Annotated in this window: 50 protein-coding genes (1 of these 50 cut by a window edge); 29 read left to right on the plus strand and 21 right to left on the minus strand. The window is 71.7% G+C overall.

Going from position 1 to position 56,555, the window contains the following annotated elements:
• Positions 1-148 precede the first annotated feature (148 nt).
• Complete coding sequence (locus tag ACFRFH_RS03500; RefSeq protein WP_382461624.1) at positions 149-1,147, minus strand: LacI family DNA-binding transcriptional regulator; 999 nt, start codon at positions 1,145-1,147, stop codon at positions 149-151.
• Between the two features lie 236 nt (positions 1,148-1,383).
• Between ACFRFH_RS03500 and ACFRFH_RS03505 the strand changes: the two genes are divergently transcribed.
• The 8 genes from ACFRFH_RS03505 (at position 1,384) to ACFRFH_RS03540 (ending at position 10,481) form a co-directional block, all read left to right on the plus strand.
• Entirely contained in the window at positions 1,384-2,676 is a 1,293-nt protein-coding gene (locus ACFRFH_RS03505; protein WP_382461625.1) for an ABC transporter substrate-binding protein, read from the plus strand.
• An 11-nt stretch (positions 2,677-2,687) separates the two neighbouring features.
• Complete coding sequence (locus tag ACFRFH_RS03510) at positions 2,688-3,758, plus strand: carbohydrate ABC transporter permease (RefSeq protein ID WP_382461626.1); 1,071 nt, start codon at positions 2,688-2,690, stop codon at positions 3,756-3,758.
• A complete protein-coding gene (locus ACFRFH_RS03515) occupies positions 3,758-4,627 on the plus strand; it encodes a carbohydrate ABC transporter permease (protein WP_382461627.1) in 870 nt (289 codons plus the stop codon). The genes ACFRFH_RS03510 and ACFRFH_RS03515 overlap by 1 nt, the downstream gene beginning before the upstream one ends.
• A gap of 60 nt (positions 4,628-4,687) precedes the next feature.
• A complete protein-coding gene (locus tag ACFRFH_RS03520) occupies positions 4,688-7,003 on the plus strand; it encodes a glycoside hydrolase family 3 N-terminal domain-containing protein (RefSeq protein ID WP_382461628.1) in 2,316 nt (771 codons plus the stop codon).
• A gap of 169 nt (positions 7,004-7,172) precedes the next feature.
• Positions 7,173-7,610, plus strand: a complete 438-nt coding sequence (locus ACFRFH_RS03525; protein WP_382461629.1) for a VOC family protein — start codon at positions 7,173-7,175, stop codon at positions 7,608-7,610.
• Positions 7,611-7,765: 155 nt separating this feature from the next.
• On the plus strand, positions 7,766-8,512 hold the full coding sequence (locus ACFRFH_RS03530) for a 3-hydroxybutyrate dehydrogenase (RefSeq protein WP_382461630.1): 747 nt from the start codon (positions 7,766-7,768) through the stop codon (positions 8,510-8,512).
• Positions 8,509-9,420: an alpha/beta hydrolase gene (locus tag ACFRFH_RS03535; protein WP_382461631.1), complete on the plus strand. Its 912-nt coding sequence runs from the start codon at positions 8,509-8,511 to the stop codon at positions 9,418-9,420. The genes ACFRFH_RS03530 and ACFRFH_RS03535 overlap by 4 nt, the downstream gene beginning before the upstream one ends.
• On the plus strand, positions 9,417-10,481 hold the full coding sequence (locus tag ACFRFH_RS03540) for an alpha/beta fold hydrolase (protein ID WP_382461632.1): 1,065 nt from the start codon (positions 9,417-9,419) through the stop codon (positions 10,479-10,481). Before ACFRFH_RS03535 ends, ACFRFH_RS03540 begins: the two co-directional genes overlap by 4 nt.
• A 9-nt stretch (positions 10,482-10,490) precedes the next feature.
• Here the strand turns inward: ACFRFH_RS03540 and ACFRFH_RS03545 are convergent, their stop codons facing one another.
• Genes ACFRFH_RS03545 through ACFRFH_RS03555 form a run of 3 tightly spaced genes read right to left on the minus strand, consistent with a single transcriptional unit; the run spans position 10,491 to position 11,926 of the window.
• A complete protein-coding gene (locus ACFRFH_RS03545) occupies positions 10,491-11,003 on the minus strand; it encodes a GNAT family N-acetyltransferase (RefSeq protein WP_382461633.1) in 513 nt (170 codons plus the stop codon).
• A gap of 6 nt (positions 11,004-11,009) precedes the next feature.
• Positions 11,010-11,279, minus strand: a complete 270-nt coding sequence (locus tag ACFRFH_RS03550) for a DUF1778 domain-containing protein (RefSeq protein ID WP_382461634.1) — start codon at positions 11,277-11,279, stop codon at positions 11,010-11,012.
• Between the two features lie 38 nt (positions 11,280-11,317).
• Positions 11,318-11,926, minus strand: coding sequence for a TetR/AcrR family transcriptional regulator (locus tag ACFRFH_RS03555; RefSeq protein WP_382461635.1), 609 nt, complete (start codon positions 11,924-11,926; stop codon positions 11,318-11,320).
• A gap of 57 nt (positions 11,927-11,983) precedes the next feature.
• On the opposite strand from ACFRFH_RS03555, the gene ACFRFH_RS03560 reads away from it, so the two are divergent.
• Together ACFRFH_RS03560 and ACFRFH_RS03565 are read left to right on the plus strand one after the other, a co-directional pair.
• Positions 11,984-13,018 (plus strand): agmatine/peptidylarginine deiminase, encoded by a 1,035-nt coding sequence (locus ACFRFH_RS03560; protein ID WP_382461636.1) that lies wholly within the window; start codon positions 11,984-11,986, stop codon positions 13,016-13,018.
• Positions 13,015-14,718, plus strand: coding sequence for an amidase (locus tag ACFRFH_RS03565; protein ID WP_382461637.1), 1,704 nt, complete (start codon positions 13,015-13,017; stop codon positions 14,716-14,718). Before ACFRFH_RS03560 ends, ACFRFH_RS03565 begins: the two co-directional genes overlap by 4 nt.
• Positions 14,719-14,956: 238 nt before the next feature.
• Here the strand turns inward: ACFRFH_RS03565 and ACFRFH_RS03570 are convergent, their stop codons facing one another.
• On the minus strand, positions 14,957-15,574 hold the full coding sequence (locus ACFRFH_RS03570) for an NAD(P)-dependent oxidoreductase (RefSeq protein ID WP_382461638.1): 618 nt from the start codon (positions 15,572-15,574) through the stop codon (positions 14,957-14,959).
• A gap of 59 nt (positions 15,575-15,633) precedes the next feature.
• On the opposite strand from ACFRFH_RS03570, the gene ACFRFH_RS03575 reads away from it, so the two are divergent.
• The 3 genes from ACFRFH_RS03575 to ACFRFH_RS03585 are packed head-to-tail and all read left to right on the plus strand — an operon-like array spanning position 15,634 to position 18,107.
• Positions 15,634-16,152: a MarR family winged helix-turn-helix transcriptional regulator gene (locus ACFRFH_RS03575; protein ID WP_382461639.1), complete on the plus strand. Its 519-nt coding sequence runs from the start codon at positions 15,634-15,636 to the stop codon at positions 16,150-16,152.
• Between the two features lie 10 nt (positions 16,153-16,162).
• Complete coding sequence (argG, locus tag ACFRFH_RS03580) at positions 16,163-17,599, plus strand: argininosuccinate synthase (protein WP_382461640.1); 1,437 nt, start codon at positions 16,163-16,165, stop codon at positions 17,597-17,599.
• 7 nt (positions 17,600-17,606) lie between these two features.
• Positions 17,607-18,107: a MarR family winged helix-turn-helix transcriptional regulator gene (locus ACFRFH_RS03585; RefSeq protein WP_382461641.1), complete on the plus strand. Its 501-nt coding sequence runs from the start codon at positions 17,607-17,609 to the stop codon at positions 18,105-18,107.
• Positions 18,108-18,119: 12 nt separating this feature from the next.
• Here the strand turns inward: ACFRFH_RS03585 and ACFRFH_RS03590 are convergent, their stop codons facing one another.
• A complete protein-coding gene (locus ACFRFH_RS03590) occupies positions 18,120-20,783 on the minus strand; it encodes a LuxR C-terminal-related transcriptional regulator (protein ID WP_382461642.1) in 2,664 nt (887 codons plus the stop codon).
• Between the two features lie 590 nt (positions 20,784-21,373).
• Between ACFRFH_RS03590 and ACFRFH_RS03595 the strand changes: the two genes are divergently transcribed.
• Entirely contained in the window at positions 21,374-22,687 is a 1,314-nt protein-coding gene (locus tag ACFRFH_RS03595; RefSeq protein WP_382461643.1) for a UDP-glucose dehydrogenase family protein, read from the plus strand.
• Between the two features lie 12 nt (positions 22,688-22,699).
• Here ACFRFH_RS03595 and ACFRFH_RS03600 read toward each other — a convergent pair whose 3' ends face one another.
• The gene (locus ACFRFH_RS03600; protein ID WP_382461644.1) at positions 22,700-23,983 is read right to left on the minus strand and encodes a serine/threonine-protein kinase; all 1,284 of its coding nucleotides are present in this window, start codon (positions 23,981-23,983) and stop codon (positions 22,700-22,702) included.
• Positions 23,984-24,080: 97 nt separating this feature from the next.
• Between ACFRFH_RS03600 and ACFRFH_RS03605 the strand changes: the two genes are divergently transcribed.
• From ACFRFH_RS03605 to ACFRFH_RS03615, 3 genes are all read left to right on the plus strand, one after another.
• Positions 24,081-24,572, plus strand: coding sequence for a MarR family winged helix-turn-helix transcriptional regulator (locus ACFRFH_RS03605; RefSeq protein ID WP_382461645.1), 492 nt, complete (start codon positions 24,081-24,083; stop codon positions 24,570-24,572).
• A gap of 70 nt (positions 24,573-24,642) precedes the next feature.
• Positions 24,643-24,807, plus strand: coding sequence for a hypothetical protein (locus tag ACFRFH_RS03610; protein ID WP_369963838.1), 165 nt, complete (start codon positions 24,643-24,645; stop codon positions 24,805-24,807).
• A 10-nt stretch (positions 24,808-24,817) separates the two neighbouring features.
• Positions 24,818-25,069 (plus strand): DUF6458 family protein, encoded by a 252-nt coding sequence (locus ACFRFH_RS03615; RefSeq protein ID WP_382461646.1) that lies wholly within the window; start codon positions 24,818-24,820, stop codon positions 25,067-25,069.
• Between the two features lie 62 nt (positions 25,070-25,131).
• Here ACFRFH_RS03615 and ACFRFH_RS03620 read toward each other — a convergent pair whose 3' ends face one another.
• Positions 25,132-26,517, minus strand: a complete 1,386-nt coding sequence (locus ACFRFH_RS03620) for a pyridoxal phosphate-dependent decarboxylase family protein (protein WP_382461647.1) — start codon at positions 26,515-26,517, stop codon at positions 25,132-25,134.
• Positions 26,518-26,646: 129 nt separating this feature from the next.
• Here ACFRFH_RS03620 and ACFRFH_RS03625 point away from each other — a divergent pair, with 129 nt between their 5' ends.
• Positions 26,647-27,531 carry an aminoglycoside phosphotransferase family protein gene (locus tag ACFRFH_RS03625; protein WP_382461648.1) on the plus strand — a complete coding sequence of 295 codons (885 nt, stop codon included), beginning with the start codon at positions 26,647-26,649 and terminating at the stop codon, positions 27,529-27,531.
• 59 nt (positions 27,532-27,590) lie between these two features.
• Here ACFRFH_RS03625 and ACFRFH_RS03630 read toward each other — a convergent pair whose 3' ends face one another.
• A complete protein-coding gene (locus tag ACFRFH_RS03630) occupies positions 27,591-29,636 on the minus strand; it encodes a DEAD/DEAH box helicase (protein WP_382461649.1) in 2,046 nt (681 codons plus the stop codon).
• 275 nt (positions 29,637-29,911) lie between these two features.
• On the opposite strand from ACFRFH_RS03630, the gene ACFRFH_RS03635 reads away from it, so the two are divergent.
• From ACFRFH_RS03635 to ACFRFH_RS03645, 3 genes are read left to right on the plus strand one after another with little or no spacing between them, the layout of a single operon-like run.
• Positions 29,912-31,438, plus strand: coding sequence for a phytoene desaturase family protein (locus ACFRFH_RS03635; protein WP_382461650.1), 1,527 nt, complete (start codon positions 29,912-29,914; stop codon positions 31,436-31,438).
• Complete coding sequence (locus tag ACFRFH_RS03640; protein WP_382461651.1) at positions 31,438-31,896, plus strand: SRPBCC domain-containing protein; 459 nt, start codon at positions 31,438-31,440, stop codon at positions 31,894-31,896. Before ACFRFH_RS03635 ends, ACFRFH_RS03640 begins: the two co-directional genes overlap by 1 nt.
• 46 nt (positions 31,897-31,942) lie before the next feature.
• Positions 31,943-32,401, plus strand: coding sequence for a GNAT family N-acetyltransferase (locus ACFRFH_RS03645; RefSeq protein WP_382461652.1), 459 nt, complete (start codon positions 31,943-31,945; stop codon positions 32,399-32,401).
• A gap of 11 nt (positions 32,402-32,412) precedes the next feature.
• On the opposite strand, the gene ACFRFH_RS03650 is transcribed toward ACFRFH_RS03645, so the two are convergent.
• Complete coding sequence (locus ACFRFH_RS03650; RefSeq protein WP_382461653.1) at positions 32,413-32,796, minus strand: phage holin family protein; 384 nt, start codon at positions 32,794-32,796, stop codon at positions 32,413-32,415.
• Positions 32,797-32,963: 167 nt separating this feature from the next.
• On the opposite strand from ACFRFH_RS03650, the gene ACFRFH_RS03655 reads away from it, so the two are divergent.
• On the plus strand, positions 32,964-34,064 hold the full coding sequence (locus ACFRFH_RS03655; RefSeq protein WP_382461654.1) for a S1C family serine protease: 1,101 nt from the start codon (positions 32,964-32,966) through the stop codon (positions 34,062-34,064).
• A gap of 89 nt (positions 34,065-34,153) precedes the next feature.
• Here the strand turns inward: ACFRFH_RS03655 and ACFRFH_RS03660 are convergent, their stop codons facing one another.
• Complete coding sequence (locus ACFRFH_RS03660) at positions 34,154-34,912, minus strand: IclR family transcriptional regulator (protein WP_382461655.1); 759 nt, start codon at positions 34,910-34,912, stop codon at positions 34,154-34,156.
• Between the two features lie 102 nt (positions 34,913-35,014).
• On the opposite strand from ACFRFH_RS03660, the gene hutH reads away from it, so the two are divergent.
• From hutH to ACFRFH_RS03680, 4 genes are all read left to right on the plus strand, one after another.
• The gene (gene hutH, locus ACFRFH_RS03665) at positions 35,015-36,610 is read left to right on the plus strand and encodes a histidine ammonia-lyase (RefSeq protein WP_382461656.1); all 1,596 of its coding nucleotides are present in this window, start codon (positions 35,015-35,017) and stop codon (positions 36,608-36,610) included.
• 97 nt (positions 36,611-36,707) lie between these two features.
• Positions 36,708-38,390 carry a urocanate hydratase gene (locus ACFRFH_RS03670; protein WP_382462721.1) on the plus strand — a complete coding sequence of 561 codons (1,683 nt, stop codon included), beginning with the start codon at positions 36,708-36,710 and terminating at the stop codon, positions 38,388-38,390.
• Positions 38,390-39,550 carry an imidazolonepropionase gene (gene hutI / locus ACFRFH_RS03675; RefSeq protein ID WP_382461657.1) on the plus strand — a complete coding sequence of 387 codons (1,161 nt, stop codon included), beginning with the start codon at positions 38,390-38,392 and terminating at the stop codon, positions 39,548-39,550. The genes ACFRFH_RS03670 and hutI overlap by 1 nt, the downstream gene beginning before the upstream one ends.
• A 231-nt stretch (positions 39,551-39,781) precedes the next feature.
• Positions 39,782-40,672: a hypothetical protein gene (locus tag ACFRFH_RS03680; RefSeq protein ID WP_382461658.1), complete on the plus strand. Its 891-nt coding sequence runs from the start codon at positions 39,782-39,784 to the stop codon at positions 40,670-40,672.
• A gap of 10 nt (positions 40,673-40,682) precedes the next feature.
• On the opposite strand, the gene ACFRFH_RS03685 is transcribed toward ACFRFH_RS03680, so the two are convergent.
• The 4 genes from ACFRFH_RS03685 to ACFRFH_RS03700 all read right to left on the minus strand — a co-directional run bounded on the left by ACFRFH_RS03685 (position 40,683) and on the right by ACFRFH_RS03700 (position 47,171).
• Positions 40,683-41,579: an arginase family protein gene (locus tag ACFRFH_RS03685; RefSeq protein ID WP_382461659.1), complete on the minus strand. Its 897-nt coding sequence runs from the start codon at positions 41,577-41,579 to the stop codon at positions 40,683-40,685.
• Positions 41,580-41,714: 135 nt separating this feature from the next.
• Positions 41,715-42,860 (minus strand): IS30 family transposase, encoded by a 1,146-nt coding sequence (locus ACFRFH_RS03690; RefSeq protein ID WP_382462722.1) that lies wholly within the window; start codon positions 42,858-42,860, stop codon positions 41,715-41,717.
• A 144-nt stretch (positions 42,861-43,004) separates the two neighbouring features.
• Entirely contained in the window at positions 43,005-46,379 is a 3,375-nt protein-coding gene (locus ACFRFH_RS03695) for an efflux RND transporter permease subunit (protein WP_382461660.1), read from the minus strand.
• A 144-nt stretch (positions 46,380-46,523) separates the two neighbouring features.
• Positions 46,524-47,171 carry a TetR family transcriptional regulator gene (locus tag ACFRFH_RS03700; RefSeq protein WP_382461661.1) on the minus strand — a complete coding sequence of 216 codons (648 nt, stop codon included), beginning with the start codon at positions 47,169-47,171 and terminating at the stop codon, positions 46,524-46,526.
• A 90-nt stretch (positions 47,172-47,261) separates the two neighbouring features.
• On the opposite strand from ACFRFH_RS03700, the gene ACFRFH_RS03705 reads away from it, so the two are divergent.
• Positions 47,262-48,200: an SDR family oxidoreductase gene (locus tag ACFRFH_RS03705; RefSeq protein WP_382461662.1), complete on the plus strand. Its 939-nt coding sequence runs from the start codon at positions 47,262-47,264 to the stop codon at positions 48,198-48,200.
• Here the strand turns inward: ACFRFH_RS03705 and ACFRFH_RS03710 are convergent.
• Positions 48,164-49,660, minus strand: a complete 1,497-nt coding sequence (locus ACFRFH_RS03710; RefSeq protein ID WP_382461663.1) for a PLP-dependent aminotransferase family protein — start codon at positions 49,658-49,660, stop codon at positions 48,164-48,166. The genes ACFRFH_RS03705 and ACFRFH_RS03710 overlap by 37 nt on opposite strands.
• 63 nt (positions 49,661-49,723) lie before the next feature.
• Between ACFRFH_RS03710 and ACFRFH_RS03715 the strand changes: the two genes are divergently transcribed.
• A complete protein-coding gene (locus ACFRFH_RS03715) occupies positions 49,724-50,635 on the plus strand; it encodes a YitT family protein (protein WP_382461664.1) in 912 nt (303 codons plus the stop codon).
• 75 nt (positions 50,636-50,710) lie between these two features.
• Here ACFRFH_RS03715 and ACFRFH_RS03720 read toward each other — a convergent pair whose 3' ends face one another.
• A complete protein-coding gene (locus ACFRFH_RS03720) occupies positions 50,711-51,472 on the minus strand; it encodes a MerR family transcriptional regulator (protein WP_382462723.1) in 762 nt (253 codons plus the stop codon).
• 100 nt (positions 51,473-51,572) lie between these two features.
• On the opposite strand from ACFRFH_RS03720, the gene ACFRFH_RS03725 reads away from it, so the two are divergent.
• Positions 51,573-52,289, plus strand: a complete 717-nt coding sequence (locus ACFRFH_RS03725) for an MBL fold metallo-hydrolase (RefSeq protein ID WP_382461665.1) — start codon at positions 51,573-51,575, stop codon at positions 52,287-52,289.
• A gap of 6 nt (positions 52,290-52,295) precedes the next feature.
• Here the strand turns inward: ACFRFH_RS03725 and ACFRFH_RS03730 are convergent, their stop codons facing one another.
• The 4 genes from ACFRFH_RS03730 to ACFRFH_RS03745 all read right to left on the minus strand — a co-directional run.
• Positions 52,296-54,455, minus strand: a complete 2,160-nt coding sequence (locus tag ACFRFH_RS03730; RefSeq protein WP_382462724.1) for an APC family permease — start codon at positions 54,453-54,455, stop codon at positions 52,296-52,298.
• 250 nt (positions 54,456-54,705) lie between these two features.
• Positions 54,706-55,335: a PadR family transcriptional regulator gene (locus ACFRFH_RS03735; protein WP_382461666.1), complete on the minus strand. Its 630-nt coding sequence runs from the start codon at positions 55,333-55,335 to the stop codon at positions 54,706-54,708.
• The gene (locus tag ACFRFH_RS03740) at positions 55,332-56,159 is read right to left on the minus strand and encodes a DUF4097 domain-containing protein (protein WP_382461667.1); all 828 of its coding nucleotides are present in this window, start codon (positions 56,157-56,159) and stop codon (positions 55,332-55,334) included. Before ACFRFH_RS03740 ends, ACFRFH_RS03735 begins: the two co-directional genes overlap by 4 nt.
• Positions 56,160-56,369: 210 nt before the next feature.
• Positions 56,370-56,555, minus strand: the end of a protein-coding gene (locus ACFRFH_RS03745; RefSeq protein ID WP_382461668.1) for an antibiotic biosynthesis monooxygenase. 423 nt of this gene lie beyond the right edge of the window; the window shows 186 of its 609 coding nt (coding positions 424-609); its start codon lies off the right edge, out of view; the stop codon is at positions 56,370-56,372.

Consider the following 56,555-nt stretch of genomic DNA (forward strand, 5'->3'; position numbering starts at 1 on the left):
TTATGCTTCGCGTTTTCGGGCATGCAGGGAATAATAAACTGTCCGGTAATGCCCTTTCGTGCAGTACGACGGAAACTATTTACGGCCGGCACGTAAACGCCCCTAAAGCCGCGTTTTAGGGGCGTTTACGTGCCCCTCGACGACAGGTTTAGGCGGGTGGGGCGGTGCTGGCGCGGCGGATGAGGCGAGTCGGGAGGCGGATGTGCGTCGGGTCCGGCTCCTCGCCGGCCATCAGCGCGACCACCAGCTCCGCGGCCGCCGCGCCGAGCCGGCCCATCGGCTGCCGGATCGTCGTCAGCGGAGTGGAGAACCGCGACGCCTCCGGGATGTCGTCGAAGCCGACCACCGACAGGTCGCGCGGCACCTCCAGGCCGAGCTCGTGCGCCACTTCGATGACGACGATCGCAGACAGGTCGTTGGCGGCGAAGATCGCGCTGGGCCGCTCGGGCGCGCCGAGCAGGCGCCGGGCCGCCTCCCGTGCGCTCTCCTGCTCGTAGTTGCCGACGCCGACGATCGACGGGTCGAACGGGATGCCGGCCTCCGCGAGCGCGCGCCGGTAGCCCGCGTCGCGCGCGGCCGACGAGCGCAGGTCCGCGCGGCCGGCGACGAACCCGATGCGGCGGTGGCCCAGCCCGATGAGGAAGTCCACGGCGCTGCGCGCTCCGCCGAAGCTGTCCGACTCCACGGTCGGGAGGTCGGCGCGGCCGGTGTGCGGGTCGACGGCGACGATCGGGACGTCCGCGTTCACGTTGACCACGGTCGGGGTCACCATGATGACGCCGTCGATCAGGGTGCCGCTCAGCCGGCTGAGCGAGCGACGCTCCCAGCCCTCCGAGGCGCCGTGCCGCGAGCCGCTGTAGGCGAGGAGGTCGTAGTGGGAGTCGGAAAGTGCCGCTCCGACGCCTTTCAGCACTTCCGCGCTGAACGGCTCGAAGTCGGCCACGAGCACGCCGATCACGCCGGTCTGCCGCGAGCGCATGCTCGACGCGACGAGGCTCGACTCGTAGCCGAGCTCTTCCACGACCTGGAGCACGCGCTCGGCGGTGTGGGAGGCGACGCCGTAGCGGCCGTTGACCGCTTTCGACACGGTCGCAGCGGACACTCCGGCCGCCTCGGCCACATCGTTGATGGTTGGACGTCGTCCCATGATCGAGCAGCATAGCAATCTCGAAAAGGATTTCGAAAAGGATTTCGAAAACGTTTGACACCTCTTCCGGGGCCTTGCGACACTGACGTGGTCCGGTCAGCCTCCCGGACCCGACGAGTTCGAGATCCGGCCCCAGGTGAGAGGCTTCGCCTAGGCCGGCACCCCAGCGAACTCACGTCACCGGGCATCGACGGAACCGTGGATGCCGCTCAACGAAGAGAACAGGTTGGAATCACATGAAAGCCAAGAAGCTCCTCATCGGAGCAGCTGTCCTGGCAGCCGGCACGATCGCGCTGAGCGCGTGCAGCGGGACGTCGAACAGCTCGAACAGCAGCAGCAAAGTCAACATGACGTTGTGGCAGAACTCCACCACGGGCCCAGGCCAGCAGTACTGGACGGACGCGATCGCCGCGTTCGAGAAGGCCAACCCGAACGTCACCATCAAGATGCAGTCGATCCAGAACGAGGACCTCGACGGCAAGCTGCAGACGGCGCTCAACTCGGGTGACGCGCCTGACATCTTCCTGCAGCGCGGCGGCGGCAAGATGGCCGCGATGGTGCAGGCGGGTCAGCTCATGGACCTGACCGACAAGGTCTCCTCCGACACCAAGAAGGTCATCTCCTCCGGGTCGTTCAAGGCAGAGACCTACCAGAACAAGGTCTACGCCATGCCGCTGTCGGTCCTCCCCGGCGGACTCTTCTACAGCCAGGACCTCTTCAAGGCGGCAGGGATCGACGGTGCTCCCAAGACCATCGACGACCTCAGCGCCGACGTCCAGAAGCTGAAGGCCACGGGCGTCTCCCCGATCGCCCTCGGCGCCAAGGACGCCTGGCCCGCCGCGCACTGGTTCTACTGGTTCGCGCTCCGCGAGTGCTCCGGCACCACGATGGAGAAGACCGCCGACTCGAAGAGCTTCAGCGACTCGTGCTGGACCAAGGCCGCTCAGGACCTCCAGAACTTCGCGGGCCAGAAGCCGTTCAACGACGGCTTCCTGACCACCTCCGCCCAGCAGGGCGCCGGCTCCTCCGCCGGTCTGGTCGCCAACCACAAGGCCGCGATGGAGCTCATGGGCGCGTGGGACCCGGGCGTGATCGCCTCCCTCACCCCCGACCAGAAGCCCCTGCCCGACCTCGGCTTCTACCCGTTCCCCGAGCTCTCCAGCGCGGGCAAGGGTGAGCCCGGCTCGATCATGGGCGGCGTCGACGGCTACTCCTGCTCGGTGAAGGCACCGAAGCAGTGCGCCGACTTCCTCAACTTCATCGCGTCGACCCCGCAGCAGATCGCCTACTACAAGGCGTTCAACTCGCCGCCGGTCAACACCGACGCGCAGAAGGAGGTCACCGAGCCCTACCTGAAGGACGTCCTCGCCGCCTACAACAAGGCTCCGTACGTCTCGCAGTGGCTCGACACCGTCCTCGGCCAGAACATCGGCAACGCGCTGAACGTGGCCGTGGTCGACATGCTCGCCGGCAAGACCGACGCCAAGGGCATGATCCAGGCCGCGAACGACGCAGCGAAGAAGGGCTGAGAGGCCTCACCGTGAGCAACACCCGCGAGTCAACCTCGACCGATCGCGTGTCGACGGCGGATCTCGCGCAGCACGACGGGAGCGGCGCCACCGCGTCGCTCCCGTCGCAGCCGCGCCGCCGCCGCGGCGCGAGCTGGGGCCTCCGTGCCGAGATCGCCCTCCTGGCCGGCCCCGCCGTCATCGTCTTCCTGGCCTTCGTGATCTTCCCGGTCATCATGGCGGCCTACTACGGCTTCTTCCGCTGGGCGGGCTACGGCCCTCCCACCGACTTCGTCGGCCTGCAGAACTACGCCGTCATCCTCACCGACCCGGCCTTCCTGGCGGCGCTCGGGCACAACGCCTTCATCGTCGTGATGTCCATCGTCGTCCAGGGCCCGATCGCCATCCTGCTCGCCCTCCTCCTCAACCGGAAGATGAAGGGCCAGTCGATCATCCGCGTGCTGATCTTCGTGCCGTACGTGATCTCGGAGGTCGTGGTCGGCACCGGCTGGAGCCTGATGCTCGCCACCAACGGCGCGCTCAACGGCTTCCTGCACAACGTCGGCCTCGGCTCCTGGGCCCACGACTGGCTGTCCGACCCGAACATCGCCATCTGGACCCTGATCGGCATCCTGACCTGGAAGTACGTCGGCTTCGCCGTCATCCTCTTCCTCGCCGGCCTGCAGGGCATCCCGGAGGAGCTCTACGAGGCCGCAGCGCTCGACGGCGCGTCGTACTGGCAGATCCAGCGCAGGATCACCCTGCCGCTGCTCGCTCCGACGCTGCGGATCTGGGCGTTCCTCTCCATCATCGGCGCCCTCCAGCTGTTCGACCTCGTGTACATCATCTGGGGCCAGTACGTGGCCTCCACGGCGGGCACGTCCACGATGGCGACCTACATGGTCGCGAACGGCCGCAACGCCGGCAACTACGGCTACGGCAACGCCGTCGCGGTCGTGATCTTCCTCATCTCCCTGATCGTCGCCCTGATCTACCAGCGCTTCGTCCTCCGCCGCGACACCGCGGGCGCCGTGACCACGGCGAAGAAGCCCGGGCGCACGAAGGACCGCCGTGACGCGGCCGCGAAAGAAAGGACGGCGTGATGACCGCCCTCACCATCTCCTCCCGCGCCGCGCGCCGCGCCGAGCGCAAGGGCCTCCCCTGGGGCTCGCCTGCCGTCTACTTCGTGGCGCTGATCGTGATCGCCCTGATGATCGTGCCGATCGCGTACATCATCATCGGCGGCTTCCGGACGAACTCGCAGATCACGGTCGACCCGGCGGGCTTCCCGAACCCGTGGAACCCGGCGAACTACCTGGACGTGCTGACCGGCGGCGTCTTCTGGGGCCAGGTCCTCAACTCGACGGTCACCGCCCTGGTCACGACGATCGGAGCGGTCGGGCTCGGCCTGGCGGCAAGCTACGTGCTCGCCCGGTACACCTTCCGGGGCAGCGGGGCACTGTACGCGCTGTTCGCCGCCGGCCTGATGTTCCCGATCACCGTCGCGATCACTCCGCTCTACATCGTGGTGCGCAACCTCGGCCTGATGAACTCGCTCGCGGGCGTCATCATCCCGCAGATCGCGTTCGCGCTTCCGACGACCATCATCATCCTCGTGCCGTTCCTGCGGGCGATCCCGGACGAGATCCAGGAGGCCGCGTTCATCGACGGCTGCAGCCGGATCGGCTTCTTCTTCCGGATGGTGCTGCGGCTCTCGCTCCCCGGCGTGATCACGGTCGGCATCCTCGCCTTCATCGCCAGCTGGAACAGCTACCTGCTGCCGCTGTTCATCCTCAACGATCAGGCGACCTTCACGCTGCCGCTCGGCGTCCAGGCGTTCTCGTCGCAGTACGCGACGGACACCTCCAAGGTGCTGGCCTTCACCTCGCTGTCGATGATCCCCGCGCTGATCTTCTTCAGCCTGTTCGAGCGCCGCATCGTCGGCGGACTCACCGGCGCCGTCAAGGGCTGAACCCGGCTCCCGCTCGTGTTCCCGACACGTTCCCGTACGACTCGTATGCAGGAAAGAAGCATGACAACGACTGACACCCTCCCCACCGTCTCCGAACGCGTGCGCGACCTGCACGCCCGGATGACCCTCGACGAGAAGCTCGCGCAGATCGTCGGCTACTGGGTCGACAAGGGCGATGACAACGTCGCCCCGCTCGACGGGGAGATGACCACCGGCCAGAGCTACGACGACGCCACCGCGCAGGGCATCGGCCACCTCACCCGCGTCTACGGCACGCGCCCCGTCGACCCCGTGGAGCGCGCCTCCTGGCTGTGGTCGGAGCAGCGCAGGCTGCGCGAGCAGACCCGCCTCGGCATCCCCGCGCTCGTGCACGAGGAGTGCCTGACCGGGCTGGCGGCGTGGAAGGCTGCGACCTTCCCGACCCCGCTCGCCTGGGGCGCCGCCTTCGACCCGGAGCTGGTGGAGGAGATGGGAGCCGCGATCGGCGCCTCGATGCGCGAGCTCGGCATCCACCAGGGCCTCGCGCCGGTGCTGGACGTCATCCGCGACCCGCGCTGGGGCCGGGTGGACGAGTGCATCGCCGAGGACCCGTACGTGGTCGGGACGATCGGCACCGCCTACGTGCGTGGCCTCCAGTCGTCCGGCGTGCACGCCACGCTCAAGCACTTCGTCGGCTACTCGGCGTCGCAGGCCGGCCGCAACCACGCGCCGGTGCACGCCGGGACGCGCGAGATCCGGGATGTGCTGCTGCCTCCGTTCGAGATGGCCGTCCGCGACGGCGGCGTGCGCTCGGTGATGAACTCCTACGCCGAGATCGACGGCGTGCCCGTCGCGGCGAACCCCGAGTACCTCACCGGTGTGCTCCGTGACGAGTGGGGCTTCGACGGAACGGTCGTCGCCGACTACTTCGCCGTGGCATTCCTGCACACCATGCACCGCGTCGCGGCCGACCGCGGCGAGGCGGCCGAGCTGGCCCTCGCCGCCGGCATCGACGTCGAGCTGCCGACCGGCGACGCGTTCCTCGCGCCGCTGGCCGAGCGCGTCCGCGCCGGACTCACCGACGAGGCGCTGGTCGACCGCGCCGTGCTGCGCCTGCTCGCGCAGAAGGAGGAGCTCGGCCTGCTGGACGAGACCTTCGAGGAGCCGCCGGCCTCCGTCGACCTCGACTCCCCCGAGCACCGCGCGCTCGCGCTGCGGCTGGCCGAGGAGTCGCTGGTGCTGCTGACCAACGACGGCACCCTCCCGCTGGAGGGCGACCGCGCCGCCGCCCGGATCGCGATCGTCGGCCCGAACTCGGACGCCGCCGAGGCGCTGATGGGCTGCTACTCCTTCGCCAACCACGTCCTCGCCCACCACCCGGAGGTGCCGCTCGGCTTCGAGCTCCCCTCGGTGCTGGAGGCGCTGCGCGAGGAGTTCCCCGCCGCCGAACTGGTGCACGCCCGCGGCTGCGACGTGGAGGGCGACGACCGCTCCGGCATCGTCACCGCGGTGTCCGCCGCGGCCGACGCCGACGTGGCCGTGGTCGTCGTCGGCGACCGCGCGGGCCTGTTCGGCCGCGGCACGGTCGGCGAGGGCAATGATGTCGAGAGCTTGGAGCTGCCCGGCGTGCAGCGCGAGCTGGTGGAGGCCGTGGTCCGGACGGGGACGCCGACCATCGTCATCGTGCTCTCCGGCCGCCCGTACGCGATCGACTGGGCCGTCAGCGGACCGGACGCACCCGCCGCCGTGCTTCAGGCGTTCTTCCCCGGCGAGGAGGGCGGCCGCGCCATCGCCGCCGTGCTCTCCGGCCGCGTCGCCCCCAGCGGCCACCTCCCGGTCTCGCTGCCGCGGTCGGCCGGCGCGCAGCCGTTCTCGTACCTGCACCCGCTGCTCGGCGGGCCCTCGGACGTGACGAGCGCCGACAGCACGCCGGTCCTCCCGTTCGGTCACGGGCTCACCTACACGACCTTCGAGCGCACCGGCCTGGAGGCCGACGCGGTCGTGGCCGCCGGAGGCGAGTTCGAGGTGCGCGTGACGGTCCGCAACAGCGGCGAGCGCGCGGGCGCCGACCTGGTGCAGCTCTACGCCCGCGACGTGTTCGCGAGCGTCACGCGCCCGGTCGCACAGCTCCTCGGCTACGCCCGGGTGTCCCTGGAGCCGGGCGAGGAGGCCGAGGTGACCTTCCAGGTGCCGACCGCGCGCCTGGCGTTCACCGGCCGCGACGGCATCCGCATCGTGGAGCCGGGCGACGTCGAGCTCTGGGTGGGCCCGTCGTGCGCCGAGCGCGAGACCGAGACCCGCATCGCGCTGACCGGCCCCACCCACGCGGTCACGCCGGCCGACGGCCGCCTCGTCCGCACCGCGGTCACCTCCCCAGCCCCCGCCCCCCTGGCCTAACCCCGCTCCCACCCTCCCGCCCCCTCCCACACGCCGCGAACGGAGGAGATCCGCCCCCACCCGGCCGAGATCTCCTCCGTTCGCTGCTTTTCCGGCATCCCGGCGGTCGGATCTCCTCCGTTCCCGACACCCCGCAACGGGGTCTAGGCTCACGCCCGGGAGGCCCACCATGTCCAATCTCGTCGTCCATTTCGAAATCCATGCCGTCGAGCCGCAGCGCCTGATGGACTACTACACCGGCCTGCTCGGCTGGACCTTCACCCGGTTCGGCGAGATGCCGTATTGGGCGATCGACACCGGCGAGGGGGCGATCGCCATGGGCGCTGCCGGCAACGGGATCAACGGCGGCCTCACCCAGCGCATGGGCCCTGCGCCCGCCCTGGACGCACCGATCTCCGGCGCGAACATCGTGGTCGGGATCGACGGCAACGTCGACGAGCTCTACCGGCGCGGGCTCGACCTCGGCGGCACGGAGGCGCTGCCTCCCGACGACATGCCCTCGATCGGCCGCGTCGCCTACCTGCGCGACCCGGAGGGCAACGTCTTCGGGATGATCTCGCCGATCCTCTCCGACGGCACCGACGTCACCTCCTTCATCGCGAGCTGACGCCGTCCCACCGCCCGCCGAAGGGCACGTAAACGCCCCTAAGACCCGCGGGTAGGGGCGTTTACGTGCCCCTCGGCGAGGACTCCTTCCGCGGGGCTGCGGGCCGCGGGTAGGGTGCCGGTGTGGGCGGGGCGCGCCCGGGGAAGGAAGCGATTGTGGCGGACCTCTCGGGGCGCAGGGCGCTCATCACCGGAGGCGCGAGCGGCATCGGCCTGGCGTGCGCGGAGGCGTTCGCCGCCGCGGGCGCGCACGTCACCATCGCGGACGTGAACGGGGACGCCGCCCGCGCGACAGCCGAACGCCTGGGCGGTGAGGCGTGGGAGGTCGACCTCTCCGACACCGCGGCACTCGGCGACCTCCGGCTCGACACCGACATCCTCGTCAACAACGCCGGCCTCCAGCACGTCCGCCCGATCCCCGAGTTCGAGCCGGAGAGCTTCGCCCTCATCCTGCGGGTCATGCTGGAGGCGCCGTTCCTCCTCATCCGCGCCGCGCTGCCCGGGATGTACGAGCGGGGCTTCGGCCGCGTCATCAACATCTCCAGCGTGCACGGCCTGCGCGCGTCCGAGTTCAAGTCGGCGTACGTCGCCGCCAAGCACGGCCTGGAGGGCCTCTCCAAGGTGACGGCGCTGGAGGGTGCCGAGCACGGCGTGACCTCCAACTGCATCGAGCCGAGCTACGTCCGCACGCCGCTGATCGAGAAGCAGATCGCCGACCAGGCCCGGCTGCACGGCATCCCGGAGGACGACGTGGTGGAGAAGATCATGCTCACCGAGCCCGCGATCAAGAGCCTGGTGGAGCCGGAGGAGGTCGCCGGGCTCGCCCTCTGGCTGGCCGGGGAGGGCTCGCGGATGGTCACCGGCGCGAGCTACACGATCGACGGCGGCTGGAGCGCGAAATGACGGCCTTCACTCCGGCGACGCCGTTCCGCGTCCCGGTGGACGGCGGCGAGCTCGCGGGCGGCCAGTGGCACGCCGACGCGGGCGGGATGCCGCTGGTCGGCATCCACGGGATCACCGCCAACCACCTCTCGTGGGGCATGGTCGCTGCGGCGCTGCCCGGCGTGCGGCTGATCGCGCCCGACCTGCGCGGCCGCGGCGGCAGCGGCGCGCTCCCCGGGCCGTACGGGATGGCCGGCCACGCCGACGACGTCGCCCGGATGCTCGACGGCCTCGGCGTCGAGCGCGCCGTGGTCGCCGGTCACTCGATGGGCGCGTTCGTCGCGGTGTGGCTCGCGGAGCGCCACCCCGACCGGGTCGAGCGGCTGGTGCTGATCGACGGCGGCCTCCCGGTGACCCGCAGCGCCGACCTCGGCCCAGCGCGCGACCGGTTGCGGATGACGTTCGCGAGCGAGGACGACTACCTCGCGTTCTGGCGCCGGCATCCCGCGCTCGGCCCGTGGTGGAACGACGCGGTCGAGGCGTACGCGCTCTACGACCTGGTCGGCACGCCGCCCGAGCTGCGGTCGAGCGTGTCCGAGGAGGCCATGTCGGTCAACGCGACCGAGATGGACGGCAGCGGCGGCTACGAGGAGGCCCTCGCCGGGCTGACCCTGCCGATCGCCTTCGTGCGTGCGCCGCGCGGCCTCCTGAACACCGACCCGCTGTACCTGCCGGAGGAGCCCGCCGAGTGGCGCGGCCGGCTGCCGTGGTTCGAGGCGTTCGAGGCCGACGACGTGAACCACTACACGATCGTGATGACGGAGGCCGGCGTGCGGCAGCTCACCCCGCACCTGCCCGGCGCGTACCCCGCTCACCCGCACTACCACTCCGCGCTTCACCCCACCCTCACCCGAAGGAGATCTAAGTGACCGGAACCCTGCTCCCGGGCATTGTCGCCCGCAGCATCCCGACCTCTCGCTACACCGCCAACGTCCTGGCGCGCACGACCGACCCGACGGTGGCCGCCGACGCCACCCGGACGATCGTGTTCGTGCACGGCAACGTCTCGTCGTCGCTGTTCTGGCAGCCGCTGATGCTGTCGCTTCCCGAGGGCACGCGCGCGCTCGCGATCGACCTGCGCGGCTTCGGGGACAGCGAGACGCTCCCCGTCGACGCCACCCGTGGGGTCGGCGACTTCTCGGAGGACGTCGCCGCCGTCCTCGACGAGCTGGACAGCGGCCCGGTGCACCTGGTCGGCTGGAGCATGGGCGGCGGCGTGGTGATGCAGCTGCTGCTCGACCGCCCCGACCTGGTGCGCAGCCTCACGCTGGTGTCCACGGTCTCCCCGTACGGCTTCGGCGGCACCGCGCTCGACGGCAGCCTCCTCAACGCCCACGCCTCGGGCACGGGCGGCGGCGGAGCGAACCCGGACTTCGTGGAGCGGCTCGCCGCCGGCGACACGGGCGAGGAGTCGCCGACCTCACCGCGCGCCGTCTACCGCTCGGCCTACGTGGCGCCGGGCTTCACCACCGAGTACGAGGACCTCTGGGTGCACTCCATGCTCACGACGGCCACCGGCGTCGACAACTACCCGGGCGACGCGACCGCCACCGACGAGTGGCCGGGCTTCGCCCCCGGCCCGAACGGCGTCCTCAACACGATGGCGCCGACCTACTTCGACACCACCGACATCATCGACCTCCCGGTCAAGCCGCCGATCCTCTGGATCCACGGCGCCCTCGACGCGATCGTCAACGACGCCTCCTTCTTCGACCTCAACCAGCTCGGTGCGGCGGGCGTCATCCCCGGCTGGCCCGGCGAGGAGGTCGCGCCCCCGCAGCCGATGCTGAAGCAGATCCGCGCAGTGTTGGAGAGCTACCAGGCCGAGGGCGGGGTGACCAGGGAGGTGGTGTTCGAGGACTGCGGCCACTCGCCCCACATCGAGAAGCCGGAGGAGTTCTTGGCGGAGTTGACGGCGTGGGTCAGCTGACGGCGTCGGTCAGCTGAGGTCGGCGGCGGTCTTCAGCGCGTCCGAGATCTTCAGATACAGAATGCGCCGCGTGCCCGGGAATCGACGGAATCCGAACCGCTCGTAGAACGATATGACCGCATCGTCGATGGCGTCCACCACCAGGGCGCGGATGCCGAGCGTCTCGGATGCCTGGATCGCGCGCAGCACGGCGTCCTGCAGCAGCGACGAGCCGAGGCCTACGCCGGCGTGCCTTCGATCGACCGCGAGCCGGCCGAGCAGGGCGACCGGGATCGGATCGGGCATCTTCCGCGACAGTGCGCCCGGCGCGTCCGCTCGCGCGATCGAACTCGCCGAGAGGCAGTAGTAGCCCGCGACATGGCTCGTGTCGTCGGTGACGGAGACGTAGCTGCGCGAGCCTCCGGCGGCCTCGTTGTGGCGCGCCCACCCCTTCAGCCAACGGTCGAGGACCTCGACGCCGCAGTCGAACTCAGAGGCGATGTCCCCCGCTTTGATGGGACGAGGCCGGTGGTACTGAGCCATGCCGCGTCAGTCGATGAACACCGAACGGCGACGGAACAGCTCGGCGAGCCCTTCGACGTTCTGGGCCGGTGCGTCGAGTGCCGCTGCGAACGCCGCGAAGGTCTCCTCCTCGACGCGCAGTTCGCGCTCGTGACGGATCACCTCTTCCGCACGCGTGGTGAGCGTGGTGGCGGTGAAATCGGAGACGGTGCGCCCCTCGAGGACCGCGGCGCGCTCGATCAGCTCGCGCTGCACGCTGGTCACGCGCACTTCGATTCGTCGGTCTTTCGTGGGCATGCTCCAAGTGTACGGCAAATCACCGTACATGCAAACGGTCACCCCACCAACACCCCGCGCTCCACCCCCAGCATCCCTTCCACCGCGTGCGCGAGCAGCGACCCCCGGTCGGCCGCGCCTCCCCAGCGGACCAGCGCTTGCGCGTTGAGCCCGTCGAGCATGCCGAGCAACTGCCAGGCGACCGCCCGCGGGTCGTCCACGCGGAAGGACCCCACCGCGACCCCGTCCACGATGACACCCTCGATGACGTCGCTCCAGGCGTCCATCTGGTCGCGCACCGCCGCGCCCAGCACGGCGTTGCGGCGGCCCAGCGCCCAGGCCTCCACCCACACGACCGTGACGTCGTCGCGGGTGCCGTCGAGGAGCGTGCGCAGCAGCAGAGCGAGCCCGTCGGCCGGCGACGGGGCGGCGGCGAGCAGCGCCCGCAGCTCCGCGATCTCCGCTCCGACGATGCTCGTGAAGGTCTCGGCCACCAGGCCGTCCATCGACTCGTGGTAGTGCGCGACCAGCGCGGGGGTCACCCCGGCGCGGGCGGCGACGGCGCGCAACGTCACCGCGGCGAGGCCCTCGTCCAGGGCCAGGGCGCGGGCGGAGGCGGCCAGTTCTGCGCGGCGCTCGGCGGGCGGTTTGCGGGCTGCTCTTGACATCGTGGGTCCAGTATAGGTATCTATTGATCATCCGATCAATAGAGCCCGGAGGTTCACATGACCTGGCGCATGCCCGCCGAGACCGCACCGCACGAGCGCACCTGGATGGCCTTCCCGCGCGCCGGCATCACCCTCGGCGAGGACGCCGCGTCCGCCGAGGAGGCCTACGCCGCCTGGACCGCCGTCGCCCACGCGGTCGCCGAGTTCGAGCCGGTCACCATGGTGATCGACCCCTCCGAGCGCGAGCGCGCCGCCCGGATGCTCGGCTCGCACATCGAGCAGGTGGAGGCGCCGCTCGACGAGTTCTGGATGCGCGACTTCGGCCCGACCTTCGTGGTGGACGACGAGCGCCCCGGCGTGCTCGGCGCCGTCGACTGGACCTTCAACGGCTGGGGCGACCCCGCCTGGTCCGAGTGGCGCAAGTCGGCGGAGATCGCCCGCTTCGTCGCCGAGCGCACCGGTGCGGAGCTGGTCAGCTCGGTGCTCGTGAACGAGGGCGGCGGCATCCACGTCGATGGCGACGGCACCGTGCTGCTCACCGAGACCGTGCAGCTCGACCCGCGCCGCAACAAGTACGCCGACAAGGCGCGGGTGGAGGCCGAGCTCGCCAGCACGATCGGCACGACGCACGCCGTCTGGCTCCCCCGCGGCCTCACCCGCGACTACGACGACTTCGGCACCAACGGCCACGTCGACATCGTCGCGACCATCCCGTCGCCCGGCCGCCTGCTCCTGCACACGCAGCGCGACCCGGAGCACCCCGACTTCGAGGTGTCGCGCGAGCTGCGCGCCTTCCTCGCCGGCACGACCGACGCCGCCGGCCGCGCGTGGGACATCGTCGACCTCCCGGCGCCGGCCACCATCCGCGACGAGGAGGGCTTCGTGGACTGGAGCTACGTGAACCACCTCGTCGTCAACGGCGGCGTGATCGCGTGCGGATTCGGCGAGGAGGCGGCCGATGCGGAGGCGACCGCGATCCTGGAGGCCGCCTACCCGGGCCGCCGGGTCAGCATGGTGGACTCGCGCCCGATCTTCGCCCGCGGCGGCGGCATCCACTGCATCACGCAGCAGCAGCCGGCGGTGCAGGCATGAGCCGCTTCGACGTCGTGGAGGTCGGCATCGCCGACCTCCGCCGGGCCCTGGAGTCCGGCACCACCACCAGCGCAGAGCTTGTCGACGCCTACCTCGCCCGCATCGACGCCTACGACGCGGCCGGCCCGCGCCTCAACGCCGTCATCGTCCGCAACCCCGACGCCCGCGAGGAGGCCCGTGCCGCCGACGAGCGCCGTGCCCGCGGCGAGACGCTCGGCCCGCTGGACGGCATCCCGTACACCGCCAAGGACAGTTACCTCGCCCGCGGTCTCACCGCCGCGGCCGGCTCCCCCGCGTTCGAGCACCTGGTCGCCCAGCGCGACGCCTTCACGATCGAGCGGCTGCGCGCCGGCGGGGCGATCCTGCTCGGCCTCACCAACATGCCGCCGATGGCGAACGGCGGGATGCAGCGCGGCGTCTACGGCCGCGCCGAGAGCCCGTACAACAGCGACTTCCTCACGGCCGCGTTCGGCTCCGGCTCGTCCAACGGCTCCGGCACCGCGACGGCCGCGAGCTTCGCCGCGTTCGGGCTCGGGGAGGAGACCTGGTCGTCCGGACGGGCCCCGGCCTCCAACAACGGGTTGTGCGCCTACACCCCGTCGCGCGGCGTCATCTCGGTGCGCGGCAACTGGCCGCTGGTGCCGACGATGGACGTCGTCGTGCCGCACACGCGCACGATGGCCGACCTCCTGGAGGTACTGGACGTCATCGTCGCCGACGACACCGAGACCCGCGGCGACTTCTGGCGCGCGCAGCCGTGGGTGCCGATCCCGCCGGCGTCCGAGCTGCGGCCCGCGTCGTATCCCGCGCTGGCCTCGGACGCGAGCCTGGCCGGCCGCCGCGTCGCCGTCCCGCGCATGTACATCAACGCGGACGAGAAGGCCGGGACCGGCGAGCACGTCGGCATCGGCGGCCCGACCGGGCAGCGCATCCGCACCCGCGACTCGGTGATCGCGCTGTGGGAGGCCGCGCGCCGCGACCTGGAGGCCGCGGGCGCCGAGGTGATCGAGACCGACTTTCCGGTGGTCTCCCACTACGAGGGCGACCGGCCGGGTGCGCCGACCATCGCCACCCGCGGACTCGTCTCGGCCGCCTACCTGCGCCGCGAGATCATCGACCTGTCGGCCTGGGGCTGGGACGACTTCCTCGCCGCCAACGGCGACCCCGCGCTGAACACGCTGGCCGACGTCGACGGCGCCCGGATCTTCCCGCAGCCGGAGGGCGCGCTGCCGGACCGCTACACCGGCTTCGACGACGACATCGCCGAGTACCCGGACTGGGTGCGCGAGCATCCCGGCACGACGCTGGAGGGCATCCCGGAGCTGGCGGACGGCCTCCGCGGCCTGGAGGAGACCCGCCGCGTCGACCTCGAGGAGTGGATGGCCGGCCTCGGCGTCGACGCCGTCGTCTTCCCCGCGGTCGCCGACGTCGCGCCAGCGGACATGGACGTGAACCCGGCCTCCGCCGACCTCGGCTGGCGCAACGGCGTCTGGGTCGCCAACGGCAACCTCGTGCCGCGGCACCTCGGCATCCCGACCGTCACGGTCCCGATGGGGACGATGGCCGACACCGGGATGCCGGTCGGCCTGACCTTCGCGGGCCGCGCGTACGACGACGCCGCGCTGCTGGCCCTCGCGACGGCGTTCGAGGCCACCGGCCACCGCCGCACCGAGCCGCCGCGCACCCCCCGCCTCCCCTGACCCCGCCCCCAACGGCCGCCGATTCGTGCCGAATGTCGCCTTAGGCGCCCCCAAACGCGACATTCGGTACGAATCGCGCGCGGAACAGCGAGCGCCACATTCGGCACGAATGTCGCCTTTGGCGCGGGGAAACGCGACATTCGGCACGAATCCCGCGCGGAACGGGGAGCGCGACATTCGGCACGAATGTCGCGTTTGGCGCCGCGAAACGCGACATTCGGCACGAATGTCGCGCGGGTCAGCCGGCGACGCCGACGGCGGTGCGCTCGGTGTCGGGACGGGTGAGGGAGGCGAGCATCGCAGCGGCGAGGTCGGCGCGCGTCAGCAGGAAGCTGCGGGGCACGCTCGACCCAACGCGGGTCTGGTAGCGGCCCGTCGCCTTGCCGTTGGTGAGCCGCGGCGGCCGGAACGCCGTCCACACGCTGTCGGACGCGGCGAGCGCCGCCTCCATCTCACGCAGGTCGTCGTAGACCGGCCGAAGCGCGCGCTCCACGATCGGGAGGGCGATGCGCCTGCTGACGAAGCTGTCGTCGGCGGGCGGCGACGCGACCGGCGCCGCGCTGATGACGACGATGCGCGCCGGGTGGGCGGCCAGGATCGCGCGCGTGGCGCGAGCCGCGACAGGCGTGTCCTTGTTCGAGCGCGGGCCGATGGCGGAGAGCACCGCGTCCGCGTCGTCGATCGCCTCCCGCAGAGCGGCGGTGTCGGCGAAGTCGGTGATGACGCGCACAGTGACGCCGGGGGCGAACGACGCCGGCCGCCGCACGACGACCGTGACGCTGTCGCCGCGCTCGAGCGCCTGCCGGACGAGCTCCGCGCCGGTGCGCCCGCTGGCGCCGAAGATGGTGAGCTTCATATCGGCATGGTAAGTGATAATCACAGTAATGTGCAATCACTGATTGGTACGATATCGGGATGCCGGCACCAGAAGACCGACGCGAGTACACCGCGCTCGAGACCCGCGCGAGCTTCCTCCTCTCTCAGCTCGGCCTCCAGAGCGCCCAGCGTTTCACCGCAGCGCTCGCACCGCTCGGCATCACCCCCAACCGCTTCGGGGTGCTTGCGCAGCTCGCCCGCCAGGAGGGCCGCACCCAGCAGGAGCTGGCCACCGCGCTCGGCCTGCACCGCAACTCGATGGTCGGCCTGATCGACGACCTCGAGTCCCGCGGCCTGGTCGAGCGCCGCCGGCACCCGGACGACCGCCGCGCCTACGCGATCCACCTCACCCCCGCCGCCCGCGACGTCCTCGCTGAGGGCGACCGCATCGCCGACGACCTGGAGGAGACGATGCTCGGCGCGCTCAGCGCGGAGGAGCGCGCCGGCCTGGTGGCGACGCTCACCCGACTGGTGGCCGCAGCCGGGTACACGGCCGGGGTGCATCCCGGCCTGAGCGAAGGGCATCGAGCAGGAATCGTCCCCCCGGCCCCGCACTAAGCTTGAACCCGTGTCCAAAGTCTTGAGCAGTCTTCCGGTCGGTGAGCGAGTCGGCATCGCGTTCTCGGGGGGTCTCGACACCTCCTGCGCGGTCGCCTGGATGCGCGAGAAGGGTGCGATCCCCTGCACCTACACGGCGGACATCGGCCAATACGACGAGCCGAACATCGACCAGGTGCCCGGGCGCGCGAAGGAGTACGGCGCGGAGGTCGCCCGCCTGGTCGACGCCAAGCGCGCCCTGGTCGAGGAGGGCCTGATCGCGCTGCAGTGCGGCGCCTTCCACATCCGCTCCGGCGGCAAGACCTACTTCAACACCACGCCGCTCGGCCGAGCGGTCACCGGCGTCATGCTGGTGCGCGCCATGATGGACGACGGCGTCGAGATCTGGGGCGACGGCTCCACCTACAAGGGCAACGACATCGAGCGGTTCTATCGCTACGGCCTCATCGCCAACCCGCGGCTGCGCATCTACAAGCCGTGGCTCGACACCGCGTTCGTGGAGGAGCTCGGCGGCCGTAAGGAGATGAGCGAGTGGCTCGTCGCCCGCGGCTTCCCGTACCGCGACGCCACCGAGAAGGCGTACTCGACCGATGCCAACATCTGGGGCGCCACCCACGAGGCCAAGCGCCTGGAGGAGCTGGACGCCGGCCTCGACATCGTCGACCCGATCATGGGCGTCGCCGCCTGGCGCGAGGACGTCGACGTCGTCCCGGAGACCGTCACCGTGCGGTTCGAGGCGGGCCGTCCCGTCGCGCTCAACGGCGTGGAGTTCGCCGACCCGGTGGCGCTCGTGCTGGAGGCCAACGCGATCGGCGGCCGGCACGGCCTGGGCGCGTCCGACCAGATCGAGAATCGCATCATCGAGGCGAAGAGCCGCGGCATCTACGAGGCCCCGGGCATGGCGCTCCTCTACATCGCCTACGAGCGCCTGCTCAACGCGATCCACAACGAGGACACCGTCGCGAACTACCACAACGAGGGCCGCCGCCTCGGCCGCCTCATGTACGAGGGCCGGTGGCTCGACCCGCAGTCACTGATGCTGCGCGAGTCCCTGCAGCGCTGGGTCGGCTCCGCGATCACCGGCGAGGTGACCCTGCGCCTGCGCCGCGGCGACGACTACACGATCCTCGACACGACGGGCCCGTCGCTCAGCTACCACCCCGACAAGCTCTCGATGGAGCGCGTCGGCAACGCCGCGTTCGGACCCTCCGACCGCATCGGTCAGCTCACCATGCGCAACCTCGACATCGCCGACTCGCGCTCGCGCCTGGAGCAGTACGCGGCCTCCGGCCTCATCGGCGGCCCGACCGGCGAGCTCGTCGGCGAGCTGGAGGAGGGCAGCGCCCGCTCCATCCTGGAGCTCGACGTCAGCGGTTCCGACGATGCGATGTCGCGCGAGATCGACGCGTCCTCCGAGGGCGCCGCGTTCGACTCCGGGACCGACTGAGGCCACGATGACGGGGGAGGCGGCGCCAGGCGGACCCGGTCGGGTCGACCAGGCGCGCAACCACGAGCCGGGCAACCATGAGCAGGGCGAGCACGAGCCGGACAACTGGCCGCTCGGCCGCCTGCTCGGTGCCGCCTCCCGTGCCGTCGAGCGCGCCTGGTACGAGGCGCTGGAGGCCCGCGGCCTGACCCACGCCGGCCTCATCGCGCTGCACTTCCTGGAGCTCGGCTTCGACTCGCAGACCGACCTCGCCCGCTTCGCGCAGGTGGAGGCGCAGACCATGTCCCGCACGGTCGACCGGCTGGAGCGCGAGGGCCTGGTCATCCGGCTCCCCGACCCCGCCGACCGGCGCAGGCACATCGTGTCCATCACCGAGCGCGGTCACGCCGCTTTCGAGGCGGTGCGCGGCCTGGAGGACGAGGTCTTCCCGACGGTCGACGACCCGAACGCGCTGAGGGCCGCCCTGATCCAGATCGTCAGCGCGGCCCCGGTGCGTCAGCAGCGCTGACGCCTCGCCCGGTCAGGCGATCCGGTCGTCGCCCTCGTAGCGGTTCCGCCCGATCGGCAGCCGCGGGCGCAGCAAGCCCAGGTCGTACGCGACCCGCACGGCCTCCTCGCGGGAGTTGGCGCCGAGCTTGCGGTAGATGCTGCGGGTCTGTGTCTTCACGGTGTTGATCGAGACGACCAGCGAGCGGGCGATGTACTCGAGGCTGGCCGTCGACTGGAGCCGGTCGAGGACGATCCGCTCCCGCTGGGTGAGCTGCGCGGCCATCGCCGCCTCCGAGAAGAGCGGCTTGATCCGCGACAGCGCCGCGTCGATGTCCTCGGAACCCGCGGCGGCCGAGGGCAGCGGGCCCACCTGGCCCTCGATCGTCAGCACGAACGGTGTGAGGAGGCCGTTCGCGTCTGCGAGCTGCCGCGCGTTCAGCCGGATCGTCGCCGCCCGCGCGCTCTTCAGCCGGTACAGCGCCTCCGACTGGACGAGCAGCATCTCCACCCGCGTCCGCGGCCCTGGGCTCTCGGCCAGCACCGTCTCCGCCAGGAGCTGCGCGCTCCGGTACTCGCGGAACATCAGCAGCAGCCTGGCGGCCACCGGTCGCAGCGCGTTCGTGCCGTCCGGGAAGGCCTTGATGAGCTTCTGCGCGGCGACGAGGTTACCCTGCGACATCAGCAGATCGGCGCTCAGGGCGACGAACCGGGCGCTCTCGGTGTTGCTCGGCGTGTGCGTGCCTTTGCTGAGCAGCTCGCCGTCGATGACGTGCTGGGCCTCGTCGTGGTCCCCGGCGGCGAGCGCGTGCAAGGCGGCGGCGTAGGCGGCGTAACTGTGCAGCTCGCCGACGTCGACGGCCGCAGTGGGCAGCCACGACGAGACCCGCTCGTCGGCGCCGGTGTCGGCGCCGACGTCGGTATCGGCGTACGCGTGCAGCTCGGTCGCGATGAGCTGCCGCGCGATCGCCAGCGGCGCGAACGCGCGCGGTGCGAGCGGCCGGTCGTCGTAGCGATGCGAGCCGAGGCGGTCGGCGACGGCCTCCGCCCGGTCCAGCTCGCCGTGCAGAGCGTGTGCGAGCGCGGCGGCGCCCGACGCGAAGAGGTACAGGTCCGGGTCGTCCGAGACGCTGATCGCGGCGCGCTCGAACGAGGTCACCGCCTCCAGCTCCCGGCCGAGGCGGAGCTGCGTGAGGCCCATCTCCAGCCACGCGAGCGGCGGGACGGACACGCTCGGGTCCGGCGTCGACAGCGGGCCGAGGAAGTCCTCGGCGTTGGCCAGCCGCCCCACCTTGCGGAGGGCGATCATGCTGGCGAGGTCCGTCCAGTACTGCCGCACCGGCTCCAGCCGTCTCCCGCGTATGGCCTGGGGCTCCGCGGCGGCCTGGTAGTAGTCGAGTGCTCCTGACGCGTCGCCTCCGGCGATCTCGCGGAGCAGTCCGGTGACCGTCAGAAGGATGGCCGACGACCGGATCGCGCCGAGCTCCACCCCGCCGAGCACCTCGAGGTAGTCCGCGGCGTCCTCGGTGAACGAGGAGGTCCAGTTGCGGGCGACGATCGTCTCGGCCGCGGCGACGTCGTTCGCGCGCAGCGCCTGACGGAGCGCGGCGACGGAGTCGCCGTTCGCCTCCAGCACGTCGAGGAGCTCGCCGGCGAGGCGCTCGCCCTCGCCAGGGGATGCCGCGTCGAGCTGCGCGCGCAGCGCCTGTCGCACCGGGTCGAGCAGCTCGTAGACCAGGCGACCCTGACCGCGCGCGTACGTCCAGACGCCGAGTCCCGCGTCCTCCGCCGCGCCGAGAGCGCCGCCCTCCGCCTCGTCGCCGCCGATGCGCTCGACGATGTGCAGCGACAGATAGGGGGCGACAGCCGCGCGCTGGAGGCCGAGACGGCCCTCGTCGCCGACGGGCGCCGCAGCCAGCAGCTCGGCGACCACTGTCGCCGCGATGTCTTCGAGCGCGCGCACGGCGACGGGCTCGGCGAGCGCGGAGCGCGGATCGTCGAAGAGCCGGACCATCGCGCGGGCGGCCAGCGGCCAGCCGCGGCTCTGCCGGAGGACATGGTCGAGGAGGCGCCGCTCGACGTCGAGGCCGAGCACGCGCGCCACGTCGTCGAGTTCCGCCCGGTCGAAGGCCAGGTCGTCGTTCTGCACGACCACCAGGTCGAGGACGGCCGCCAGGCCGGGAGCCTCGAAGGAGGTCAGGCACCGGGTGAGCACCATGAGGTGCAGGTTCGGGGTCCGGCGCAGCGCCTGGACCAGCTCGGACGACAGCAGGCCGTCCCAGCGCCGGGTGTAACCGTCCAGGACGAGCACGACGGTGCCGGGATACCCGGCGATGGTGTCCTGCGCCGCGGCGACCGGGTCGGTGTCCCAGCGGTCGTCGGCCCCCTGGGGGTCGAACTCGGCGCGCACGGCGTCCCAGAAGCCCCTGACCTCGCCGGTCAGGAGCTCGAGGTCGATCCAACCGGCCGCGGCACGCGCCGCGCCGTCGGAGCTCTCCAGCCACTTGCGGACGAGGGACGTCTTGCCGTAACCGGCCGGAGCGCGCACCACCGTGGCCTGCTCCCGCAGCGCGCGGTCGAGGCGGGCGGAGAGCGCCGGCCGGTCGATCGTGTAGCGCGAGAGCCGCGGCAGCCGCGGCGGCTCGCCCTCGAAGCGGCCGTCCACGAACGACGCGTCGGATGTGTTCGTGATCGTCATACCTGACTCCTTTGGCTCGATGTGATTGAGAGCGAGCCGGTTGCCTGTCGGATCGTGATGCGCGGCGTGTTCGAATTCACCTTCGTCGTACCCATCGGTTCCCCCCGAGATCGTCATGAAACCCCCTTGTCCCCGGTGCGCGCCCCCGGCGGAGCGCCACACGCGATGCTGGCAGCACCTCCACGTCGAATACCGCTGAGCGGAAGGCCAGTCCGCGGAGGATCGCACGCACGTCATCAGTCCCTTCATCAAATGATTCACCCGACATCTGTAGCTAAAATGATAGAGGCCACACGTCGCGTTTGTCATTTTCACCCGATTCCCGCGATCGGTGACGGAGGGCGGAGGGCGCCGAACGAGGGTGAGATTTCGCGCGCGAACAGGTGAAATCCACGCGCCAGGCTTGCCGAAATGCAGTGTAAAGCACAGAATTTCAATCAGCGCGACGTCCATTCGGGAACGGAGCGCAGGCCCGCTGCCCATCCCCTCCGGCGGCGAACGAGGTGCGGGCGCCGTCCCCTGACATCGAACGGCGTCCGCACCGGCCGCACGCACGCAGCCGCGCCGGCCCAGCAAGGAGTGACGACCTGGTGAGACTTTCTGTTGTCGGTTGCGGCTACCTCGGGGCGGTCCACGCGGCCGCGATGGCGGAGCTCGGTCACGACGTCGTCGGCATCGACGTCGACGCGCGGAAGGTCGCACAGCTCTCCCGTGGCGAGGCGCCCTTCTTCGAGCCGGGGTTGCAGGAGCTCCTGCTGGCCGGGCTGCGCAGCGGACGCCTCCGGTTCAGCGCCGACCCCGCCGCGCTGAGCTCGGCGGACCTCCACTTCATCGCCGTCGGCACTCCGCAGCTCTCCGGCGGCGCCGGCGCGGACCTGTCCTACGTGGATGCGGCGTTCGCGCAGGTCCTCGCGCACGGCAAGGACGGCGACATCGTCGTCGGCAAGTCGACCGTCCCGGTCGGCACCGTCGAGCGGCTCTCGGGGACCATCGGCCGCGACGCTCCACGCGTGACGCTCGCCTGGAACCCGGAGTTCCTGCGGGAGGGGCACGCGGTCGCCGACTCCCTGACCCCGGACCGGCTGGTGTTCGGGGTCGCAGGCGGATCGCGGGACGACGCGGCGGCCGCCGCGCTCGCGCAGGTGTACGAGAAGCCGCTGCGCGACGGCACCCCGCTCATCGTGACCGACTGGGCGACGGCGGAGCTGGTGAAGGTCGCGGCGAACGCGTTCCTGGCCACGAAGATCTCGTTCATCAACGCGATGGCCGAGATCGCGGAGGCCACCGGCGCCGACGTGACGCAGCTCGCCGACGCCATCGGCCACGACGCCCGGATCGGGCGGCGCTTCCTCAACGCCGGCGTCGGCTTCGGCGGCGGCTGCCTGCCCAAGGACATCCGCGCGTTCCAGGCCCGTGCCGTCGAGCTCGGGCTCGCGGAGACGGTGGTGTTCCTCGACGAGATGGACAAGATCAACCTGCGCCGCCGCTCCCGCGTCGTCGAACTGGCCGGGGAGCTGCTCGGCTCCGGCCCGGCCGGCCGGCGCGTCGCCGTGCTGGGGCTGGCGTTCAAGCCGGACTCGGACGACGTCCGCGACTCCCCCGCGCTCGAGGTCGCGTGCGCCCTTCGCGCCGCGGGAGCGGAGGTCGTGGCCGCGGACCCGCACGCGGCGGCCAACGCCCGCGCCCGCGATCCGGAGCTCGTGACGGTCGACTCCGCCGACGAGGCGCTGGTGGGCGCCGAACTGGTGATCCTGCTCACCGAGTGGCGCGAGTTCACCGAGCTCGACCCCGAGCGGACGGCCGCGCTCGTGTCCGGCCGCCGCATCATCGACGGGCGGAACGTGCTCGATCCGGAGGCGTGGATCGGTGCGGGCTGGCAGTACCGGGGGCTCGGGCGGCGCTAGGGGCGCCTGCGCTCAGCCGCCGCCCTTCCCGTGGCCGTTGCCATGCCCGTTCCCGTTTCCGTTCCCGCTGTTGCCGGTGCCCGGGTTCGGGGCCGGCGCGGGGGCCGGCGCGGGCGCCGGGGCGGCGGGCTGCGGGGCCGTCGTCGCCACGGGCGCGACGGTCTGCGGCGGGCCGGTGACGGTCGGAGTCGGCCGCGGGGCGTTCCCCGTCCCGGCCGGCGTCGGCTCCGTGAAGGCCGGGGCGAGCGCGCTACCCAGGGACAGCGCGAGCGCCACGATCACGACGCTGCCACCCGCGATCGCGCCCACCAGGACCCGGCGTCGCCGCGACTCGCTCTCGGCGGCCCTGGCCGAACGCCGGGGCGAGGACTCGGCGGCGCCCACGAGTGCGCCGCCGCCCAGTTCGGCCGCGGGCATCGCGGCGGTCGGCTCGAGCTCACCTGGCACGTCCGCGACCGGCAGCGTCCACCCGGCGAGCTGCGGGGCGAGCTCCCTGGCCTTGACCGCCACCTCGAGCGCCGTCGGGCGGAGGCGCGGGTCGCGCGCGGTCATCGCGCCGAGCAGGCCGCGCCAGTCCTCCGGGAGCGACGCGGGGATGCGCGGGTCGCGGGCGAGCCGCGCCGTCACGGCTTCCAGCGGGGTCCCCGGGTACTCGGTCACGCCCGTGAGGGCCTCCAGTGCCACGAGGCCGAGCGCGTAGATGTCGGCCGACGGGCCCGGTTCCGCGATGTCCGCCTGCTCCGGGCTGAGGTAGCCGGCGGTTCCGATGATCGTGCCGACCGTGGTCAAGCGTTCCGTGCCGAGGAGGTGGGCGATGCCGAAGTCGGCGAGCTTCGCGTGCGGCATCCCGCCCGGCACACCAGAGTCGCCGAGCAGGATGTTCGCGGGCTTGAGGTCACGGTGGACCATCCCCGCGCCGTGGACGACGACCAGGGCCTCGGCGATGCCTCCGGTGATCGCGGCGGCCTCCTCGGGGGCGACCGGTCCACGGTCGAGCCGCGAGCGGAGGTCCTTGCCGTCGACCAGCTCCAGGACGAGGAAGCTCGGGGACGGGTCCCCCTCCGGCGCGAGGTGCGCGTCGAGCAGCGTGACGAGGTTCGGATGCGACACCCGTGCGAGTGCCGTGGCCTCCGCCTGCCGACGGGCGTCGTCGCTGGCCTCCCCCGCGGCGAACACCTTGACCGCGACGAAGCGCTCCAGCTGACGGTCGAACGCGCGGTAGACGGTCCCCATCCCGCCGCGCCCGAGCCGATCACGGAGCTCGTAGCGATCGAGGAGGAGCGTGTCGGGAAGCACCGCCCGAGCATACGCGCACTCCGGCATGCCGTGAATCCGCCGAAAATCCGGCGGCCGCCCGTTGCGGGATCGCAGAGGTGAGGCGTGACTGGCAAGAGTGACCGAACGATCCGAGGAACCCCCGCCTGACACCGGGGTGCTCGATGCGCTCCAGGTCTATCGCGCGGCCGAGACCGCGATGCGGCGGCGCACCGGAGCGGCCATGGGCATCGGCGAGAACGACTTCCTCGCACTGCGCCTGATCCTCGACAACGCCGCGGCGGGCCGTCGCACGTCTGCCAAGGACGTCAGCTCCTACGTGGGTGTGTCGAGCGCCTCCACCACGGCCTTGATCGACCGGCTCGTCCGGGGCGGGTACATCGAGCGCCGCACGAACGCGGCCGACCGCCGGTCGGTGGACCTCGTGCCGACGCGCGCGGCGTTCGGCGACACCGGCCCGCTGAAGATCGCGCAGGACCAGATCGCCGCGGAGGCCGCCGAGCTGAGCGAGGAGGAGGCCCGCACAGTGACCCGGTTCCTCACGAAGATGCGGCGGACCGTGGACGGAATCGCCGCGGAGCGACACGCGAATAGGCCGGAAAGGCCCTGACGTCAAGGGGATTGTTCGACAACCGAAACAGTTGTTGCGTGGAGCGCGTCAAGGAAAGGACAACCCCTCCATGAACATCCTGCTCATCATCATCGCGATCATCGCCATCGTCCTGCTGCTCACCGGTGGCTTCGTGTCGTCCCTGAACTTCCTGCTCTGGGTCGGCATCGTCCTGCTGGTCCTGGCCGTGATCGTCTGGCTTGTGCGGCTGCTCACCGGCAGCCGACGCGTATAAGGGAGGCACCATGAGTCTGGGCACCGGAATCGTCCTGTTCGTGATCGGAGCGATCCTCGCGTTCGCCCTCAACATCCAGGTGGACTGGATCAACCTCCACCTGGTCGGGTACATCCTGATGGCCGCCGGCATCATCGGCATCATCATCGGGATCATCCTGCTGACCCGTCGCCGCCGGACCATCGCGACGACGCGCAGCACGGTCGACCCCGTGACCGGCGACCGCGTCACCCGACGCGGCATCGACGACGACATCGTCTGAGTCGGAAACCCCCGGAACGACGAGGCCCCCGCCTGTTGGCGGGGGCCTCGTTCCGTCTGGGCTCAGCCCATCGAATCCAGGATCTCCACGAGGTCCTCGAACGTCGTCAGCGGGTTGAGGATCGCGAACCGCGTGTTCGTGCGGCCGGCGTGCGAGCTCGGCGTGACGAAGGCGCGCTGCTCGTCCAGGAGGCGGGCGGACCAGAGCGCGTAGTCCTCCTTGCTCCAGCCCTCGCGCTCGAAGACCACGACGGAGAGCTGCGGCTGGCGCACCAGGTGGAAGCCCTCCCTGCGGTCGATCTCGTCCGCGATGCGGCGGGCGAGCTGCAGGGAGGCCGTGACGGCGTCCCGGTAGGCGGCGGCGCCGTGCGAGGCCAGCGAGAACCAGAACGGCAGCCCGCGGGCACGGCGGGTCAGGTGCGCGGCATAGTCCGACGGACTCCACTCGGTCGCCTCGGTGAGCGTGTCGAGGTACTCGGCGTGCTGCGTGTGCGCGCGACGGCCCTGCTCCGGGTCGCGGTAGAGCAGCGCGCAGGCGTCGAACGGCGCGAACAGCCACTTGTGCGGGTCGACGATGAGCGAGTCGGCGCGCTCGACGCCCGCGAACCGCGGCCGGGCGAGCGGCGACAGCATCCCGGCCAGGCCGTAGGCGCCGTCGATGTGCAGCCAGAAGTCGAACTCGTCCTTCAGCGCCGCGATGGAGGCGATGTCGTCGACGATCCCGAAGTTGGTGGAGCCGGCGGTCGCGACGACCGCGAAGACGGCGCCGCCGTGCTCGGCGAGCGCCGGACGGACCGCGTCGCCGGTGAGGACGCCGGACTCGCCGGGCGAGACCGTCACGACCTCCACGTCCATGACGCGCGCGGCCGAGGCGACGGAGGAGTGCGCCTCCGCGCTGCAGACGATGATCCAGCGCCCTGCCGGGTTGCCGCGCTCGCTGCGCGCGTGGTCGCGGGCGGCCACGAGCGCCGAGAGGTTGCCGAGGGTGCCGCCCTGCACGAAGACGCCGCCCGCGGTCGCCGGGAGGCCGAACTCGGCGGCCAGCCACGCCAGCACCTGGTTCTCGGCGTAGACGGCGCCGGAGCCCTCCAGCCACGACCCGCCATAGACCGCGCTCGCGGACACGACGAGGTCGAACGCCGTCGCCGCTTTCGTGGGCGCTGTCGGGATGAACGACAGGTAGCGCGGGTGGTCGGTGGTGATGCACGCGGGCGCGAGGACGTGCTCGAACACGGCGAGCGCGCGCTCGGCGCCCATCCCCTTCTCGGAGACGGTGCGCCCGGCCAGCCGGCGCAGCTCGGATTCGGGCAGCGGCTTGTCGAGGGGCGTGTCGGTCGCGAGGATGCGCCGGCGCGAGTAGTCGAGCACGAGGTCGACGAGTTCGGTGGTGTCGTCGGTGACGCTGTGCATGCGAGCGGGGTCGGTCGTGCGGGCGGGGTCGATAGTCATGAGGCCTCCGCACCAATGCTGACACACGACTTCAGCACGATTTCGCGGCGGTACGCGGTTTTGCTGCGCATTTGGATATCAGTACGCAGCGACAGTGCGCGGGACAGGCCGGGCGGTTAGGCTGCTCCGGTGCCGCTGACCCCGCCTGCCGACATCCCCACCGACGCCGTGCTCGTCGCCGCGCTCGTGGCCGCGCAGCATCCCGACCTGGCCGGGCCGCTGCGGCTCGTGTCCGACGGGTGGGACAACCAGCTGTACCGGCTGGGCGACGCGTACGCCGTCCGCATCCCCCGGCGGGAGGTCGCAGCGCACCTGATCGAGCACGAGCAACTGCTGCTGCCCGGCATCGCCGCCCGCGTGCGCGCGAGGGTCTCCGCCCCCGTGCGGGTCGGGGTGCCGTCCGACCTGTTCCCGTGGGCGTGGAGCATCGTCGAGTGGATCGACGGCGTCGACGGAGCGTCGGTCGGCGCGGACGAGCGGGCGGGCATCGCGGAGTCGCTGGCGGAGTTCGTGGGCGAGCTGGCCGTGCCGGCGCCGGATGCCCCGCGCAACCCGGTGCGCGGCGTCCCGCTGGAGTCCCGCCGGGAGGTCGTGGCGACCCGGCTGCGATCACTGTCCGGCCGCATGGAGGTCGCGGCGCTGGAGCAGGCCTGGCGGGACGCGCTCGCGGCGCCCGTGTGGGACGGGCCTCCGCTGCTGCTGCACGGCGACCTCCACCCGGGAAACCTGCTGCTCACCCCGGAGGGCGGCCTCGCGGCGGTCATCGACTTCGGCGACGTGACCTCGGGCGACCCCGCCACCGACCTCGCGACCGCGTGGCTCACCTTCGACGGGGACGCGCGCGAGCGGTTCCGCGCGGCGCTGCCGGCCGCTCCCGACCACGCGACCTGGCTCCGCGCCCGCGGCTGGGTCGTCACGATGGCGAGCGCGCTCGCGACGTCGTCGGACGACAACCCGCGGATGGCCTCCCTGGCCCGCCACGCCCTCGACCAACTCATCGTCGAGGCCGATTAACGCACACCGCCGAGCACGCGGATCGCGTACTCGGCGGTTTCGGGCGCACCCGGGGGTGGTTACACCTGCGAGAGGGTGAGGACCACGTCGTCGCCGGGGGCGGCCGGCACGAAGTCGGCCTCGATCTCGGCGCGCTCCAGGAGCTCGTTCATGCGGCGCTGGCGCTGGCGCGGGATGAGCGTGACGACCGTGCCCTGCTTGCCGGCGCGGCCGGTGCGGCCGGAACGGTGCAGGTAGGTCTTGTACTCGTCCGGGGCGTCGGCCTGGATGACCAGGTCGATGTCGTCGACGTGGATGCCGCGGGCGGCGACGTCGGTCGCGACCAGCACGTTGACCCGGCCGCTGGTGAGCTGGTGCAGGTTGCGCGTGCGGCGCGACTGGTTCAGGTCGCCGTGCAGGCTGACGGCGGGGATGCCGGCGTCGTCCAGCTGGTCGGCCAGCATCTCCGCGAACGCACGCGTGCGGGAGAAGATCAGCGTCTTGCCGTCGCGGTCGGCGAGCTGCTCGATGATGGCGGCCTTGTCGCGGTGCTCAATGACCAGCACACGGTGGTCGATGGTCGAGGACGCCTGGTCCTCGCCCGCCACCTCGTGCACGGACGGCTCGACCAGGAACTCCTTCACGAGCTGCGCGACACCGCTGTCGAGGGTCGCCGAGAAGAGCAGCTTCTGGCCGCCCTCGGAGGTGCGGCGCAGGATGCGCTGCACCGGCTCCAGGAAGCCGAGGTCGCACATGTGGTCGGCCTCGTCCAGGACGCTGATGACGACCTCGCTGAGGTCGAGACGGCCCTGCTCCACGAGGTCCTCGATGCGGCCGGGGGTGCCGATCACGATGTCGACGCCGCGCTGGAGGGCGCCGACCTGGCGGCCCTGCGGGACGCCGCCGTAGATCTGCGTGGTGAAGAGGCCGACGCTGCGCGCGATGGGCTGCACGGTGCGGTCGATCTGGAGCGCGAGCTCGCGGGTCGGGGCGAGGATGAGCGCGCGCGGGGCGCGGCCGAGCTGGCGCTTGCCGCCGGACTTGCCGGACTCGGCCCAGAGCTGCATGAGGCGCTCGACCAGCGGGGCGCCGAACGCGATCGTCTTGCCGGAACCGGTGCGACCGCGGCCCAGCACGTCCTTGCCCGCGAGGACGTCGGGGGTGGTGGCGGCCTGGATGGGGAACGGCTTCTCGGCGCCGAGCTCGGCCAGGGCGCGGACGACGTTGCCGCCGAGGCCCAGGTCGGCGAAGGTCACGCCCTCGACGTCCTCGGCCTGGATGGCGTCGGCCTCCAGACGTGCGAGCACGACGTCGTCCTGCGGGGCGAAGGCCTGCTTCTCGTCGCGCGACGGGTAGAAGGAGGAGTCGCGGCGCGGAGCGCGGTCGTCGCGGTCGAAGCTGCGACGCGGGCGGTCGTCCTGGTCGCGACGGGGGGCGCGGTCGTCGCGGTCGAAGGTGCGACGCGGACGGTCGTCCTGGTCGCGGCGCGGGGCGCGGTCGTCGCGGTCGAAGGTGCGACGCGGACGGTCGTCCTGGTCACGACGCGGGGCGCGGTCCTGACGGTCGAAGTCACGGCGCGGACGGTCGCCGGAGTCGCGACGGGGGGCGCGGTCGTCACGGTCGAAGCTGCGACGCGGGCGGTCGCCGGAGTCGCGACGCGGGGCGCGGTCGTCACGGTCGAAGCTGCGACGCGGACGGTCATCCTGGTCACGACGCGGAGCGCGGTCGTCACGGTCGAAGCTGCGACGCGGACGGTCATCCTGGTCACGGCGCGGAGCACGGTCGTCACGGTCGAAGGTGCGGCGCGGACGGTCGTCCTCGCGCCGGCCTGCGTTGGAGCGGCTGTCCCACTCGCGCTCGGTGCGGCGGGCGTCCTTGCCGCGCGGCTCCCAGTTCGGGCGCTCGCCACGGCCGGTGCGCTCGGCGCCGCGTGCATCGCCACGGGCGTCGCCGCGGCTGCCGTAGGTGTCGCGGCCGCGGGCGGCGCGGTCCTCGGCGGTCCAGCGGTTCTTCGCGCCGGGGGCCTCTTCGCGGTAGCCGCGGTGCTTCGGGCTGCGCGAGCCTGCGCCCTTCGGCGCGCCGGGCTGCGACGGTCGTCGGTCGTTGTTCTTGTTGTACGGGGGCATGCGTGTTCTTCCTGGGTTTTTCTCTGAAATGCGCGGCGGCGCGCTGAAGCGCACCGGAGAATCCCCGGCAGACATCGCCTGGGGCCGTTCACATCGTGATGAATCCGCGACACCGTCTGGTGGCGGAACCGGCCCGCTTGACTTACAAACCCATCCGCGCGACAAAAGGCGCGGTGTCAAGAGCCGACCTGCCAACGATACAGGATCGCGCCTGAGAAGACGCTGCCGATCCGCAACCCCCTCCCGGGCCGCGGCGGCCGGGGTATACATGGGGCATGTCCTCCGTCGACGCGATCGTCATCGGGTCCGGCCCCAACGGGCTCGCGGCCGCCGTCACCCTCGCCCGCGCGGGGCTGAGCGTCCACGTCTACGAGCGCAACGCGACGCCGGGCGGCGGGATGCGGACGGAGGAGGTCACCCTCCCCGGCTTCCGGCACGACATCTGCTCCGCGGTGCACCCGCTCGCGTTCGCGTCGGGCTTCTTCCGCCGGTTCGGGCTGGCGGACCGCGTGCCGTTCCTCACCCCGTCGGCCTCCTACGGGCATCCGCTGCCCGGCGGGGAGGTCGCCGTCGCCTACCGCGACCTGGAACGCACCGCCGACGCGCTCGGCCCCGACGGCCCCGCCTGGCGCGCCCTCCTCGGCCCGCTCGCGCGCAACGCGGACGCGGTCGCGCAGTTCACCGGATCGTCGCTGCTGCAGCTGCCGCGAAACCCGGTCGTCGCCGCGCGCTTCGGGCTCGCCACCCTGTCGCAGGGCGGCCCGTGGTGGGATCTGCCCTTCCGCACCGAGAAGCCGGGCGCCCTCCTCACCGGCGTGATCGCGCACGCGACGCTGCCGCTGCCGAGTCTCGCCGCCGCGGGCGCCGGCCTCGCCCTCGCGACGTACGCGCACGCGCGCGGCTGGCCCATCCCGGTGGGCGGCTCGCAGTCGATCGCCGACGCGCTGGTCGACGACCTCCGGGCGCATGGCGGCGAGGTGGTCACCGGCGCCGACATCCAGTCGCTCGGCGACCTCCCCGACGCACGCGCGATCCTCTTCGACACCCACGTCGCCATCGCCGCGCGGCTCGGCGAAGACCTGCTGCCCGCCGACTACCTCCGTCGCGTCGCCGGCTTCCGCGACGGCAACGGCGTCTTCAAGATCGACTTCGCGCTGTCCGGCCCGGTGCCGTGGAAAAACCCCGAACTGCTGGAGACCGCGACCGTCCACCTCGGCGGCGAGCGCGCCGCCATCGCCCGCTCCGAGCGCACCGTCGCGGCCGGGCGCGAGAGCGACGACCCGTACGTGCTCGTCTCGCAGCCCACCCTGTTCGACCCGTCGCGCGCGCCGGCCGGCAAGCACGTCCTCTGGGCGTATACGCACGTCCCGCGCGGCTCCACCTCGGATCGCAGCGAGGCGGTCATCGCGCAGATCGAGCGGTTCGCGCCCGGCTTCCGCGACCTGATCCTCGCGAAGACCACCCGCACCGCGCACGAGCTGGAGGGCTACAACCCCAGCTTCATCGGCGGCGACATCTCCTCCGGGATGCCCGACCTCTCCCAGCTCGTCATGCGGCCCGTGCTGTCGACCGACCCCTGGCGGATGCCGGGCCGCGGGCTGTACCTCGCGTCCTCGTCCGCGGTGCCGGGGCCGGGGGTGCACGGACTGGCCGGCTACTACGCCGCTCGAAGCGCGCTTCGGCACGAGTTCGGGGTGACCAGGATGCCGTCGTTGGCCCCGGAGTCGCGTGCGGAACGGCCGAGCGCGCCCGCGAGCGGCTTCAACCAGACCACCGGCTTCATCGAAGAGGAGATCGCCTGATGTCCGTCAACGTCCGCCGTTTCGCCTGCACGCCCGAGGAGGTCTTCACCGCCCTCGCCGACCCCTGGGTCTTCCCGACCTGGGTGGTCGGCGCGTCCCGCCTGCGCGGCGCGGACGGCAGCTTCCCGTCGCCCGGCTCCCGACTGCACCACTCCATCGGCGTGTGGCCGTTCGTGCTCAACGACGAGACGACCGTGGAGGAGTGGGACCCGCCCAAGCGGTTCGTGCTGGAGGCGAAGACGCGCCCGGTCGGGACGGAGCGCGTGCTCATCGAAGTGGTGCCGCGCGGCAAGGGCTGCCTGGTGCGGATGGAGGAGCATGCGATCACGGGGATCGCCGCTCGCATCCCGACCCTCATCGCCGACCCCATCCTGTGGGTCCGCAACCGCGAGGCGCTCCGGCGGCTCGAGTGGGTGGCGCGCGGGATCAGCCGGCAGAAGGCGCGCTCCGGGAGCTGAGCACGGCCGAAACGTGCGTGAAACAGCGTCCGGCTAGCATCGGCGCATGACCACCAGCGTGACCGCCGAGCCCGCCCGCTCCCCCGGCGTCGCCGAGCTGCTGCGCCTGAGCGACGAGTTCACCTTCGCGCTCTACCCCGCCGAGAGCTGCTACCTGCTCGACGTGTCCGAGCTGGAGCGGCCCGGCGTGACCGTGTTCGTCGGCCGCGACGAGGACGGCGGCGCGCTCGGGATGGCGGCACTCGTGCAGAAGGGCGACGGCAGCGCCGAGCTCAAGCGGATGTTCGTCCACCCGGACGCGCGCGGTCGCGGCCTGGCCGCCGGGCTCCTCGGCGCGGTGGAGGCCGAGGCCGCCCGCGCCGGCGTCGCGACCCTGCGGCTCGAGACCGGCCCCCTGCAGCAGGCGGCGATCGCCCTGTACGAGAGCCGCGGCTACGCGCGCATCCCGAACTTCGGCGACTACGTGGGCGACCCGCACTCGGTCTGCTACGCGAAGACCCTCTGACGCCGCCGGCCTCAGCGGCGCTCCGCCACCTTCTTCTTGAGGAAGACCAGCGGCAGCAGCCAGCCGCCGAGCGCCGTGATGACCCAGACGACGAGCGCGGCGAGGATCCAGGTCACGAAGTCGTCCACCCGGATGCCGCCCGGCAGCAGCGAGGCGACCCGCAGCGCGATGAGCGTCGACACGAGCCCGATCCCGCCGAGCAGCGCGGACGCGTACTTCCGGGCGAGATTGAAGATGAAAGGCGCCAGGATGCTCTGCGCCACCGCGAACACGAGCACAGCGACGAGGAGGCCCTCCCAGTCGAGGTGGAAGCCGGGAAGCACCCACGAGGCCACCAGCAGGCCGAGCGCCGCGGTGACCACGAAGATCGCCGCGCGGATCAGGAATCTCACCATGCCCGAAGGGTAGCGGCCTCCCGAGCGGGCGAGAACACCTCTTCTCGCGGACGCATCGTGCCGGGCGAGAACACCTCTTCTCGCGGACGCATCGTGCCGGGCGAAAACACCCCTTCTCGTGGCCGCATCGGGCCGCTAGCCTGGCGCCACCGTCCAGGAGGGGCACCGTGACCGAGCAGCAGACCACCCCCGAGCCGAAGCCCACCGGCCGGCCGACGTCCACCCTGCGCGGCTGGACGATCGCACTCCTCGTCGTCGGCGCCGCGCTCGTCCTCATCGCGGGCGGGACGATCGCCGGAGCCTTCGCGTTCGCCGCGATCTCGGCCGGCCGCAGCGGCACCTGCGACGCCGCCCAGGTCGCGGACGACGTGCTCCCGAGCGTGGTCACCATCAGCGTCACGGGCGCGCGCGGGTCGAGCAACGGCAGCGGCGAGATCATCACGGAGGACGGCTACATCCTCACGAACAACCACGTCATCTCGGATGCGGCGTCCGGCGCGAAGCTCGCGGTGCGGTTCAGCGACGGCCACCAGCTGCCCGCCGAGCTCACCGGCCGCGACCCGAAGACCGACCTGGCCGTCATCAAGGTGAAGGACGACGAGCCGCTGCCGGTCATCGCGATGGGCGACTCCGGATCGCTCGTGGTCGGCCGGCCCGTAGTCGCGCTCGGCGCCCCGCTCGGCCTCTCCTCGACCGTGACGGCCGGCATCGTCAGCGCGCTGGGGCGGACCGTCCCGGTGCCGAGCGACGACGACAGGAACGCCATCCTGGCCGGCGCCATCCAGACCGACGCGTCGATCAACCCGGGCAACTCGGGAGGCGCGCTCGTCGACTGCGACGGCCGCCTCGTCGGCATCCCCACGGCGATCGCGACGGTGCCGGGCTCGAACGGCCAGGCGAGCACCGGCAGCGTGGGGATCGGGTTCGCCGTTCCGGAGTCGCTCGCCCTGCCGATCGCGCACGAACTGATCGCGCACGGCGAGGTCACGCATCCGGACGCGGGACTTACCGTGGTGCCGATCCCGCCGGCGGCTGCGGCGGCGTTCGGGGTGGACGGCGGGCTGTTCGTGCAGTCGGTCGTCTCGGGCGGCCCCGCGCAGCAGGCCGGCCTCCGGGTCGGGGACGTGGTCACCGCCGTGAACGGCAACCCTGCGACCGACATCGACGTGCTGACCGCGATCCAGGTCACCAGCAAGCCCGGCGACGAGGTGAAGGTCGACTACGTCCGCGACGGCGCCGCGCACACCACCACCGTCACGCTCCAATAGCGCCCGGCCTCCGTCGAGGGGCACGTAAACGCCCCTAAAACCGCGTTTTACGGGCGTTTACGTGCCCCTCGGCAGCTTGTGGAGTGGGGTCAGCTGCCGCGGATGCGGCGGGAGAGCTCGGCGGCAGCGTCGCGGACGCGGGCGGCGAGAGCCTCCCACTCGGCGGGCGGCACGTTGTCGCGCGGGAAGGTGACCGCGATCCCGGCGGCCGGCCAGCCGGCGTGGTCGCGCACCGACACGGCGACGGAGGCGAAGCCGGGCGTCACGTCGCCGTCCTCGGTGGCGTAGCCGCGCTCGCGCGCCTCGGCGACCAGCCGGCGCAGCTCGGCGTACGAGTGCGGGCCGGCGCCGGTGCGGTCCTCGAACGCGTCGGCGTCCGGGTACAGCGCGCGGAGCTGCCCGGCTGGGAGCGAGGCCAGCAGCGCGCGGCCGCTCGCCGTCAGGTGCGCGGGCAGGCGGACGCCGACGTCGGTGACGAGGCGCGGCCTCCGGGGTGCCCGCTCCTCCACGATGTAGACGACATCCCTGCCGTGCAGCACGGCGACATGGCCGGACTCGCCGATCGCGTCCACCAGCGCGGCGACGATGGGCCGGCCGAGCCGGCTGAGCGGCTGCTGGCGGGAGAACCCGCTCGACAGCTCGTAGGCGGCGACGCCGAGCCCGTAGCGCCGCGCCTCGGGGAAGTGCAGGACGAAGCCGTGCTCGGTCAGCACGGTCAGCAGGTGGTAGACGGTCGAGCGCGGGAGGCCGAGGGCGGAGGCGATCCCGGCGGCGGGGACGGGGCCGCGCTGGGTGGCGAGGTAGGCGAGAACGCGCAGGGTGTTCTCGGCTGCAGGGACCTTGCTCATGGACGCTCCTCCCGGTGCTCGACGGCCGCCTGTCTGGTATCCCGGACACCGATGAGCCTAACCCCCGGGCGCGCCGGACGGCCTCCGGCGCATGATCGGAGCATGTCCGCCTTCACCACCGGTTCCACCTCCGCAACCATCTCCCGCGACGACGCCGACCCCGCGCCCGTCGCCGTCGGCGCCCGCCCGCTCACCATCGCCGAGGTCGTCGCGGTGGCCCGCCACGACGCGCCCGTGCGCCTCGACGGCGCCGCGCTCGACGCCGTGGAGGCCTCCCGCGCCATCATCGAAGCGCTCGCCGACGACGTCGAGCCGCACTACGGGATCTCCACCGGCTTCGGCGCGCTGGCGACCACGTTCATCCCCGAGGAACGCCGCGCGCAGCTGCAGGCCTCCCTCGTCCGCTCGCACGCGGCCGGGTCCGGGCCGGAGGTCGAGCGGGAGGTCGTCCGCGCCCTCATGCTGCTGCGCTTGGCGACGCTGATGACCGGCCGCACCGGCGCCCAGCGCCGCACGGTCGAGACGTACGCCGCGCTGCTCAACGCGGGCATCACGCCGCTCGTGCGCGAGTACGGCTCGCTCGGCTGCTCCGGCGACCTCGCGCCGCTGGCGCACTGCGCGCTCGCCGCGATGGGCGAGGGCCAGGTACGCGTCGACGGCCGGCTCGTCGAGGCCTCCGACGCCCTCCCCGCCGCCGGCATCGAGCCGGTGGTGCTCGCCGAGAAGGAGGGCCTCGCGCTCATCAACGGCACCGACGGGATGCTCGGGATGCTCGCCCTCGCGATCCACGACCTCGGCGGCCTGCTCACCACGGCCGACATCACCGCGGCGATGAGCGTGGAGGCGCTGCTCGGCACCGACGCGGTGTTCGCGGCCGACCTCCAGCAGCTGCGTCCCCAGGCCGGCCAGGCGGTCTCCGCCGCGAACCTGCGCGCGCTGCTCGCGGACTCCCCGCTCGTCGCCAGCCACAAGGGCCCGGAGTGCACGCGCGTGCAGGACGCCTACTCGCTGCGCTGCTCGCCGCAGGTGAACGGCGGCGCCCGCGACACCGTCGCCCACGCGACGATGGTCGCCGAGCGCGAGCTGGCCTCCGCGATCGACAATCCGGTGCTCACCCCGGACGGGCGGGTGGAGTCGAACGGCAACTTCCACGGCGCGCCCGTCGCGTACGTGCTCGACTTCCTCGCGATCGTCATCGCGGACGTGGCGAGCATGTCGGAGCGGCGGACCGACCGCTTCCTCGACCCGGCGCGCAACCAGGGGCTGCCGCCGTTCCTCGCGCACGAAGTCGGCGTGGACTCCGGCCTGATGATCGCGCAGTACACGGCGGCCGGGATCGTGTCCGAGCTCAAGCGCCTGGCCGTGCCCGCGTCGGTGGACAGCATCCCGTCGTCCGCGATGCAGGAGGACCACGTCTCGATGGGCTGGGCCGCCGCGCGCAAGCTCCGCCGCGCCATCGACGGCCTGACCCGCGTGCTCGCGATCGAGCTGATGACCGCCTCCCGCGGCGCCGACCTGCGCGCCCCGCTGCGCCAGGGCCCGGCGACCGGCGCGGTCACCGAGGCGCTGCGCGCGACCGTCCCCGGCCCCGGCCCCGACCGCCACCTCTCCCCCGAGATCGAGGCCGCCGTCGCCTTCGTCGCCTCCGGCGCCGCCGTCGCCGCGGCCGCCGCGGCCTCCACCACCCCCCTCCACTGACCCCCCCTCCATCTCTCCCGGAGTTATGTACGCGACACGCCGAGGCGAGGCGTACACAACTCCGGAATTGATGGCTACCGAACGTAAGGAGTACACGATGCAGGGATCGCGACCGGTTAGGGCGCCGCGCGGGACGTCGCTCAGCGCGAAGAGCTGGCAGACCGAGGCGCCGTTGCGCATGCTGATGAACAACCTCGACCCGGAGGTGGCCGAGCGGCCGGACGACCTGGTCGTCTACGGCGGCACCGGCCGCGCCGCGCGGAGCTGGGAGGCGTACGACGCGATCGTCGCCACCCTCCGCGACCTGGAGTCCGACGAGACGCTGCTGGTGCAGTCCGGCAAGCCGGTCGGCGTGTTCCGCACGCACGAGTGGGCGCCGCGCGTGCTCATCGCCAACTCCAACCTGGTCGGCGACTGGGCGACCTGGCCCGAGTTCCGCCGCCTGGAGGCGCTGGGCCTGACCATGTACGGCCAGATGACCGCCGGCTCGTGGATCTACATCGGCTCGCAGGGCATCCTGCAGGGCACCTACGAGACCTTCGCGGCCGTGGGAGACAAGCGGTTCGATGGCTCGCTCGCCGGCACCCTCACCCTCACCGGCGGCTGCGGCGGCATGGGCGGCGCGCAGCCGCTGGCGGTCACCCTCAACGGCGGCGTGGTGCTCATCGTCGACGTGGACCCCACCCGCCTGCAGCGCCGCGTCGACCACGGCTACCTGGACGAGCTCACCGACGACATCGACGACGCCATCGCCCGCGTGCTCGCCGCCAAGGACGAGCGCCGCGCCCTCTCGGTCGGCCTGGTCGGCAACGCCGCCACGGTCTTCCCCGAATTGCTGCGCCGCGGCGTCCCGATCGACATCGTCACCGACCAGACCAGTGCGCACGACCCGCTGAGCTACCTCCCCGAGGGCGTCACGGTCGAGGAGTGGCACGACCGCGCCGCCGCCGACCCCGAAGCGTTCACCATCGCCGCCCGCCTCTCGATGGCGAAGCAGGTGGAGGCCATGGTCGGCTTCCTCGACGCCGGCGCCGAGGTCTTCGACTACGGCAACTCCATCCGCACGGAAGCCGAGCTCGGCGGCTACGACCGCGCGTTCGCGTTCCCCGGCTTCGTTCCCGCCTACATCCGGCCGCAGTTCGAGGAGGGCCGCGGCCCGTTCCGGTGGGCGGCGCTCTCGGGCGACCCGGCGGACATCGCCGCGACCGACCGCGCGATCCTGGAGCTGTTCCCCGACGACGACAAGCTCCGCCGCTGGATCACCCAGGCCGGCGAGAAGGTGCACTTCGAGGGCCTCCCCGCCAGGATCTGCTGGCTCGGCTACAAGGAGCGCCACCTCGCCGGGCTGAAGTTCAACGAGATGGTCGCCTCCGGCGAGCTGTCGGCGCCGATCGTGATCGGCCGCGACCACCTCGACTCCGGCTCGGTGGCCTCCCCGTACCGGGAGACCGAGTCGATGAAGGACGGCTCGGACGCGATCGCCGACTGGCCGCTGCTCAACGCCCTGCTGAACACCGCGTCGGGCGCGACCTGGGTGTCGCTCCACCACGGCGGCGGCGTCGGGATCGGCCGCAGCATCCACGCCGGGCAGGTCGTCGTCGCGGACGGCACCCCGCTCGCGGCGGAGAAGATCGAGCGCGTGCTGACCAACGACCCGGGCACCGGCGTCATGCGGCACGTCGACGCCGGGTACGAGCACGCGGCGGAGGTCGCGCGCGAGCGCGGGCTGCGCATCCCGATGCAGGAGGCCGCCGCGACCGTCTCGGAGCCGGGCGCCTGATGTCGCGCGCGACGCTGCTGACCGGGATCGGCGAACTCGTCACCCTGGACCCCGCCCACCCCGGACCGCTCGGCATCCTCCCCGACGCGGCCCTGCTGGAGGTAGACGGCCGGGTCGAGTGGACCGGGCTCGCGTCCGCGGCGCCGCGCGACGACGCCGACGAGGTCGTGGATGCCGGCGGCGTTGCCGTCATCCCCGGCTTCGTCGACAGCCACACGCACCTCGTCTTCGGCGGCGACCGCTCGGCGGAGTTCGAGGCACGGATGGCCGGACGGCCGTATTCCGCCGGCGGCATACGCAGTACCGTGGCCGCGACCAGGGACGCGACGGACGACGAGTTGCGCCGCCGGCTGGCCGGTTTCGTGCGCGAGCTGCGCTCGCAGGGCACGACGACCTTCGAGATCAAGAGCGGCTACGGCCTGACCGTGGAGGACGAGGCGCGCATCCTGCGGATCGCCCGCGAGGTCACGCAGGAGACCACATTCCTCGGCGCGCATGTGGTACCCGTCGAGTACGCCTCCGACCCCGAGGCGTACGTGGACCTGGTCACGGGCCCGATGCTCGACGCCTGCGCTCCGTTCTCGCGCTGGGTCGACGTGTTCTGCGAGACGGGGGCGTTCACCGTCCCGCAGTCGCGGCGCATCCTGGAGGCCGGCGCCGCGCGCGGCCTCGGCGTGCGCGTCCACGCGAGCCAGCTCGGCCCGGGCGACGGCGTCGCGCTGGCCGTCGAGCTGGACGCGGCGAGCGTCGACCACGGCACCTACCTCACCGACCGCGACGTCTCGCTCCTCGCGGGATCGCGAACGGTCGCGACCCTCCTGCCCGGCGTCGAGTTCTCGACCAGGCACCCGTACCCGGACGCCCGCCGCCTCATCGACGCCGGCGTGCGCGTGGCGCTGGCGAGCGACTGCAACCCCGGCTCGTCGTTCACGTCGTCGATGCCGTTCTGCATCGCGGTCGCGGTGCGCGACATGGGGATGACGGTCGCGGAGGCGCTGCGGGCGGCGACGCTCGGTGGCGCGGAGGCGCTGCGTCGGGAGGACATCGGCCACCTGCGCCCGGGCGCGCGGGCCGACTACGTCGTGCTCGACGCGCCCTCGTACGTGCACCTCGCGTACCGCCCCGGCGTCCCGCTGGTGTCGCGCACGCACGTAGCCTGACGTCCACCATTCGTGCCGAATGTGGTGTTCCGCGGCGCTGGAGCCGCGATTCGGCACGAATGTGCGGAACGGCGATTCGTGCCGAATGTGCGGTTTCGCGGTGCGAATGGCGACATTCGTGCCGAATCGTGACCCGATTCCGTACCTGGCGGGGGTGCCGGTGGTGGCTCGCGCGCTCGTCGCCTGAGCGCGGTGATAGGTTACACTGGAGTTTGACATTCCAGGGGAGCCATGACCGATACCGATACCAGCCGTCCACGCGCGCGCAAGGCCGCGCTGTTCCTGACGATCGGGGTCCTGGCGGCCTCCGCGGTGTTCGGCGCGGTGCTGATCGTCGTCGGGGACCAGGCGAACATCGCCGGCCGCGCCTGGATGACGCTGCTGCTCGTCGGCGCGTTCGCCGGGGCGGTGGCGCTGGACGCGACGGTGTCCAACGGCCCCAACCGCTGGTACCTGCCGGCGTCGACCATCACGAACGCCGTCCTGGTCGCGGTCGGGCTGCTGAAGCTGTGGAACGGCGTCCTCCAGCCCGACGACACCGCCGACGCCCTGGTCTGGGCGGTGCAGTTCTGGCGCTTCGTGGGGGTGGTGGCGCTCGCCCGCCTGGCGTTGCTGCTGACGCAAGTGTACGGGCTGCGCTTCGTGACGCGGGCCACCTCCCGCGTGGCGTCGATCGGCGGAGTCGTCACACTCGCACTCGCCTGGGCGACGGCGGTGGTGCTCGCCCTCCCGGCGATCCTCCCGGCGGCGGTCTGGCCGGACTGGTGGTGGCGGCTGGCGTCGGCGACCACCCTCGTCGCGGCGGTCGCGGCGGTCATCCCGCTGATCGTGCGGGCGTTCGACGCGAAGCCGGCGCCTCGCGGCGACCAGTCGGGTCCGGAGTTGCGGCCGTATCCGCCGTACGCGTTCCCCGAGCCGAGGGCCCACGCGCACCCCCAATCACCGCAGCCCCACGTTCACCACCAGTATCCGCAGCAGCTGGGCGCAACGCCCCTGCCACCGCAGCCAGGCACCGCTCCACCGCCTCCGCCAGGCACAGCCCCGCAGGCTCAGCCGGCCGTCGCCCCCGCCGCGACGAACCCGGCTCCGCCGGCGGCCTCCGGCTTCACGCCGCCGCAGTAGCCGCACAGACTCAGCGCGACGCGAGCCCCGCCGCCGCCTCCAGCACCAGCAGTGCCGCGAGACGCACCGTGCGCTGGTCGGGCGCGTCCGCGGTGGCGTCGACCTCCGCGATGTCGATCGAGCGGACGCGGGAGTCCGCGCCCGCGAGCCGCGCGAACCTCCGCAGCTCCCACGCCGCGAGGCCGCCCGGCACCGAGGCGGGGCAGCCGGGGGCGACGGATCGGTCGCACACGTCCACGTCCAGGTCCACATGAACGGGCCCGCCGGCCGCGCCCGCGACCTCCAGCGCTTCGGCCATCACGTCGTCGATCGGGCGGCGGTGGAGGTCGTCGCGCGGGATGACGGTGATGCCGTACTCCTGCGCCCGCAACGCGTACGCGGCCGAGTTGGCGAAGTCGGCGATGCCGATCTGGACGATCCGGCGGCCGTCGAGTCCGGCCTCCACGAGGCGGCGCACCGGCGAGCCGTTGGAGATGCCGTCACGGAGGTCGTGGTGGGCGTCGAGCGTCACGAGTCCGGCCGTCGACACGTCTTCGCCCCAGGCGCCGAGCGCGGCCGGGACGGTGAGGGAGTTGTCGCCGCCGACCGCGACGGTCAGGCGCGAGCGCGAGACGGCCGCCCGCACGGCGTCGATCGCCCGGCGCTCCCCTTCGGGGCCGTCGGGCTCCGCCACGTCGCCGGCGTCGGCGAACCGCAGCGCCTCGACCGCCAGCTCCGCAGCGTGCAGCGAGTACCGCCGCAGCGCCTCCCGCACGGCGCCCGGCGTCGCGTGCGCGCCCGTCGGGGACAGCGACGTGCGCCAGGTCGGGAGGCCGATCAGTGCCAGATCGACCGGCCCATCCGGGAGCTCGGCGAGCGAGGGCCAGGACCCGGCGCGGGGCCAGAGGGGATCGACGGAGAGGCTCATACCGCGACGGTAGCAACGCCCGTCCGCGCCGGCGCGCGCCACCCCGCCTCCGTTGTCTGGTATCCCGGACGCGCGCCCTCACCGCCGCGTCGAGGGGCACGTAAACGCCCCTAAAAGTCCGGCGGATTCAGTCGGTCATTGCAACAGGACGGATTCGATGATCTCACTGGGTTTGGCGAAGTCGAGTCGTTTGCGGGGGCGGTCGTTCATTTCCCACTCGACGTAGGCGAGGTCTTCTGGGCTGAACACGGAGAGGTCGGTGCCTTTGGGGAAGTACTGGCGCAGCAGCCCGTTGGTGTTCTCGTTCGTGGGTCGTTGCCAGGGTGAGTGCGGGTCGCAGAAGTAGATGTCGATGTCGGCGTCGATCGCGATCTGTTTGTGCTGGGCGAGTTCTTTGCCTTGGTCCCAGGTCAGGGTGCGGCGCAGCAGGTCGGGCAGGTCGGCCAGGCGGGTGGTGAGGGCGTCGGTGACGGCCTCGACACGGTTTGTCCCGGTGGGCAGGTGCAGCAGCAGCAGGTAACCGGAGTGGCGTTCCACGACGGTGCCGATGGCGGACTTGCCGTCTTTGCCGATGATCAGGTCGCCTTCCCAATGGCCGGGGATGGCCCGGTCGGCGGCTTCGGCCGGCCGCTCGGCGATCAACACCATGTCCTTGATCCGGCCCCGACGCTGCCCCGCCTGCCGGGCCGGTTTGCGCAGGCTCCGGCCGGTGCGCAGCACCGTCTCCAGCTCCCGTTTCAACCCGCCGCGGGCCAGCAGATAGACCGCCTGATAGATCGTCTCGTGCGACACCTGCATCTCCGCATCGTTGGGGAACTCCCGCCGCAACCGTCCGGTGATCTGCTCCGGCGACCGCTTCAACGCCAACTGGCCCTGAACGAAGCGACGCAAACGAGTGTTCACCACCAGTTTCGCCGGTTTCGGCCGCCGCGCCCGGTTGAACGCCCGCGCCTGCGCCGCCGTCGCCCGATACCGCCCCGACTCGTTCGTGTTCCGCGTCAACTCCCGCGAGATCGTCGACGGCGCCCGCCCCAACCGGGCCGCGATCTGCCGCACCGGAAGCCGCTGCGCTTTCAGCACCATGATCAGCTGCCGCTCCTCGAACGACAACGACCGCCCAGCCAGATCCCGACCCCACCGCGGCCGAACCCCACCATGCTCACGGAAATGCGTCTTGATCGCCGTCACCGACCACCCAGTACGCGCCGCGATCTCCGCCAGCATCAACCCCTGCTCACGCAAATCCCACAACTCATGAACCGCAGGCCCAACCACCCGCATCGAAAACCGTTCAACCACCACAACATCCACCCTTCAACACCAGATGTTGCGATCACCGCTAGAACCCGCGTCCGTTTTAAGGGCGTTTACGTGCCCCTCGGCGGCATGGTGGTGGTGCTGGGTGCGAAGCGACGGGGCCAGCGGTCAGAGCTGGCGGCCGCCCGCGGGGGTCGTGAACACCGGAGGCTCCGGCGTCTCGCCGTCCGGCGCGGCTCCGCCCGGGCCGCCCGGAACGCCCGGGGCGCCCGCCGCGGCCGCGCCGCCGCCCTTCGCCGCCCGGCGGGCGATGCGCCGCTCGCGCGCCCCCTCCACCAGGTTGTAGAGGGTCGGCAGCACCACGAGCGTCAGCACGGTGGACGAGATCAGGCCGCCGATCACCACGATGGCGAGCGGCTGCGAGATGAAACCGCCATGCCCGGTCACACCGATGGCCATCGGCGTCAGGGCGGCGATGGTCGCGAGCGCCGTCATCAGGATGGGGCGCAGACGACGGGATGCACCGTGCACGACGGCGTCGCTCACCGTCAGTCCGCGGGCGCGGTACTGGTTGACGAGGTCGATGAGCACGATCGCGTTGGTCACCACGATGCCGATCAGCATCAGCACACCGATGAGCGACGCGACGCCGAGCGGGATGCCCGAGGCCAGCTGCAGCAGGATGGCGCCGGTCGCCGCGAACGGCACCGAGATCAGGAGCAGCAGCGGCTGACGAAGCGACCGGAACGTCGCCACCATCACGATGTAGACGATCAGGATCGCCGCCAGCAGTGCGAGCCCGAGCTGACCGAACGCGCTCGACTGGCTGGACGAGACGCCGCCGATCTTCGCCGTGGCGCCGGCCGGGAGGTCGGCGGCCTTGAGGGCCGTGTTGACATCCGCGTTGGCGGTCGTCAGGTTGTCGGTGGCCGGCGTGGCCGTGACCGTGGACGTCCGCAGCCCGCGCTCGGTCGTCACGGTCGACGGTCCCTTGGCCTCGGTGACGGCCGCCACGGAGCTCAGCGGCACGACGCCCTTGGCGGTCGGGATCGGCAGGTCGGACAGCCCGGCGACCGTGGTCGGCGGGTTGTCGCTCTGCAAGTAGATGTTGAGCGTCGAGTTCTCGATCGCGACGGAGCCGATCTGGGTCGGCTGCATCGCCTGGGAGACGAGCGTGCCGACCGCCACCTCACTGAGGCCGGCCTCCGCCGCCTTCGTCCGGTCGACGGCAACCGAGACATAGGGCAGCGACGCGCTCAGGTTGTCGGTGACCTGCTTCAGCGACTGCTTCTTCTTCAGTTCGGCGACGACGGAGTCCGTGGCCTTCTGGAGGTCGGCGTTCGAGCTGGCGCTGATGTCCACCTGGATGTCGGTCGACCCGCCGAACCCGCTCGACGCGGACACGGTGATGTCGCCGGCGCCGGAGATCGACGCCATCTCGTTCTGGATGGTCGTCTGGAGCTTGTCCTGGTCGGCGTTCGGGTCGGTCGTGACCGAGAACGTCGTCGCGCCGCCTCCGCCGGTGAACGCATCGCGCAGCGAGGAGCCGCTGGAGCCGATCGACACCTGCACGGTCTTCACGCCGCTGGTGTGCAGGAGCTTGTCCTCCACCGTCCGCGCGGCGTCGTCCTTCGCCTGGAGGCTGGTGCCCGGCTCGAGCGTCTGCGAGACGGTGAGCGAGTTCTGGCCGCTGGAACCGAGGAAGTTGGTCTTGAGCAGCGGGACAGAGAAGAAGGTCAGGATCAGCACGATCACCGCGGCGACGACGGTCAGCACGGAGTGCTTGAGCGTCCAGCGGATGATCGGGAGGTAGCCCTTCTGCAGGCGCGACGGGTGCTCGAGCTCGTCGTGGCCGGAGGCAGTGGCCTCCGCGACCGACAGGTGGGCGGCCTCGTCGTCGAACTGCTCCCCGCCCTCGTGCTTGCGGGCCTTCGGCGCGCGCAGGAACCAGTACGCGAGCACCGGGACGATCGTGAGCGCGACCAGGAGCGACGACAGCAGCGCGATGGTCACTGTGAGGGCGAACGGCCGGAACAGCTCGCCCGTGACGTCGCCGACGAACGCGAGCGGCAGGAACACCGCGACGGTCGTGATCGTGGACGCCGTGATCGCCCCGCCGACCTCCCGCACGGCGCGGATGATCGTGACCGCCCGGTCCACGCCGGGCACGAGTTGCCGTTTGATGTTCTCGATGACGACGATCGAGTCGTCCACGACACGGCCGATCGCGATGGTGAGCGCGCCGAGCGTGATGATGTTGAGCGTGTAGCCGCTCGCCCACATCACGATGAAGGTGATGAGCACGCTGGTCGGGATGCTGACCACGGTGACGAGTGTGGAGCGCACCGAGAGCAGGAACACCAGGATGACGATGACCGCCATCGCGAGGCCGAGCAGGCCCTCCTCGGCGAGCGAGTTGATCGACTGCGTGATGAAGGGCGCCTGGTCGAAGACGACGGTGATCGTGGCGTGGTTCCCGAGCTTGGTCTCCAGGCTGGGGATGAGCGCGGCCACCGCGTGCGACACCGCGACGGTGTTGGCGGACGGCAGCTTGGTGACCGCGATGGTGAGCGCGGGCTTGCCGTTCACGCGCGAGAGCGAGGTGATCGGGTCGTCGTTCTGCACGACGGTCGCGACGTCGCCGATCGTGTGCGGCGTGGAGTTCGCGGCGGCTGCGGCTGCCGCAGCGGCGGCGGCCTGACTGGAGGCCGCACCTGCCGTGGTCGCCCCTCCCGCGGTTGCCCCGCCCGAAGTAGCACCGGTCGCCCCAGGCGCACCGGACGACGCCGTCGCACCCGTGGACGACTTGATGAGCGGCAGCGCCTGGATGTCCGCCACCGACGTCAGCTGCGCCCCGGACTGGATCGTGAGCGTCTTGCCGTTCTCGGTGATCGATCCGCCGGGCAGCAGGACGCCGTTCTGCTGCAGCGCGTCCTTGATCGCCGAGGCGCTGAGTCCCGCGGCGGCGAGCTTGGCGGTGTCCGGCGTGATGGTGATCCGCTGGCCGACCTCGCCGACGAGCTGGGCGTCGTTGACCCCGGTGACGGCCTTGATGTCGGGGAGCGCCAGCTTGGTGATGTCGTCGCCGAGGGTGCGCTGGTCGGTGTCGCTGCTGACCGCGAGCTGGATGACCGGGAGGTCGTCGATGGAGCCGGAAAGCACCTGCGGGTTCACCCCGGACGGCAGCGTCGACTTGATCCGGTTGATGGCCTGGTCGATCTTCTGCTCGGCCGTCGCGAGGTCGGTGCCGTAGGTGAACTTCGCTGTGATGATCGACTGGTTGGTGCTGCTGACCGCCGAGGTGGAATCGAGGTCGGGCACGCCCTGGATCGCGGCCTCCACCGGCGTGCTCACGTCATGGTTGACGACTTCGGGCGACGCGCCGGGGTAGGTCGACAGCACGACGAGCTGCGGGAACGAGATCGACGGCGCGAGCTCCTGCTTGAGGTTGCCGAGCGCGACCCCGCCGAAGATGGCGGCCACGATGGTGACGAGCGCGATGAGGGCGCGGTTCTTCATGCTGAGAACGGCGAGAAAATGCACGGAGGGTCCCCTCGGCGGAAATGATTGAACTGGTGGCGACGACGGAGGCGCTGCAGAATTCTCTCATTGCAGGCTGTGCAATTTCCTCATGCCGTAGTACGACGTGGCCCCGGCACCGGGGTTCGACGGCCCAGCGCCCGAGCCTCAGCGCAGCCCGCGGATCACCGTCACCAGCAGGGTCTCCAGGCTCTCGCGGAAGTCGATGCGGAAACGCGCGAGCTCGGGGTCGAGCTCGTACGCCTCGGCCATCCCCGGCGAGAGCCGGCAGGTCGACCAGATGCCGCCGATCCCGAGGGTGGCGGCGCCGACGAAGACCAGCGTGCCGCGAGGGTCGTCGCCGATCCACGGCGCCGCCAGCGCGCCGAGCCGGGCTGCGTCCGCGAGCAGTGCGCGCTTGTAGGCGAGCGCGACGGGACCGGAGATGTTGTGCTCGAGGATCCCGGGCGCCGCCGCGCAGAGTTCGGCGAAGACGGGGCGCTCGGCGGCAGTGTCCGCCACGGCCTCGGCGAGGGACTCGGGCGTGCGGTCGGCGATGGAGGCCAGTCGCTCCTCCAGCGCGTCGAGCCAGGCCGCGAACTCGCGCCCGTAGAGCTCCAGCAGGACGGCCTCCCGCGACTCGAAGTAGCGGAGTACGTTCGACTTCGCCAGGCCGACGCGGCGGGCGAGCTCGTTGAGGCTGAGGTCGGCGACGCGGGTGTCGTCCAGCATGGCCGCGGCCGCCGTGAGGATGTCCTCCCTGCGCCGCGCGCGCTGCTCCTCGCTGCGCGCCCGGCTGAACGTCGCCTGGGACATCACCCTCCCTCTTGCTAACAGACCATCGGTCTATTAGCGTATCCCGTAACAGACCAGCGGTTCATTATTTCACGACCAGCGGAGGAAACCGTGTACAACGTCCCCGACCAGACCGGACGGCACATCGTCGTCACCGGCGCCAACAGCGGCACCGGTAAGGAGGCCACTGCTCGCCTCGCCGCTGCGGGCGCCCGCGTGACGATGGCCGTGCGCAACTTCGACAAGGGCGAGGCCGCGCGCTCGGAGTTGCTCGAGCGCGTCCCGGGGGCCGACCTCCGACTGCGGCGGATCGACCTCGCCGACCTCGCCAGCGTGCGCGCCTTTGCCGAGGGGATGCTGGCCGACGGCGAGCAGCTCGACACCCTCGTCAACAACGCCGGCGTGATGATCCCGCCGAAGCGGATCGAGACGGTCGACGGGTTCGAGCTGCAGTTCCAGAGCAACTTCCTCGGGCCGTTCCTACTGACGAACCTGCTGCTGCCGCGCCTCCTGGAGTCGCCGAATCCGCGGGTGGCCACGATGTCGAGCGGCACGGCGGACTTCGGGTCGATCCACTTCCGCGACCTGCAGTTCGAGCGGCGCTACAGCGCTCCGCGCGCCTACGCGCAGTCCAAGCTGGCGGACCTTCTGATGACCCTGCGCCTCGCCGAGCTCTCCGACGCGCAGGGCTGGGGACTGATCAGCACGGCGGCGCACCCCGGCTACACGCGCACCAACCTGCAGACCGCCGGCCGCAACCTCGCTCGCGGGGACGAGAAGCAGCTCGAGCCGTCCAGCCGTACTCTCCTGCCCTCGCAGGGCGTGGAGCAGGGGGCCGAGCCGCTGCTGTTCGCCGCCGCCGACCCCGCCGCGGTGCAGGGCGCGTACTACGGACCGTCGCGGATGGCGCTGGTGGGGCCGACCCACCGGGCGCAGATCCCGCGAAGCGCCCGGGGTCGCGACCTCCCCGCCTCGCTGTGGGCGGTGGCCGCGGAGCTGACCGCTGTGGACGCTCAGACCACGTTGGGCAGCGCGCCGGCGTCGAAGTAGGGCGCGGGCTCGGTCGAGGCGACCGCCCAGGCGCGTTCGAGGGCGGCGAAGGCCCGCCGCGTCTCGTCCTCGCTGTACGTGATCGGGATGCGCAGGAACCGCTCGAACGCCCCGTCCAGCCCGAACCGCGGACCGGCGGCGATGAGGAGGCCGTGGTTGCGCGCGGCGAGCGCGAGCGACGAGCTCACCGGCGCGCCGATCCCGATCCAGGCCGCGAGGCCGCCGTGCAGGCGGGGGATGCGCCACTCGGGGAAGACCTCCCCGGCCAGCCGCCGCACGGTCTCCCGGCCCGCGGCGAGCTGCACGCGGCGCTCTTCGAGGATCTCGCGCGTCTGCGGCAGCATCCGCGCGACGACGAGCTGCTCGATCATCGGCGTGCCGAGGTCGGTGGACGGCTTGGCCGCGATCAGCCGCTGGATCAGCGGGCGCTCGGCGCGGATCCAGCCGATCCGGAGACCGCCCCAGAGACTCTTGGAGGCCGAGCCGATGAGCAGCACGGGCGGGTCCCCCGCGTTGCGGTGGGCGTAGGTCGGCAGCGGCAGGTACTCGCCCGGCCGGTCGATGTCGAGGTCGGCCGTCGTCTCGTCGCCGACCACGATCGTCCCGTGCGCGGCCGCGGCGGCGAGGATGCGCTCGCGCGTCGCCGGCGACATGGACGCGCCGGTCGGGTTGTGGAAGTCCGGGATCAGGTACGCCAGCGCCGGGCTCGCGCGCCGGATCGCCTGCTCGGCGGCGTCGGCGTCCCAGCCGTCGTCCCCGGCGGGCTCACGGCCGTCCGGGTCGAGGGCGTGCGGGGCGTCGTCCGGCGGCGTGACCGTGATCGGGAGGAGCCGGGCGCCGGCCAGTCGCAGGGCCTCCGTCGCGTGCGGGTAGGTGGGCATCTCGACCAGCGCGCGGTCGCCGCGCGATAGGAAGGTGCGCGCGATGAGCGCGATGGCCTGCTGCGCGCCGACCGTGACCAGGATCTGGTCGGCCGTGGTCGGGAGGCCGCGCTCGACATAGCGGTCGGCGATGGCCTGGCGGAGGTGCGGGAGGCCGACCGGGTCGTAGCCGGAGTCCGGCAGGAAGTGCGGCAGCTCCTCCGCGGCGGCGCGCGCGGCGGCGGGGAGGGAGGCCGCGGCGGGCAGTGCGGCCTTCGTGAAGTCGAGCATCCCCTCGCCGCCGATCATCGGCAGGGCCAGCGCCGGGCCGGGGAGGCGCGCGACGCTGCCGGAGCCGCGCACGCTGTCGAGGAAGCCGCCGTCGCGCAGCTGCCGGTAGGCCGAGCTGACCGTGGTGCGGCTCAGGTCGAGCCGGCCGGCGAGGTCGCGCTCGGCCGGGAGTCGCGTGCCGATCGGGATCCGGCCGTCCAGCACGAGCAGGCGGACACGATCGGCCAGCGACTGGTAGCCGGGGGCCGCGCCGCGCCAGTCGCCGAGCAGCGACTCGAGCGAGCGGGCGGTGAGTTGAGCGTCGGGCATGCGGGCCACTTTATCCGGATTGGCATCTTGATGTAAGGCCAATCGAGCGATTGGATTGTCATCATGTCCCGGTTCTTCCTCACCCGCCGCCTCGGCCAGCTGCTGGTCGGGCTGTTCCTGTACGGCATCGCCATCGCGCTGATGGTGCGGGCGGGGATCGGCGTCTCGCCGTGGGACGTGCTGGCCCAGGGCGTCTCGTACAAGACCGGCATCCCGTTCGGGCTGGTGACCAACCTGGTCAGCCTGGTCGTGCTGGCCTTCTGGATCCCGCTGCGGCAGCGGCCGGGCCTCGGGACCGTGCTCAACGTCCTCCTGGTCGGGCCGAGTGCACAGCTCGGACTCTGGATCATCCCGCAGCAGACCGTGCTGTGGGCGCAGGTGCTGGTGTTCGTCGCCGGGCTGCTGCTGCTCGCCGTCGCCACCGGCCTCTACATCGGGCCGAAGCTGGGGCCGGGCCCGCGCGACGGGCTGATGACCGGCCTCCACGCCCGCACCGGCCGGCCGATCTGGGCCGTCCGGACGGCGATCGAGGTCACGGTGCTGATCATCGGCTGGTTCCTCGGCGGCAACGTCGGCGTCGGGACGCTCGCGTTCGCGCTGCTCGTCGGGCCGCTGTGCAGCCTCACCCTCCCGTTCTTCGCCATCCGGATGCCGGAACCCGCGCCCGCGGACGCCGAGCTGGAGGGCGAACTCGAAGGCACGGCGGAGCAGGGCCCCGGCCTCCGCGCGGAGGGTGCGGACGAGCGGGATGCCGTCCGTTTCGACGTGCGAGACGGCATCCTGCTCGAATCCGATGCGGCGACGCGGACGCGCTCGGTCGACCGCGCGGACTCCCCGCTGGTGCGCGGCCCGCAGCCCGACCGCGCCCCCGCCGAGCCGCCCGCCGCGCGCCGCGGCGCCCGCCTCATCGAGGCGCACTGGCTCGACGACCGCCTCACCGGCCGCACCCGCACCCGCCACCCTCGCCGCGCCTAGCCAGCAATCTCTCCCGGAGTTATGTACGCGACACGCCGGGTGCGAACGTACACAACTCCGGAATTGATGGCTGGGTTAGGCGAGGTGGGCGGCGGCGTAGATGCGGAGGGCGTCGCGCACGAAGGTGGCGCCCTCCTCGCCGCCGTAGTTGGCGGCGAAGCGGGGGTCGGCGACGTACATGTCGCCGAGGCCCGTCAGGTACGCCGCGGGTGGCGCGCCCGTGCCGTAGCCGGGCGTGCCCGGGATGTCGGCCAGCCAGTCCGCGTGCCGGCGGGCGAGCGACTGCGCCTCCTCCGACGCGGGGTCGACCCCGCGCGCCGCGGCGGCCGTCCAGTCGGCGGCGAGCGCCTTCTGCCGCTGCTGCCAGCCCGCACGCTCCTCGGCGGTCATCCCGCGCCACCAGCGGTCGGACGACGCGTACGCGTCCTTCCCCCAGCGCTCCTCGACCTCCTCCTTGTACTGGGTGTGGTCGAAGCCGTCGAACATCTCCTCAGCCACGATCTCCCCTCCTTCCTCCACAGCGTGGATCGTCGACTCGACCGACGCGATCTGCCGCGCCAGCCGTTCCCGCTCGCTGCGCAGCCACGTCAGGTGGTCGCGCAGGGCGGGCACCGCATCCCGTCTGTCGTCGAGCACGCGGGCGATGGCCGGGAGGCCGAGCCCGAGGTCCCGCAGCAGCAGGATGCGCTGCAGCCGCACGAGGGAGTCGCGGTCGTAATGTCGGTAACCGTTCGCGGCGACCCGGCTCGGCCGGAGCAGGCCCAGCTCGTCGTAGTGACGCAGCGTCCTGCTCGTCGTGCCGGCGATGCGCGCGATGTCCTGGATGCTCCAGTCCACGGTCGCCTCCACCATGTCTGTCTCCTCTCGTGGGGTGCAGAAACAACGGTAGAGGTTGACGTTACGTCAAGGTCAAGCGCTGCGCGATACTGTCGTGGATGTGCGTGAGCTCCGTTCCCTGACCGCTGTCGCCCCCGGCATCCTCTTCGTCGAGGGCCCCGCCTCCAACTGGACCGTCTTCCACGGGCGCAGCCACGTCGAGCTGGTGGACTGCGGCTACCCGGCCGACCGTCCGCTGGTCGAGGAGTCGATCCGCTCGACCGGGCTGGACGCGTCGGCGCTCAGGCGCATCATCGTCACGCACGGGCACTCCGACCACCTGGGCGCGGCGCGCGACTTCAGCGAGGGCTCCGGGGTGGAGGTGCTGGCCGCCGAGAGCGAGCTGCCGAACGTCCGCCGCGAGATCACAGAGCAGGTCACCGTCGCCGACCTGCTGCCTGTCGCTCTCCGCCGCGGCACCATCCCCTGGGCCGTCGCGGCCATCCGCGCGGGCGGCCTCGGCGACGTCGGCGTCCCGTCCGCGCAGGCCATCGTAGGCGAGGCGATCGAGCTGTCGACCGGCCACCGCCTGGAGGTCGTGCCCACGCCCGGCCACACCACCGGGCACGCGTGCTTCTTCGAGCCGGACGCCGAGGTGCTGATCACGGGCGACGCGCTCGTGACCGGGCACGCCCTGCTCGCCGACGCGGGGGAGCTCCAACGGCTTCCGACGTTCTTCCACCACGACGCCGCCGGGGCGGAGGCGAGCGCGCGACGGCTCAGCCTGTGCGACGCGCGCTGGGTGCTGCCGGGCCACGGGCCCGCGCTGCGGTTGTAGGGCGCGCTACCGCTTCGTCCTGGCCGGCACCGCTGGCTGCTCGTCCTGCGCCGTCCGCTCCTCGGCCGCCACCGGCGGCACCGCAAGCTCTCCCGGCGCCGCGAACTCGCTCTGCTCCCCGAGCGTGATCGGCGTGTTGTGGATGTGGATGCGCGCACGCGCCGCCGACGCCGGCGCCAGCGGACGCCGCGCGACCGGGCGCACCGGCTCGCCGCGACGGTCCTGACCGGGCAGCGGGCGCGACCGGCGGCCGTAGATCAGCGAGGACGAGTCGAGCAGCCATGGCACGAGCGCCACGGTGACGCCGTGGCAGAGCATGAGCTGCTTGCTCAGCCGGCGGGCACGGTGGTTGTGCAGCAGCGACTCCCACCAGTGGCCGACGATGTACTGCGGCAGGTAGACCGTCACGACCTCGGAGCCGTGCTCCTCGCGGCGGTGCTTCAGGTACTTCATCACCGGGACGCCGAAATCGCGGTACGGCGACTCGATGACGGTGAGCGGGACATGGATGTTCTGCTCGATCCACTGCCGCTGCAGCTTCTGCGTCGCCTCCTCCTCGATGGAGACGTGCACGGCCTCGATCGAGTCGTGCCGCGCGGCGATCGCGTAGTCCAGCGCCTTCAGGGCCGGCTTCTGCATCTTGCCGATCAGCACCACGGCGTGGTCGCCGACGCTGCCGAAGGTCGTGACCGGGTCGACCTCGATCTCCTTCTCGACGTCCCGGTAGTACCGGTTCACGCCGAGCATCAGGAACCAGAGGATCGGCATGAAGATGAACACGAGGTACGCGCCGTGCGTGAACTTCGTGATGGTGACCACGATGAGCACGACGAAGGTCAGCGTCGCGCCGAACGCGTTGATGCAGAGCGAGCGGACGATGCTGCTGCGCTCGCGCTGGCTCAGCACCGCCGCGCCGTCCTTGCCGCTGCCGCGCAGCATCGTGACCCAGTGCTTCACCATCCCGGACTGACCGAGCGTGAACGACACGAACACACCGATGATGTAGAGCTGGATGAGCTGGGTCAGGTTCGCCTGGTACACGAGCAGCAGGACCGTCGCGGCGAGCGCCAGCAGGATCATGCCGTTCGAGTAGACCAGGCGGTCGCCGCGGGTGTTGAGCGCCTTCGGGGCGTACGAGTCGCGGGCGAGCACCGAGCCGAGCAGCGGGAAGCCGTTGAACGCCGTGTTCGCGGCGAGCAGCAGCACGACCGCCGTGGCGGCCTGCACGATGAAGAAGAAGAAGGTGTTGTTGCCGAACGTCGCCGCGGCGATCTGCGCGATGAGCGAGCGCTGCGGGGAGGTCGCGCACTGCGCCCAGCCCTGGAGGTCGCACGGGTTCTCCGCATAGTGCACGCCGCTGATCAGCGCCGTGACCGTGAGGCCCGCGAACAGGACGATCGCGATGCCGCCCATCAGCGCGAGCGTGGTGCGGGCGTTGCGGATCTTGGGCGTGCGGAAGGCGGGCACGCCGTTGGCGACGGCCTCCACGCCGGTCAGCGCGGAACAGCCGCTGGAGAACGCGCGCAACAGCAGAAGGACCACAGCGGCCTGCGTGATGCTGCTGGTGTGCACGGAGTAGCCGGCCGACTCGGCGACCGGCGCGTGGCCGAACGCGGTGCGGACCAGCGCCGTGACGACCATCACGAAGATGCTGCCGATGAAGATGTAGGTGGGGAGCGCGAACGCCTTGCTCGACTCCCGCACGCCGCGGAGGTTGACCGCGACGAGGATGATCACGCAGACCACGGCGAGCTCCACCCGCCACGATGCGAGGAACGGCAGCGCCGAGATCACGTTGTCGACGCCGGAGGCGACCGACACGGCGACGGTCAGCACGTAGTCGACCAGGAGGGCGGAGGCCACCACCAGGCCGGCCTTCTCACCGAGGTTCTTGTGCGCGACCTCGTAGTCGCCGCCTCCCGAGGGGTAGGCCTTGACGAGCTGGCGGTAGCTGAGCACCACCGTGATCATCAGGACGACGACGGCCGCGGCGACCCAGGGGGCGAAGGTCAGGAACGACAGGCCGCCGAGCAGCAGGATCATCAGGAGTTCCTGCGGAGCGTAGGCGACGCTGGAGAGTGCGTCTGACGCGAAGATCGGGAGCGCGAGGTGCTTCGGGAGTAGCTGTCCTTCGAGTTTTTCGCTCGGAAGCGGGTCGCCGATCAGCCACCGCTTCGGGGATCTCCCCTCATTTGTCACGAGGGACGAGAATACTCGCTGCCAAAACGCTGTCAAATCGGCGCGTCGCGTCAGCGCCGGAAGGCGATTCCGCAAACACTGGGTCGGCACCCCGCGGAGCATCCGTTGCCGCGGATTCTCGCGGGAGTCGGCTCGTCATCGGCCTCACTGGGAGCGAGATGAGCATGAGCTGGGACTTTCTGGAGTTCTTTCCGAAATACCGCTCTCACCGGGCGGTTCAGCCGCGGCCGATCGCCTCGACGATCGCGCGCCGCACGCGGGTCAGCTCCTCCTTGAGGAGGGGCACGACGTTCTCCGGGAGTGCGCCGCGGGCGGCCTGCGAGCGCAAGTCCGTGCGGAGCTGCTGGCGGAACTCGTTGATCGCGACCTCCGCCTCCCGCGCCGCGGCATTGGCGGCCGAGCGGGCGTCGCGGCCCGCCTCGCGCGCCTCCTGCCGCGGGTCGACCCGCGTCGCGTCGCGCTTGGCCTCCCGCGCCGCCGAGGCCAGCTCCGCGCGCAGGGTGCGCATGGCGTCGTTCACGCCGGCGCGGACCTCGTCGGCGAGCCGGCGGACGGAGTCGGTGACCTCGTCCTCGATGGCGTCCAGCTCGTGCTCGCGGGCGGCGAGCTCTGCGCGGCCGGCGTCGGTGATCGCGTAGACGGTCTTGCGGCCGTCGGTCGTCTTGGTGACCAGCCCCTCCTCCTCCAGCTTCGCCAGCCGGGGGTAGATGGTGCCGGCGCTCGGCACGTAGGTGCCGCCGAAGCGGTCGCTCAGCGCCTGGATGAGCTCGTAGCCGTGGCGGGGCGACTCCGCCAGGAGGCTCAGCAGGTAGAGGCGGAGGTTGCCGTGGGCGAAGACGGGGGTCACGCCGACGCCTCCTCCTGAGCTGCGGAGCTGCGGAGCACCGAGACGGCGCCGGACACCGAGTTGACCGTGATGTCGACCCAGTAGCCGTCGAGGCTTCCGGTGGTCGCGGTGTACCCCTTTCCCGCCGAGCCGACGACCATCACGTTGTCGAGCTGGACCCGGCCGGAGACGGTGTTGGCGCGGTAACGGGCGCCGAGGGCCTCCGGGATGCGGATGGTCGTGTCGCCGGAGACGGTGTTGATCTGGACCTCGTCCGGGGTGCCGGAGAGGTCCACCATGATGTCGGCCGAGACGCCGTCGGCGCTGAAGCGCGGGATCGTCCCGGTGGCGGTGATGTCCCCCGACACCGTGTGAGCGCTGATGCGCCCGGTGTGGCCGCGGGCCGAGAGCTCGCCGCTGACGGAGTTGAGCTCGAGGGCGCCTTCGAGGCCGTCGATGACGACATCCCCGGAGACGGTGCTCAGCCGGGCGTCGGTCTTCAGGCCCGAGATGAGGGCTCCGGCGGAGACCACGCCGAACTTGAGCGCGACATCCCTGGGCACCAGCACGCTGACGTCGGCGCGGGCGCTGGACCGCATCGACTTGAAGACGTCGATGAAGTTGTCCCACCGCAGCTGCGGGTGGTCGATCTCCAGGCGGTCCTCGTCGATGCTGACCTTGAGGTCGCGGCCGGACACCGAGTGGACCTCCACGCGGGCTCCCGGCTCGTCGTGGCCGATGATGTCGATCTGGCCGCCCAGCATCCCGACCTTGAGGGAGCGGACCAGCTCCACGTCGATCGTGCGGCTCTCGCCGGGCTGGATGAGCCACTTCTCCTGCGCCATGCTCTTGTACTCCTTGCTTCGGTGACTCGCGATATATCGCGATGTTGACGTATTCACGATATATCGCGAGTTGACCGAGCGCAAGCGCCCGCCACGAATCTCAGGGTCACCTCAGGGACATCCCCCACCCCCGCGCCATCCGTTCCGGAGTTGTGTACGCGACACGCCGGGGTGCGGCGTACACAACTCCGGAACGGATGGCGAGGGGGGTCAGCGGCGCGGGCGGGCGAGCCAGGGGTGCAGGAGGCGGGTGACGAAGGGGAGCAGGAAGTACGTCATGGTCGGCGTCAGCAGAAGGGTCGTGATGAGGACCGTGGCCAGCGGCCAGAGCTGGTGCCAGCCGGGCACCAGATAGAACGTGACGTAGGTGAAGACCAGCGAGAGCGGGAAGAACCC

Source organism: Leifsonia sp. NPDC056824 (genome assembly GCF_042789575.1).
Classification (GTDB): Bacteria; Actinomycetota; Actinomycetes; order Actinomycetales; family Microbacteriaceae; genus Leifsonia.

What these genes read in the sequence shown, in the direction of transcription:
- ACFRFH_RS03500 (WP_382461624.1), bottom strand. Translation starts at nt 1,147, where the DNA reads ATGGGACGACGTCCAACCATCAACGATGTGGCCGAGGCGGCCGGAGTG.
- ACFRFH_RS03505 (WP_382461625.1), top strand. Translation starts at nt 1,384, where the DNA reads ATGAAAGCCAAGAAGCTCCTCATCGGAGCAGCTGTCCTGGCAGCCGGC.
- ACFRFH_RS03515 (WP_382461627.1), top strand. Translation starts at nt 3,758, where the DNA reads ATGACCGCCCTCACCATCTCCTCCCGCGCCGCGCGCCGCGCCGAGCGC.
- ACFRFH_RS03520 (WP_382461628.1), top strand. Translation starts at nt 4,688, where the DNA reads ATGACAACGACTGACACCCTCCCCACCGTCTCCGAACGCGTGCGCGAC.
- ACFRFH_RS03525 (WP_382461629.1), top strand. Translation starts at nt 7,173, where the DNA reads ATGTCCAATCTCGTCGTCCATTTCGAAATCCATGCCGTCGAGCCGCAG.
- ACFRFH_RS03535 (WP_382461631.1), top strand. Translation starts at nt 8,509, where the DNA reads ATGACGGCCTTCACTCCGGCGACGCCGTTCCGCGTCCCGGTGGACGGC.
- ACFRFH_RS03545 (WP_382461633.1), bottom strand. Translation starts at nt 11,003, where the DNA reads ATGGCTCAGTACCACCGGCCTCGTCCCATCAAAGCGGGGGACATCGCC.
- ACFRFH_RS03550 (WP_382461634.1), bottom strand. Translation starts at nt 11,279, where the DNA reads ATGCCCACGAAAGACCGACGAATCGAAGTGCGCGTGACCAGCGTGCAG.
- ACFRFH_RS03555 (WP_382461635.1), bottom strand. Translation starts at nt 11,926, where the DNA reads ATGTCAAGAGCAGCCCGCAAACCGCCCGCCGAGCGCCGCGCAGAACTG.
- ACFRFH_RS03560 (WP_382461636.1), top strand. Translation starts at nt 11,984, where the DNA reads ATGACCTGGCGCATGCCCGCCGAGACCGCACCGCACGAGCGCACCTGG.
- ACFRFH_RS03565 (WP_382461637.1), top strand. Translation starts at nt 13,015, where the DNA reads ATGAGCCGCTTCGACGTCGTGGAGGTCGGCATCGCCGACCTCCGCCGG.
- ACFRFH_RS03570 (WP_382461638.1), bottom strand. Translation starts at nt 15,574, where the DNA reads ATGAAGCTCACCATCTTCGGCGCCAGCGGGCGCACCGGCGCGGAGCTC.
- ACFRFH_RS03575 (WP_382461639.1), top strand. Translation starts at nt 15,634, where the DNA reads ATGCCGGCACCAGAAGACCGACGCGAGTACACCGCGCTCGAGACCCGC.
- ACFRFH_RS03585 (WP_382461641.1), top strand. Translation starts at nt 17,607, where the DNA reads ATGACGGGGGAGGCGGCGCCAGGCGGACCCGGTCGGGTCGACCAGGCG.
- ACFRFH_RS03590 (WP_382461642.1), bottom strand. Translation starts at nt 20,783, where the DNA reads ATGACGATCACGAACACATCCGACGCGTCGTTCGTGGACGGCCGCTTC.
- ACFRFH_RS03610 (WP_369963838.1), top strand. Translation starts at nt 24,643, where the DNA reads ATGAACATCCTGCTCATCATCATCGCGATCATCGCCATCGTCCTGCTG.
- ACFRFH_RS03615 (WP_382461646.1), top strand. Translation starts at nt 24,818, where the DNA reads ATGAGTCTGGGCACCGGAATCGTCCTGTTCGTGATCGGAGCGATCCTC.
- ACFRFH_RS03620 (WP_382461647.1), bottom strand. Translation starts at nt 26,517, where the DNA reads ATGACTATCGACCCCGCCCGCACGACCGACCCCGCTCGCATGCACAGC.
- ACFRFH_RS03630 (WP_382461649.1), bottom strand. Translation starts at nt 29,636, where the DNA reads ATGCCCCCGTACAACAAGAACAACGACCGACGACCGTCGCAGCCCGGC.
- ACFRFH_RS03635 (WP_382461650.1), top strand. Translation starts at nt 29,912, where the DNA reads ATGTCCTCCGTCGACGCGATCGTCATCGGGTCCGGCCCCAACGGGCTC.
- ACFRFH_RS03640 (WP_382461651.1), top strand. Translation starts at nt 31,438, where the DNA reads ATGTCCGTCAACGTCCGCCGTTTCGCCTGCACGCCCGAGGAGGTCTTC.
- ACFRFH_RS03645 (WP_382461652.1), top strand. Translation starts at nt 31,943, where the DNA reads ATGACCACCAGCGTGACCGCCGAGCCCGCCCGCTCCCCCGGCGTCGCC.
- ACFRFH_RS03650 (WP_382461653.1), bottom strand. Translation starts at nt 32,796, where the DNA reads ATGGTGAGATTCCTGATCCGCGCGGCGATCTTCGTGGTCACCGCGGCG.
- ACFRFH_RS03660 (WP_382461655.1), bottom strand. Translation starts at nt 34,912, where the DNA reads ATGAGCAAGGTCCCTGCAGCCGAGAACACCCTGCGCGTTCTCGCCTAC.
- hutH (WP_382461656.1), top strand. Translation starts at nt 35,015, where the DNA reads ATGTCCGCCTTCACCACCGGTTCCACCTCCGCAACCATCTCCCGCGAC.
- ACFRFH_RS03670 (WP_382462721.1), top strand. Translation starts at nt 36,708, where the DNA reads ATGCAGGGATCGCGACCGGTTAGGGCGCCGCGCGGGACGTCGCTCAGC.
- hutI (WP_382461657.1), top strand. Translation starts at nt 38,390, where the DNA reads ATGTCGCGCGCGACGCTGCTGACCGGGATCGGCGAACTCGTCACCCTG.
- ACFRFH_RS03680 (WP_382461658.1), top strand. Translation starts at nt 39,782, where the DNA reads ATGACCGATACCGATACCAGCCGTCCACGCGCGCGCAAGGCCGCGCTG.
- ACFRFH_RS03685 (WP_382461659.1), bottom strand. Translation starts at nt 41,579, where the DNA reads ATGAGCCTCTCCGTCGATCCCCTCTGGCCCCGCGCCGGGTCCTGGCCC.
- ACFRFH_RS03690 (WP_382462722.1), bottom strand. Translation starts at nt 42,860, where the DNA reads ATGCGGGTGGTTGGGCCTGCGGTTCATGAGTTGTGGGATTTGCGTGAG.
- ACFRFH_RS03700 (WP_382461661.1), bottom strand. Translation starts at nt 47,171, where the DNA reads ATGTCCCAGGCGACGTTCAGCCGGGCGCGCAGCGAGGAGCAGCGCGCG.
- ACFRFH_RS03710 (WP_382461663.1), bottom strand. Translation starts at nt 49,660, where the DNA reads ATGCCCGACGCTCAACTCACCGCCCGCTCGCTCGAGTCGCTGCTCGGC.
- ACFRFH_RS03715 (WP_382461664.1), top strand. Translation starts at nt 49,724, where the DNA reads ATGTCCCGGTTCTTCCTCACCCGCCGCCTCGGCCAGCTGCTGGTCGGG.
- ACFRFH_RS03740 (WP_382461667.1), bottom strand. Translation starts at nt 56,159, where the DNA reads ATGGCGCAGGAGAAGTGGCTCATCCAGCCCGGCGAGAGCCGCACGATC.